The organism is Streptomyces sp. W1SF4, assembly GCF_003950035.1.
Taxonomy (GTDB): Bacteria; Actinomycetota; Actinomycetes; order Streptomycetales; family Streptomycetaceae; genus Streptomyces; species Streptomyces racemochromogenes.
On the sequence record NZ_CP034350.1, the window covers coordinates 444,612 to 502,282 of the forward strand.

Consider the following 57,671-nt stretch of genomic DNA (forward strand, 5'->3'; position numbering starts at 1 on the left):
GCCCCCTCCCGGCGTCGCTCCGTCCCGGCATCCCGTTCAGCGCCCCGCCCGGGCGGGCCTTCCGTTCTGAGCCCTCGGGAGGCACCACGCCATGCACTCGGCCCCCACGAAGCCCTCGGCCCCCAGCCGCCGCGATCTCCTCGCCAGCCTCGGTCTGGCCGCCGCGGCCCCGCTCGTCCTCGGCGCCGCGCCCCGCCGCGCACCCCTCGACCAGCTCTCGCCCGCCGCCCGGGGCGGCCGTACGGTCCTGCTCCGCGGGGCCTCCCTGGTGCTCACCATGGATCCCGCCCTCGGCAGCGGTCCCCTCGGCGCCGTCGGCGACGCGGACGTGCTGATGCGGGACGGCGCCATCGCCGCCGTCGGCCCGGCGCTGCCGACACCGCCCGGTGCCCGGGTGGTGGAGGTCCCGGGCAGGCTGGTGATGCCCGGGTTCGTCGACACCCACAACCACCTCTGGCAGGCGGCGATCCGGGGCGGGTGCACCGACCGGGACCTGTTCGGCTGGTTCCGGGGGTGTACGGATCCCCTGCGCGGGCGCCTGACCCCGGCGGACCTCCACAGCATCGTGCGGCTCGCCGCCCTGGACGCCGTCCAGTCGGGCGTGACGACGCTGCTGGACTGGGTGGACATCTTCTCGTACGACCTGATCGAGAGCTACGTGCGGGCGCTGGCCGGCACCGGGCTGCGGTTCACGTACGCCATGTACCCGCCGGCCCCGGACGCGGTCCTGCTCACGAAGGTGAAGCGGGAGCTCGTCGACCCGCTGCCGCTCGCTTCCTTCCAGGTCGCCACGCACGCGGCGCGGGCCGCCGAGTCCCACAACCGCGCCCACTGGGAGGCCGCCCAGGAGCTGGGGGTGATGCTCAACTCTCATGTCCTGGAGCGGCCCGAGCAGCGCGCCGACGATCCCCTCGGGGTGCTCGCCGACATCGGCGCGATGGGCCCGCGGCTGCTGATCAACCACGCCGTCCACCTGACGGACGCGGAGATCGCCGCCGTCGCCGGGCACGACGTGCGCGCGGCCCACTGTCCGCTCAGCAACATGCGGCTGGCCTCCGGCATCATGCCGCTGTCCGACCTGGCGGGCCGGGGCGTCAAGGTCGGGCTCGGGCTGGACGGCGGGACCAACGACAGCTCCGACTTCCACGCGCTGATGAAGGCCGCCGTCGGCCTCCAGCGCGTCCGCACGACCCGGGCGGGGGTCTTCCCGCAGGTGTCCGACGTGCTGCGGATGGCCACCCTGGGCGGCGCCGAGGTGCTCGGCATCGAGGACCGGGTGGGCTCCCTGACCCCCGGCAAGCGGGCCGACGTCGTGGTCGTCGACCCGGCCGCGCTGAACTTCGCGCCGCGCTTCGACTGGGTCGGGCAAATCGTCTTCAACGGGCGGCCCGAGAACGTCGAAGCCGTTTTCGTGGACGGACGCGCGCTCAAGCTCGGCGGCCGGCTGGTCGGCGTCGACACCCGGCGCGTCGTACGGGAGGCCGAGGCGGCCGCGACCCGCCTGCGTACGGCCTGACCTGCGGGACGGGGTCTCCCGACGGCTCCCGACGGGCCCCGACAGTCTGCTTTCCGGCGTTCCCCACGGCTTCCAAGTAGGCGGGGAAGCCGGGGCGTTGTCCTCGCCGAGACGGATGGAATCGGTGAGTCCGCAACCCTTGACGGGGTTTCACGGGCCCTCACATACTGACGGCCAAATCGATTTGGCCCCTTCGATCCGGCTCCCTTGCGAGCCGGATCGCGGCCGAACGCCGGAGCGAGCCGAACGGAGCTCGAACGTGTCCAGTCCCAGCACTCTCCCCCACCCCGTGGACCAGTCCCGCCCACTGAGCCGGATCCTCCTGTTCGGTGTCCAGCACGTCCTCGTCATGGCCGCCACCCCCGTCTCGGCGATCTTCCTGATGAGCGCCACCCTCCACCTCGACCCCGGCCTCACCGTGAACCTGCTCTCGGCGGCCTTCGTGCTCTCGGGGGCCGGCTCGCTGATCCAGTCGCTCGGCCCCTGGAAGTTCGGGCCCCGGCTGCCGTTCGTCATGCTGCCCGGCGGGGCCCCGCTGATCCTGTTCCTGGCCATCGCCGAGGAGCACGGCGTACGCACCGCCACCGGAGCGGTGATCATCAGCGCGGCGTTCTACTTCGTCGTCCTGCCGGTCTTCTCCCGCCTGCTGAGGTTCTTCCCCACCCTGGTCATCGGCACGATGATCGTCATCGTCGGCGTCAACCTGGTGAAGGTGGGCGCGCTGCTCGTCACCGGCCGCCCCGGGACTCCCGGCTTCGCCGACCCCGCGAACCTGGCGCTGGGACTCGCGACGATCGGCTTCACCGTCGCCCTCTACTGGCTGTTCAGCGGCGTCCTGCGGCAACTCGCGGTGATGCTGGGCCTGATCGCCGGCAGCCTGCTCGCCTTCGCCCTCGGACGGCTCGACTTCGGCGGGATCACCGACGGCGGGGTACTGAGCGCGCCCCAGCTGATGCCGTTCGGCACGCCCGAGTTCCACCTCGTCGCCGCGCTGCCCCTGATGCTGTACGGCCTGGCCTCCATGGCGGAGGCCACCGGGCAGACCGTCATCAACGCCGAGACCGTCGGCAAGGAGATCGACCGCCGCACGCACGTGCCCAGGACCATCCGCGGTGACGCCCTCGTCTCCCTGCTCGCCGGCTTCCTCGGGCTGCCGCTGATGGTGACCAGCGGCGAGAACATCGGCATCGTCCGGGTGACCGGCGTCCGCAGCCGGTTCGTCACCGCGGCCGCCGGGGTCGTGCTCATCGTCATCGGCTTCCTCGCCCCGGTGATCCGCGCCATCAGCGTCATCCCGTCCGCCGTCGTCGGCGGCACCGCCATGGTGGTCTTCGCGGTCATCACCGTGCTCGGCGTCCAGATGCTCGGCAGGGCCGGACTCGACCGGCACTCCCACGCCTTCATCTGCGCCGTCGCCCTCGCCCTGGGCCTGCTGCCGATCCTCGTCCCCGGCGTCTACGCGGGCCTGCCGTCCGGCGCGCGGATCCTGCTCGAAAGCGGCGTCGCCGTGGGCGCGTTCACCGCCGCCGTCCTCAACGTCCTCTTCCACCACGTCAGGCCCCGGCTGTCCGCCGGCCGCACCGCACGGCCCGCGCACTCCCCCGTCGACGCCGGCGGCCCCCGCCCCCTGCCCCATGCGTGACCCGTACGCGAAGGACGAGATGACCCACCCCATGAGCCGTGACACCGCCGGCACCACACCCTGCTCCCCCGCCGCGCAAGCCCCGCTGACCGCGTCCCGGCTGACGGCGGACGTACAACTCCTGGCACCCGCCCTCGTGATGACGCCCCAGGGCCCCGTGGAGCGGTACGCGGCCGTCGTCGCCGACGGCTCCTTCCTCGCCGTCGGGCCGGCCGCCCGGCTGGAACGCGAACATCCGGACCTGACCCCGGTCCGGCTGCCCGGGCACGTGCTGATGCCGGGCTTCGTGGACGCGCACCACCACCTGACGCAGAGCTTCGGCGCGGCGCTGGCCTTCGGCGAGCCCTCCGAGATCTTCAGCCGCGTGTGGGTCCCCCTGGAGGGCGCCCTGGACGAGGAGTCCGCGCACGTCGCCGCGAAGCTGGCCGCCCTGGAATCCCTGCGGGGCGGGTTCACCACCGTCGCCGACGCCGGCACCCGGGCCCCGGTGGACGTCGACGCCCTGGCTCGCGCCACCACCGAGGCCGGCATCCGCTGCGTGCTCGGGCTCGTCTGCAACGATGCCGACGGCACCGCGCGCACGGACCGCACCGCCGTCCTGGCCGCCGCCGAGAAGCACCTCGCCCGGTACGCCGGCGCGGAGCTGGTACACCCGTCGCTGGCCGTCTCCGTCCCGGAAGCCGCCACCGCGAAGACCCTGCGGGACACCGCACGGCTCGCCGCCGAAGCGGGCGCCGTCGTCCAGGTCCACGTCAACGAACACCTCGCCGCCGTGGAACGCTCCCTCGTCCGGCACGGCCTGCGCCCCCTGGAGTACCTGCGCGAAGCCGGCGCCCTGGGACCGCAGTTGCTGGCCGCGCACGCCACCCTGGTCACCCCGGCCGAGCTGACCCTGCTCGCCGACACCGGCACCGCCGTGAGCTACAACCCGGTCGCCAGCGCCTGGAAGGGCAACGCCGTGGCACCGGCCACCACCATGGCCGAACGCGGGATCCGCTTCGGCCTGGGCACGGACGGCACCCGGGGCGACGCCTTCCGCCTCGCCGAGGCCGCCGAGTTCGCCCAGCGGCTCGCCTACGGCCTGGCCACCGGCGACTCGTCCTGCGGCGCCGGCTGGTCCTGGCTGGACCGCGGGGGCGCGGGCGGCGCCGACGCCGTCGGCCTCGGCGCGCTCACCGGCCGGATCGCCGCCGGGGCGGCCGCCGACTTCCTGCTCGTCGACGTGAGCGGGCCGGAGATGCGGGCGTCCTGGGACCTGCCCTGGGAGCTGGTCCGCCGCGGCAACCGCGACCAGATCACCGCGGTGTTCACGGCCGGCCGGCTGCGGATGTGGCGGGGCCGGGCCGTCGGCTGGGACGACCGCGCGCTCGTCGAGCGGGCGGCCGAGCTGGCCGCGGAGGTCGTCGGGCGGGCCCGGGTGACCCGCGTGCACCCCACCTCCACGCGCGCCCGGGCGGGGAGCGCCGCCCGGTGAGCGCCCAGGCGGTGGCGGTCCTCGCCCTGGTGGTGGCGGCCGCCGCGTTCGTCCAGGGCACCAGCGGCCTCGGGTTCGCGCTGGTCGTCGCACCGGTGGCCGGACTCCTCGACCCCTCCCTGCTCCCGGTGTTCGTCCTCGCGTCGATGATCCCGCTGAACGTGTACGTGGCCTGGCGCGAGCGGCGGTCCCTGGACCTGCGCGGAGCCGGCTGGATCACGGCGGCCAGGCTCGCGGCGACCCCCGGCGGGCTGGCCCTGCTCTGGGCCGTGCCGGAGCGGCGGCTCGGCCTGGTCGTCGGCGTGGCGACCCTCCTGGCGGCGGCCGTGAGCCTCGCGGCCCCGGCCTTCGTGCCCGGCCGCGCCGCCTATCTGGGGGCGGGGGTCGTCACGGGGCTCACCGAGACCGCGACCGGGGTGGGCGGGCCGCCGCTGGCCCTGGTCTACCAGCACCGTCCGCCGGCGGAGCTGCGGGCCACGGTCGCCCTGTGCTTCCTGATCGGCGAGGTGGTCTCGCTCGCCCTGCTCCTCGCGACCGGGCGGGGCACCCCGGCACAACTGGGCTGGGCCGTGCTGCTGTTGCCCGCCCTGGCGGCGGGGGCGTGGCTGAGCCGGCTGGCGCACCACCGGGTCGACGCCGCACGGATGCGCCCCCTGGTGCTCGGGTTCGCGCTCGTCTCCGGTGCCGTGCTCATCCTGGCGCCGTGAGGCGCAGCGACGAGGCCCGCGCCACGAGACGGGGCTCGGGCGGCGCCGCGACGGCGGCCTGCGCACCGCGCAGCCGTGCCAGGAGCAGTTCCACCGCGTCGGTGGCCGCCCGGTCCAGCTGGAGGTCGACGGCCGTGAGCGGGGGTTCGCAGGTACGGGCGCGCGGGCCGTCGTACCGGGTGGCCACCAGCACGTCCTCGGGGACGCGCCGGCCGCTGTCGCGGATCGCGCGGACGGCGCCGGCCGCGAAGACGTCCACGAGGGCGCAGACCGCGTCGGTCCGCGGGTGTTCGGCCAGCAGGGCGGCGCAGGCGTCGTAGCCGGCCTGCTCGCCGCCCTCCTCCGGGGCGGTGACGACGACGGGCGGCCAGCCGCCCGCGGCCGCGGCCGCGGCGCGTTCGTACGCGGCGCGGGCGTCGACGGAGGAGTGCCGGCCGCCCGCGCCGATGAGGAGCGCCGGACGGCGGGCGCCCTGGTCGCGCAGGTGCCCCAGCAGCAGTTCGGTGACCGGGCCGCCGCGCAGGTCGACGTACGGGGCGTCCGCGGGCGCGGACACCTCGCGGCCGAGCGCCACGTACGGCAGGCCCCGCTCGCGCAGCTGTGTGACGGCCGGGTCGTCCTCGCCGGGCTCGACCACGATCGCGCCGTCGATGTCGAGGGAGTGCAGGGCCGATCCGGACCGCACGGGCGGGACCAGGACGAGCGCGTAGCCGTGGGTCATGGCGCGTTCGGCCGCGGCGGCGGCGATCTCCATGTAGAACCCGAGCCGGGAGGGGCCGGCGGCCACCGAGAAGGGCATGGAGGAGGCGAGCGCGATGGCCTTCGCCTGGCCCTGGCGCAGCCGCTGGGCCCGCAGGTTGGGCCGGTAGCCGAGTTCGGCGGCGGTCCGCTTGACGCGTTCGCGGGTCCGGGGGTCGACCTTGCCCAGCCCGTTCAGCGCGTGGGACACGGTGGTCGGGGACACCGACGCGGCCCGCGCGACGTCGGCGATCGTCGGCGGCCGTCGGCGGGAGCCCTCGGCGGGAGCGGCGCCGGGACCGGAACCGGGACTGGACATCTGCGCGGGGCTCCTCACTCGATCGGCCGGGACGGTGCCATCTTCGCCGACCCGCCCGGCGTCCTCCAGACCCGGCGGCGGGGTAAGGATCGAACGAAGAGCCGAATGCCGGATCCGGGCGGTCCTCGTGATCAAACGGCCGCCTGACCCGTTCACCGTGAAAGCCCATGTCACGAGGGCGACTTGGCAATGCCGACCATGACGGTGAAGGAAGAGGGGCGTTCGTGTCCGAGAGTCTGGCCGATGTCATCGAGGTGGCCGGGGGCGAGCTCCGTTTCCTGCGGGGGCTCCTCGCGGACGCCGGGGAGAACGCCTGGGAGCGGCTGCTCGAGTGGCTGATGGACGACTGGTTCCGGCTGGACGTCCTGGGTCTGGAGAACATTCCCGCCGACGGGCCGGCCGTGCTGGTCTCCAACCACTCCGGTGCCTGGGGGCTGGACGCGTTCGTCCTGCAGAAGGCCCTCGTCCGGTCGCTGCGGCGGTCCTTGCACGTGCTCGCCGCGCCGTTCGTCTTCGGCCTGCCGGTGCTGGGTCCCTACGCCGCGAGGAAGGGGGCCGTGCCCATCGATCCGAGGGCGGCGATGCAGCGGCTGGGCGACGGTGAGCTGATCGCCGTGTTCCCGGAGGGCGTCGCCGGGCTGGAGAAACCGTTCCGCGAGCGCTACCGGCTCCAGCCGTTCAATCCGGGGTTCGCGGTCGCGGCCCTGCACACCGGGGCGCCGATCGTGCCGGTCGGCGTCGTCGGCGCGGAGGAGTCCTCCCCGAGGATCGGGGAGGTGCCCGCGCTGGCGAAGCTGCTGCGGGTGCCCTACTTCCCGCTGACCTCGCCCTTTCCGCTGCCCGCGAAGTGGCTGATCACCATCGGGGAGCCGATCGTCCCGCCGGAGCGGCCCCGGGGATTCGGCGCCCGGTCCGAGGCCGCCCGGCTGCTGTGCTCCGAGGTGCGGGACACGGTGCAGGAGATGGTCGAGCGGGAGCGCGCGCGGCGGGACTCGCTCGTGCGGTAGCCCGGTCAGCCGCCGAGGCGGCGGGCGGCCGCGCATGCGTACGGGCGGCGGGCACCGCGGCCCCGCCGGCCCGGCCGCGCACCAGGCCGGCGGCCACGGAGCCCGGTTCCGGGTCGGCGAGGCAGGGGGCGGTCCTGCGGGCCAAGGCGGCCGCACGGCGTCCGTACGCGGGGCTCCCCGCGGCCGCGGCCGTGCGTACCAGCACCTCGCTGGCAGGGTGTCGTCGGCCGCGGCCGCACCGGCGACGACGCGGCGGGCGGTGCGCAGCAGGCCGGGCCTCAAGGTCTCCCAGGGCACGGTGTGGTCGTCCCGGCGGGCGTCGCGGGCCACCCGTTCCGGTTCCTCGGCCGGCGGTCCGGCGAGGGCGGCGGAGGGGACGGGGCCGCCGGGTGGGGTTCCCGGTCGCCTGTGACGTCACGTGCCGACCTCTCGTCGCATGACCGCTGTCCGCGACGCATGGTGGCACCGGACGACGGCGCCTCCGGCGCACCGGGGGCGCACCTCGGCGCACGGTCCGGGGCCCGCCGCGCCGTACGCCCCGCCGGCACTGGGCTGCGGGCGCCCGCGGTCCGCCCCGCGGCCCGTCGGGGAAGGGGGATGACGGGGGGTCAGCGCAGGGACTCCCGCGGCGGCCGCTCCCGCAGGGCGCCGTAGCCGATGAAGTAGGCCGGGACGCGGTTCAGCCAGCGGGACTCCGTGATCAGCTCCGTCATGCGCTTGGCGCGGCGGGGGTCGCCGAAGGCGGTCTCGCCGGCCAGCAGGGGTTCGATGACCTGGGCGTGGGCCAGGCGCTGGAGGCCCTGGGTCAGCACCGTGGTGGGCCAGCGGCGCAGTTGCACGCGGCGGACGTCGTGCAGCCCCACGGTGCCCGCGCGCAGCGGGCGCACCAGGTGGCGGGCGGCGGCCACCGCGTCCTGGACGGCCAGGTTGATGCCGATGCCGAAGACGGGAGACATGGCGTGGGCGGCGTCGCCGATGCACAGCAGCCCGGGGCGGTGCCAGCGGCGCAGCCGGTCGAGCCGTACGTCGAGCAGCTTGACCTCGTCCCAGGAGGTGACGGCGCCGGCCCGGTCGGCCAGCCACGGCGCGGCGTCCGTGAAGCGGGTCATGAAGCGCTCCAGCCCCTCCGCGCGGCGTGCGGTGTCCGTGCCCTTGGGGATGAGTGCCGCGCACTGCCAGTAGTCGCCGCGGTCGATGAGGGCGGTGAAGAAGCGGTCGCCCAGGGCGCCGACGAGCCCGCTGGGGTCGTCCTCCTCGCGCGGCAGGCGGAACCACCAGGCGTCCATGGGGCAGGGGAAGCCCTCCAGGCCGAGTTCCGACAGGGCCCGGGCGAGCGAGCCGCGGCCGTCGCAGGCCACGGTGAGGGTGGCCCGCAGTTCGCCGGTGCGGCCGTCGGCGGTGCGGTAGCGCACACCCGTGACCCGTCCGCGTTCGACGAGGAAGGAGGTCGCGCCGGTTTCCATGCGCAGCCGGAAGGAGGGTTCCTTGCGGGCTTCGTCGGCGAGCAGGTCGAGCAGGTCCCACTGGGGCACCATCGCGATGTAGTTGTACTTCCCCGGCAGCGCCGCGATGTTCCCCACGGTGACCAGTGACCGGTCCTGCCCGAGGGGCAGTTGGACCGAGGAGACCCGGCGCTGCGGCAGCCGGGCGAAGCGTTCGGCGAGGCCGATGTCGTCCAGGAGCGAGAGGGTCGAGGGGTGCACGGTGTCGCCGCGGAAGTCGCGCAGGAAGTCCCCGTGTTTCTCCAGCACCGTCACCTCGACCCCGGCCCGGGCCAGCAGCAGCGCCAGCACCATGCCGGCCGGTCCGCCCCCCACCACACAGCACGTCGTGCGTTCTCCAGCAGCGGCCACAGCAGCACACCCCTTCGCCTTCGCGGTCCTTCCGGCGGGCCCGAGGAGACGTATACCGCACGGTGGCGGCCCTCCGGCCGGTGACGCGCGCCGCGTCCCCCGTTCCCGAGGTGACGACCCACACGCAGGTGACTAGCATGGACAGGAGACGGCCGCCATCGCGGGAACGGGCCTTTCGCCCGCGGTGATTCACGCGGCCCGGGGAACGCGCGATCCAGCCCCCATGGTCCGCGGCTCGAACAGCCGCGTTGACGGCGGACGCACCCTGCGCACATCCATCCCACAAAGGCAGAACTCCGTGCTGGAACGGAAGAAGGCCGAAGGCGTTCCGCGCCGCACGGGCGGCGCGGTGACGAGAAGGGTTTCGAACCATGCGTGCACTGAGAGTGAAGCAGCTCTTCGCGGCTTCCGCGATCGCGGCCCTGATGGCGGGCGGCGCCGTCGGAGCAGCGGGTACGGCCTCGGCGGCGGTGCCCACTCACTCCGTCGCCTATGTGACCGGCGGCGGTTGGGACGACGACGACGACCACGGCGGCTGGTACGACGACGATGACGACTGGGGCGGAGGGTACGACGACGACGACTGCTGACGGGTGACCGCCCGCGGGGCTGCGCGGACCGCCGTAACGACGGGCCGCGCCGCCCCTTGCCCGCGTGCGGGAGGGGTGCCACCGGGTCCACGCGGTCCCGCGGGCCTCGTACTCGCGCATGGCCTCGACGGCGGTCGCCGTGTCCGGGCCGAGTTCACGGCGTACGAGCCACAGGGCGAGTTCCAGTCCCGGGGTGATGCCGGCGGCCGTGACGAGGTCCCCGTCGTCGACGACGCGGGCGTTCTTCAGCACGCCGCCCTGCTGTTCGAGGTCCGGCCGTGCCTTGTGGTGGGTGGTGCAGGGCCTCCCGCGGGTGGGTCCCGCGGCGGAGAGCAGCATGACGCCCGTGCACACAGGGCGCTGACCGTCAGTCCGGCGCGGGGCGCCGCGCCCAGGGGCGCGCGGCAAGGTGCCGCGGCGGATCCCGGCCCGGACGCTGGGGTCCTCGTGGCGGGCGTAGCCGCCGCCCGGGACGACGAGGACGTCCGCCGCGTGCGGGGCCCAGCCGTGGTCGACGGATGCGGGTGCCGTACGACGCCTGGACGGTTTCCCGCACCGCGGGCCGTCAGGTCCCGAGCCGGGTGGAGGCGCGGGTCTCCAGCGCCCAGTCGTGCCGCCGGAGGGTGTCGGCCGGGGTCCGCCCGGCGAGGACGTCGCACAGCAGGTCGGCACAGGACCTGCCGTACGCGGTGGGGCGGAGGTCGATCGCGGTGACGGGCGGGTCGCAGCTGCGGGCGGCGACGCCGTCCACGCAGGAGGCGACCTGGAAGTCGCGGCCGACGGTCCGGCCGAGGCCGGCCGCGGCGCGCAGCACCCCGGGGGCCGCGCCGTCGGGGGCGCAGATGACGGCGTCCACGGCCGGATCGGCGGACAGCAGGGCGCGGGTGCGCTCGCCCGCCTGGGCCGGGGTGGCGGCGAAGGGAACGGTGTGGACGGTGACGGGGATCTTGTGCGCCGTGCTCCAGGAGGCGGCGGCCGTCCGCAGCGCCTGGGCCCAGGCGGAGGTGGCCTCGGGGGCGAGCAGGGCCGGGGCGTGGGCGCCGCGGCCGTGCACGTGGTCGAGGAGCGCGGTGAGCGAGGCGGCGTTGTCGCAGACCACCGCCGCGGTGGGGGTGGGGGTGTGCCCGGGGTAGCGCTCGCCGGTGACGACCGGGACTCCGGCGGCGAGCAGGCCCGGGACGGCCGGATCGCCGGTCTCCGGGTCGATGACGAGGAGGCCGTCCACCCGGGAGGCGAGGGGCCCGTGCGCCGCGGCCGCCGAGCCCAGGAGGACCACGTCCAGGCCCTCCTCCTGGGCGCGCTCGACCGCCCCGAAGGCGAGGTTCATGTAGTAGTCCAGCCGGGTCGCGGTCTGCGGGAGGTACAGGCCGACCGCTCCGGTGCTGGCCCGGCGCAGGCGGCGGGCGGCGCTGTTGGGGCGGTAGCCGAGCCGGTCCGCGGCCTCGCGCACGCGGTCGCGGGTGGCTCCGGCCACCCGCCCGGACCCCTGGAGGGCGTCGGAGGCGGTGCTCTTGGAGACGCCTGCCGCACGGGCGACGTCGAACAGGGTCACGGTACGGGCGGTCACGGTCCCGCATTCTAGGCGCCCTGGACCGGACCTTGCCGGAACGTTCCGGCACGGTTTACATTCACCCCTGCCGGAACGTTCCGGCAGGCCCTTGCCCGGCATCCTGACTGAATTCTCAGTCAGGACCCCCCGGTGAACCGACGACCCTCCCGAAGGCGGACCACGCATGCCCGGCTACTCAGTCCTCACCTCCTACGGATCCCCGCTCGGCTCCCCCGGCCGGACCCGGCCGGCCGAGCGCGAGGTCCTGCGCGTCGGGCTCGTCCAGATGCGCTGGCACGCCGATCCGGCCGAGCACGACGACCACCTGCGCGAAGGCGTCGCGCTGGCCGCCGCCCAGGGCGCCCGGGTGGTGTGCCTGCCGGAGCTGACCCGCAGCCCGTACTTCTGCAACACGGACGACCCGATGGCCGACGGTGCCGAGCGCTGGCTGGAGGACGTCGAGACCGGCCCCACGGTCCGGCTGGCCACCGAGCTGGCCACCGGGCTCGGCATCACCGTCCACGCCTCCCTCTACGAGCGCGCGGAGGACGGCGGCCTCGGCTACAACACGGCCGTCTGCGTGGACTCCGGCGGCGAGCTCATCGCCCGCACCCGCAAGAACCACATCCCGGCGTTCCCCGGCTACCGCGAGGACCTCTGCTTCCGGCCCGGCGACAGCGGCTTCCCGGTCGTCGCCCACCAGGGCGCCCGCTTCGGCTTCCCGACCTGCTGGGACGAGTGGTTCCCGGAGCTCGCCCGCGCGTACTCGCTGGCCGGCGCGGACATCCTCGTCCACCCCACCGCCATCGGCTCCGAGGTGGACCTGCCGGACTTCGACACCCGCCCCCTGTGGGAGCACGCCATCAGCGCCAACGGGCTCGCCAACGCCCTGTTCGCCATCGTCCCCAACCGCGTGGGCACCGAGGGCCGCTCCGTCTTCTACGGCTCCTCGTTCATCTCCGACCCCTACGGCCGGGTCATGCTCCGCGCGCCGCGCCACACCCCGGCCGTCCTCGTCGCGGACCTCGACCTCGACCAGCGCCGCGACTGGCTGGAGTTCGGCCTGATGCGCACCCGCCGCCCCGAGCTGTACGGCACCCTCACGGAGCTGACCGGTCCGCGGGCGCGGTGAGGGCCGTCCCGCGGGCCGGACGGCCCGTGTGATCAGCGACTCATCCGCTTGGTGGGAGGGCCCGCGGGGTTGTAGCGTCACGGCGACATAAAGACATAGCGACGACGGCGAGACGGAAGTCCGGTGTGAATCCGGCATGGTCGCGCCACTGTGTGCTGCGACGGCACCCCCCTCGGGGTGGCGGCCGCGGCGAGTCAGACCCTCGGACCGTCGTAACGCACCACCACATGGGACGCGTTGTTCCCCAAGGAGGTTCCCCCATGGCCGAGGCTCTCGCTTCCGCTGCCGTATCCGCCCCCGCTCTCTCCCCGTCCGCGCCGCTGCCCGTCAAGGCCGTCCTGCCCTGGGCGCTGTTCGTCGGCCTGCTGATGCTCGTGGCCCTGTACTTCGTCGGCGCGGAGCAGGGTGCCACCGCCGTGTTCTCGGGCGAGGCCGTCCACGAGTGGGTGCACGACGGACGCCACCTGCTCGGTTTCCCCTGCCACTGAGAGGCGCGCACCATGTACGCCTCCACTGTCAGAGGTCTGCTGGTCCGCGGCATGCTCGCGGGCCTGATCGCGGGTCTGTTCGCCTTCGCCGTCGCCTACGTGGTCGGTGAACCCCCCGTGCGGGGGTCCATCGCCGTCGAGGAGGCGGCGGCCGCCAAGGAGGCCGCTCCCGCGGCCGGCCACGCCGGTCACGGCGGCGGTGGCGACGTCCCCGCCGCCGAGGAGGAGGAAGAACTCGTCAGCCGGCCCGTGCAGTCCACCGTCGGTCTCGCCACCGGCGTGCTGGTCTACGGGGTCGCGCTGGGCGGCATCGCCTCCCTCGCGTTCTCCTTCGCCCTGGGCCGGGTGGGCCGGTTCAGCCCCCGGGCCACGGCCGCCCTCACCGCCGGGGGCGCGTTCACGCTGGTCTACCTGGTGCCGTTCCTGAAGTACCCGGCGACCCCGCCGGCCGTCGGGAACCCGGACACCATCGGCCAGCGCACCACGCTGTTCTTCCTGATGATCCTGCTCAGCGTCCTGCTGGGCGTCGGCGCGATCGTCCTGGGCCGGCGTCTGGCGCCGCGCCTGGGCAACTGGAACGCGACCCTGGCGGCCGGGGCGGGCTTCGTCGTCGCCACCGGGCTGGCCTTCCTGGTGCTCCCGGACAACACCGACGCCGTCAAGGCGGAGTTCCCCGCGGCCCTGCTGTGGGACTTCCGGGTCGCCTCGGTGGCCGTCCAGCTCGTGCTGTGGGCCGTGTTCGGGATCGTCTTCGGGATCCTCGCCCAGCGCCTGCCGGCCCTGCGCGCCGATGCCGCCGGCACGGAGGCGGCGGCCTCCCGCCCGGCATCGGCCCTCGTCTGAGCGCACGCCGAACGCACCCTGAGCCCTGCCGCCCCGGACCTCCGGGGCGGCAGGGCTCGGTCCGTGGGGCTCAGGGGCGGTGCAGGCGGGGGGCCAGGGCCGCCATCACCGCCATCAGCGCGGGCAGCACCAGCATCGCCCAGCGCAGCGTCGTCGCCTCCGCCAGGGCACCGATGACCGGGGGGCCCGCGAGGAAGCCGACGTAGCCCACGGCCGAGACGGCGGCGATGGAGGAGCCGGTGCGGCCGGGCCGCAGGGCGGCCGCGTGGGCGAAGACGAGGGGGATGACCGCGGCCATGCCCAGACCGAGCAGGGTGTAGCCGACGAAGCCCGCCGCGGTCGTCGCGGCGAGGACCGGGATCAGGGCGCCGGTGCCCGCCACCACGGCGCACAGGAACGTGAAGCGGGCCGTGCCGAGGCGGGCCCGCAGCCGGTCGGCGGTGAGGCGGCCGACGACCATGCCCGCGGAGAAGACGGCGTACCCCAGGCCGGCGGCGCCCGCCGACGCTCCCGTCTCCTCCTTCAGGTAGACGGCCCCCCAGTCGTTGACGACCCCCTCCCCCATCAGGGCGCAGAACGCCACGAGCCCGGGGATCCACAGGCCCGGCCCGGGCAGGGCCAGCAGGGGTCCGGTCCCGGACGGCCGCCCATTCCGCCGCGGTTCGGGGGCGAGGGCCGTGGCCGCCGTCGCCGCGACCGCCAGCAGGACGAGGGCGGTCACGGTGAAGTGCGCCCGGATGCCGACGCCGGCGGAGGCGGCGAGGCCGCCCGCCGTGGCGCCGGCGATGCCGCCGAGGCTGAACATGGCGTGGAAGCCGCCGAGCACGGGGCGTCCGTAGGCGCGTTCGACCAGGACGCCCTGGGTGTTCATGGCGACGTCGACGGCCGTGTTGCCGCAGGCGAAGACGGCCAGGGCCGCCGTCAGTACCGCGAGGTCGGGAACGAACGGCAGGCTCGCGAGGGCGCCCAGGTAGGCGGCCATGCCGGTGCACAGCACCGTACGGCTGCCGTACCTGGCCACCAGGCCGCCGACCAGCGGCAGCCCCACGAAGGCGCCGCCGCTCAGGCCGACGAGCGCCACGGCGAGTTCCCCGGCGGACAGGTCCAGCCGGCTCTGGACGCCGGGCACCCGGGCGGCCCAGGTCGCGAAGGCCGCCCCGGTGACGAAGAAGACCGCGCAGACGGCCAGCCGCATCGTCCGCGGGCGCGGGCTCCGGGCGCGGCCGGGCGGCACCGTGCGTCCGCCCGCGGTCTCGGGCTCGTTGCGCATCTGCGTCCGTCCCCTTGTCGTTCGTGTGCTGTCCGTCCCGGCCCGTCAGTGCGCCGGGCCGGCGGTCCGCCGGGTCAGGGCGACCAGCCCGTCCCGTTCCTCGACAAGGACCTTGTACAGGACTTCGGCGTAGCGGTGCATCGTCGTCACGTCGTTGGGCGGGCCGAAGGAGCTGAGGCTCTGTCCGAGGACGAGGCGGCGCAGGCAGACCTCCTCGCTGACGGGGTACTGCGCCGGGTCGTAGTGGTGGCCGGGGCGGGCGTGCCCACAGCTCCAGGGGCAGCCGCGGCCGTAGCCGCGGAGCTCCTGGAACAGGGTCTGTCCGGGTACCGGCTGCGGCTGCCAGCGCGTGATGTGCAGGCCTTCGGCGTTCACCGCCCGGGCGAGGGCGTCGCGGAAGGCGGCGACGGGGAGGCCGTCGAGGCCTAGTTCCTCGGGCGTGACGAGCAGCGGGTAGAAGAAGTACACGTGCGTGCGGTCCTCGGGGACGACAGGCGTGCGGATGCCGGGTACGCCGGCCAGGGCCCGCGTGAGGGCGGCCCCGTTGGCCTGCCGTACGCGGGACATCCGCGGCAGGCGGGTGAGCTGGGAGCGGGCGAACGCGGCGGCGAGGACGTCGATGCGGTAGTTCCAGCCCATGATGCGGGCGTTGTAGTCGCGGCTCTGGCCGGGGAGTTCCTCGCCGAACATCAGCACCCGCCGGGCCAGGCGGTGCTGTTCCTCGTCGCGCGTGGCGAACAGGCCGCCCTCACCGAGGGCGGAGAGGGTCTTGGAGCCGTTGAGGCTGGCGCCGCTGAGGGTGCCGAGGGAGCCGACGGGGCGGCCCCGGTACTCGGCGCCGTGCGCCTGGGAGGCGTCCTCGATGAGGACGAGGCCGTGCCGGTCCGTGATCGCCCGCAGGGCGTCGTAGTCGGCGGGCAGGCCGTTGAGGTCGACGGCGACGACGGCGCGGGTGCGGTCGGTGATCCGCTCCTCGATCCGGGCGGGGTCGATGTTGAAGGTGGCAGGGTCGGTGTCCACGAACACCGGGATCGCGTTGGCCTGGAGCACGCAGGAGGCCGAGGCGAGGAAGGTGTCGGCCGGCACGAGCACCTCGTCGCCCGGCTCGACGCCCGCGGCGGCGATCGCCATGTGCAGGGCGGCGGTGCCGGAGTTGGCCGCGAGGACGTGGGGCATGCCGGTGTACTCGGCCCAGGCCTCTTCCAGGTCGCCCACCGTGCGCATGGGCCAGTGCCACGGGGCCGCCCCGTCCATCGCGTCGAGCACGGCCTTGCGGTCGGCGTCCGTGATGTGCGGCCAGGGGGCCGCCTCGTGCGGGGAGAGCAGCGGTGTACCGCCGTCGACGGCTAGCACGTCCTGGCCTCCAGGCTCCGGCGCGCGGGGGCCTCCCGGCGGAACACCGCCCTGGCGGTGGGGAGTTCGGGGAAGCGTCCGAGCAGGCCCGCCAGCCGGGTGAGGCCCTCGGCCAGGGTGATCCGCGGGGCGAAGCCGAGCGCTCGCAGCCGGGTGGTGTCGGCGAGGAGCGTGAAGCTGTCGGCGAGGCTGGAGGGGTCGGCGTCCAGCAGTGCGGGGCGGCCGGTCGCCGTCCCCACCTCCGCGGCCAGCTCGCGCATGGAGACGGCGGTGCCGGTGCCCAGGTTGTAGGTCCCGCCGTCGGCGCCCCGGTCGGCCAGGGTGATCAGCGCCCGGCAGAGGTCCTCGACGTGGATGAAGTCGCGGCGCTTGCGGTCGATGTCGCCGACCACGGGGATGGGCTGCTCGTTGAGGTGCCAGCGCAGGAACTGCGAGACCTCTCCGCCCGCCCGGCGGGGGTCTTCGCCCGGGCCGTAGACCACGAAGGACCGGCCGGTGACGACGGGCAGTCCGGCGGTGGCGTGCAGGCTGCGCAGGGTCAGCTCGCCGGACAGCTTCGAGGCGCCGTACGGGAGGAAGGGCAGGGTGGGGTGGTCCTCGTGGATCGGGCTGCGGCGCGGGGTGCCGTAGACGATGGCGGAGGAGAGGTAGACCAGGCGGCGCGCCCCGAGCTCCAGGCAGGCGTTGCCGACGTTGCAGGTCGCGAGGGCGTTGAGGTGGAAGTCGCGGCGGGGGTCGGCCACCGACTCGGTGCCGCTGGCGTTGCCGGCGAGGTGGAACACGGCGTCGGCGCTGCGCAGCGCCAGGAGCGTCTCCCCGTAGTCGCGCAGGTCGGCGCGGACGTGGCGGACGCCGGGCAGTTGCGCGAGGCCGGCGGGAAGCGGGGCGTGGTCGACGACGGTGACCTTCCGGGACAGCCGGCTGAGGGCCGTGACGAGGTGCCGGCCGACGAAACCGGCTCCGCCGGTGACGGCCACCTCCTCGTAGGGGCTTTCGGGTGTGTCGGGGCCGTGGTGGTGCACGATCACTCCATTCGGGGTCCGGCGTGGTCCAGCGGGGGCCGGCGGATCCGGGGCGAGGGGAATGGCGGGAACGGGCGGGCGCCGGGCCGGGGTCACGCGGGGCGCGCACGCCCGCCGCCGTGCACCCCGTGTGCGCCGGGCCGGAGTGCCGTCCGGCGCCGGTCCGGGGACCGCGGTGCCGCTCACACACCTGATCGGTGACCGGCCCAGCCAGTGCACCACGCCTCCTCCCGGCCGGCGCAAGGGGTGCCGGGCAGAGTGGCCGAGACCGCCTCCCGTCCGGCGGCGGGGCGGCGAGAAGAGCGGAGCTGGTCCGTTTCCGCCCCCGCCGAGGGCGGAAGGAGGGCCTCCGCCCAAACCGGAAGCAGGGGGCGCACCGTTGCGCGAGGGCGCCCGGATGGCCGGTTCGGCGGGCTTGACCTGGGGGGACGGGAGATGCTCCACAGCGGGGAAACCCCGCGCGACCACCGATCCGTGGAACCCGTCTGAAGGTATGAACACGAATTTCACACATCTGCTCTTCATACCGGGCCGCCATGGTCTAGATTGACCGTGCTTCAGCTGTTCGTACACGAGCAACCAGTAAACGATCTACAGGTCAGGCGCTACGGAAAGCTGGCAATCACGCCCCCCGGCACGATGCGTGGGGGATGATCAATTACCGGGGCCCGGGAAAGGGCCTTGGGTGCGGGGGAGCACCCGAGGTTTCGGCGGGTTCTCGCGCACGTCGCAAGTCTGGCGGGGCACGTCCGTTCGCTGCCGCCGGGGTGGGTTGTCCAAGCAGTTCCAGACGGCCGGGCGGGGATCCCGGGGAGGAACGGCGCGGTCGGGAGGCGGGGGCCTCCCGGCGGAGCACGTGATTGGCGAAAACACGTCGTACCACTGGGGACCTGGGGGGTTCTGTGCGGCAAGGGGGATTAGTCAGCCCGTTCCCGTCTGCGCGCGGGGGGCGTCTGGCGAACGGGGCGATCAGCCGTCCCGCGAGTGACTGGGAGCAGCGGTACCGGCGTACCGTGATCACCAGCGATACCGTGGCCACCGCCCTGGTGGTGGCGTCCATCGGCAACTTCTTCGGGGCTCGTGACGCGGCCAACTGGCACGAGAAATGGGGAATTCTCGCATTCGGCACCGAACTTCTGGTATTGGCCGCACTGGCCGTCAACCGGTCATGGGTTCCGGCGGTTCTCGGCCAGGGTGCCGAGGAATTCCGCCGACTCGGCCGCTCCTTGTTCACGGCGACCGTCTTACTGGCGCTCGGCGGGATCGCCCTCGCCTCGCGCAACATCAAACTCTGGATCTTCGTCGCGATCCCAGCGATCGCCCTCGTCACCATGACCACCCGGTATCTTCTGCGCCTCTGGCTGCACAAACAGCGGAAAGAGGGGCAGTGCCTGCGACCGGTGCTCGCCGCCGGCAGCCCGGCCACCCTGCACGATCTGATCACCCGAACCCGCAAGTTCCCGCACCTCGGCTGGCGGGTGGACGCGGTGTGCACGACGGACGGTCTCGGGCTCGACGGAGACGGTGACCAGCTGGACGGCGTACCCGTCGTCGGCCGGCTGGCCGACGTGGCCAACCACGTCCGGCGCGACGGCTACCGCGTCGTCGCGGTCACCCCGGACCCGCACTGGTCGCCGGACCGGCTCCAGCGGCTGGCCTGGAACCTGGAGGGCAGCGACGCCGAGATGGTCGTGGCCCCGGTGCTGATGGAGGTGGCCGGACCGCGGCTGCACGTGGACGCGGTGCTGGGCATCCCGCTGCTGCGGGTCAGCATGCCGATCTTCACCGGCGGCCGCCGGGCCGTCAAAGAGGTGGTCGACCGGGTGGGCGCGGCGGTCCTGCTGATGCTGTTCGCGCCGCTGATGGTGTTCGTCGCGCTGCTGGTGGTCGCGGACAGCCGGGGCGGGGCCGTGTACCGGCAGCGCAGGGTCGGCAAGGACGGACGCGAGTTCACCATCCTCAAGTTCCGCACCATGGTCGCCGACGCGGACCGGGTACGGGCCGAGCTGGCCGACCGCAACGAGGGCGCCGGCCTGCTGTTCAAGCTCCGCCGGGACCCGCGGGTGACCCGGGTGGGAACGGTGCTGCGCCGGTACTCGATCGACGAACTCCCGCAACTGTTCAACGTGTTGACGGGATCGATGTCGCTCGTCGGTCCGCGGCCCCCGCTGCCGGAGGAGTCCGCCGAATACGGTCCGGACATCCGGCGGCGGCTGCTGGTCAAGCCCGGGCTCACGGGCCTGTGGCAGATCAGCGGACGCAGTGACCTGTCATGGGAGGAGGCGGTCCGGCTGGACCTGCGGTACGTGGAGGACTGGTCGCTCGCGCTGGACACAGTGATCTTGTGGAAGACGCTGCGTGCGGTGGTCTACGGGCAGGGGGCCTATTGATGCGCGGGAGTCCTCGTCGGGCAGACGCGCGGACCGCAGGCCGTGGGGGCCTGCGTGGGGGGAGGAACGAGTCATGAGGGTCAGTGTTTTCGGGCTCGGCTACGTGGGCTGCGTCTCGGCCGCGTGCCTGGCCGAGCTGGGCCACGAGGTCATCGGGGTCGACGTCAGCCAGGTGAAGGTGGACCTGGTCAACGACGGCAAGGCTCCGGTGGTCGAGGAGCGGATCGGCGAGCTCATCGCCGGCGTCGTGCGGACGGGGGCCTTGCGCGCCACCGGTGACGTCCGCGAGGCGATCATGGAGAGCGAGGTGTCGCTGGTCTGTGTGGGCACCCCGTCGGAGCCCAACGGCAGCCTGTGCACCACGTACCTGGAGCGGGTCACCGAGCAGATCGGCACGGCCTTGGCCGAGCGGGGCGGGCGGCACACCGTGGTGTTCCGCAGCACCATGCTCCCGGGCACCTGCCTGGACCTGCTGCTGCCGATCCTGGAGAAGTCCGTCGGCGGCACGGCCGGAGTGGAGGTCGGGGTCGCGGTCAACCCGGAGTTCCTCCGCGAGGGCACCAGCGTGCGGGACTTCTTCGACCCGCCGAAGACCGTCATCGGCGAACTGGACCCGGCGAGCGGTGACGTGGTGGCCGCGCTGTACGAGGGCCTGCCCGGCGAGGTGTTCCGGGTCCCGGTCCCGGTGGCCGAGGCGATCAAGTACGCGGACAACGCGTTCCACGGCCTCAAGATCGGGTTCGCGAACGAGCTGGGCGCGGTGTGCCGGGCGCTCGGGGTCGACTCGCACCAGGTGATCGACGTGTTCCTGGCGGACCGGAAGCTGAACATCAGCCCGGCCTACCTGCGGCCCGGCTTCGCTTTCGGCGGCTCCTGCCTGCCCAAGGACCTGCGCAGCCTGGTCCACGCGGCACAGCGGGCCGACGTCTCCGTACCCATCCTCTCCCACGTGCTGCCCTCCAACTCCGACCACCTGCAACGCGCGGTGGACCTGGTGGAGCGCACCGGCAAGCGCCGGGCGGGCCTGTTCGGGCTGTCCTTCAAGCCCGGCACCGACGACCTGCGCGAGAGCCCCCTCGTCGAACTGGCGGAGCGGCTCTTCGGCAAGGGCTACGACCTGAAGATCTACGACGCCAACGTGAGCCTCTCCCGGCTCCTCGGCGCGAACCGCGAGTACATCGAGAACCGGCTGCCGCACCTCGCGCACCTGCTCGCCGACTCCGTCGACGAGGTGCTCGACCACGCCGAGGTGTGCCTGGTCGGGTCCAGGGACCCGGACGTGCTGTCGGCACTGCCGCACGGCGACGGACCGGTGATCATCGACCTCATCCACCTTCCCGACGCCGACGCGCGCCGGACCGAACCGGGGTACGTGGGCCTTGCCTGGTAAGACGACGCGTGGTGCGGCCGGCAGCGGCCGCACCACCGGCCGGCGTGCGCTGGTCCTCGTGGAGAACCTGTCCGTGCCCTTCGACCGGCGTGTGTGGCAGGAGTGCACCACCCTGCGCGACGCCGGCTGGACGGTGGACGTCATCTGCCCGCGCGGGACCAAGCGGGACACCGAGCCGGAGGCCGAGATCGACGGGGTGCGGATCCACCGCTACCCGCTGCGCGCGGCCACCGGCGGACCGGCCGGCTACCTCAAGGAGTACGGATCGGCCCTGTGGCACACCATGCGGCTGGCCCGCAAGGTCGGGCCGGTCCACGTGGTCCACGCCTGCAACCCGCCCGACCTGCTCTTCCTGCCCGCCCTGTGGCTCAAGCGGCACGGAGCGCGGTTCGTCTTCGACCAGCACGACCTGGTCCCCGAGCTGTACCTGTCCCGCTTCGACCGCGGCGAGGACCTGCTCTACCGGGCCGTGTGCGCGCTGGAACGGCTCACGTACCGGGCCGCGGACGTCGTGCTCGCCACGAACGAGAGCTACCGGGACGTCGCGGTGCGCCGCGGCGGCCGGCGGACGTCGGACGTCTTCGTGGTGCGCAGCGCGCCCGACACCGACCGCTTCCACCCCGTGCCGCCCGAGCCCGGACTCAAGCGCGGCAAGCCCCATCTGCTGTGCTACCTCGGGGTCATGGGCCCGCAGGACGGGGTCGACTACGCGCTGCGCGCCCTGGCGAAGCTGCGCGACGAGGTCGGGCGCGACGACTGGCACGCGGTGTTCGTGGGCGGCGGTGACACCTTCGACGCGATGGTGGAGCTGTCCCGCCGGCTCGGGCTCTCCGAGCAGGTGCAGTTCACCGGGCGCGTCTCCGACGCCGACCTGGCGCGGTACCTGTCCACCGCGGACGTGTGCCTCTCCCCCGACCCGCGCAATCCGCTCAACGACGTGTCGACCATGAACAAGGTCCTGGAGTACATGGTGATGGGCCGGGCGATCGTCTCGTTCGACCTGAAGGAGGCGCGGGTCTCCGCCGGCGACGCCGCCGTCTACGCCCCCGCCAACGACGAGGGCGAGTTCGCCCGGCTCATCGCGCTGCTGCTGGACGACCCCGAGAAGCGGGCCCTGATGGGCAAGATCGGCCAGGAACGGATCAACGGGCCGCTCGCCTGGCGCAATTCGCAGGCCTCGCTGCTCTCCGCCTACGCCGCCGCCTGCCGTGACCGCCGTCCGGCGTCGGCGGGCTCCTCCGACGGCACGGGGAAGAGGCCGCGCCGTTGAGCGACGACACGATACGCCTGGTCACGATCGGGCGGATTCTCCGCCGGCGCTGGCGGCTGCTCACCGTCCTCGCCGTGGTGGGCGCACTCGTCGGCTACGGCACCTCCCTGCTGGTCCCACCGCGCTACACCGCCTCGGCCTCGGTCCTGCTGCCGGGGGCGTGGGAGGAGCGCGAGCTGCTGACCCAGGCGGAGATCGCGGCGAGTTCGGTGGTCGTGGACCGCGCGGCCGCCGCGCTCGGCTGGACCAAGGTCAGCCGCACCGAGCTGCGGGACCGGGTGAGCGCAAAGGCCGCGGACGGCAACATCATCAAGATCTCGGGCACGGCGGACACCCCGGAGCGCGCGCAGCGGCTCTCCGACCAGGTGGCGCAGCAGTTCGTGGCGTTCGCCGCGCGGATCTCGGGCGCCGACACCGACCCCGACGCGGCGGCGCGGCCCGAGGCGCTGCGGCAGCTGGTGACGCAGACCAGCCGCCGGATCACCGAGCTGGCGGACGCGGCCGGCCGGGGGCAGACCGTGGAGAGCGTGCAGACCCGTACCGAGCTGTCGAAGCTGCGCACCACGCTCCAGGAGGCCATCGACAAGCTGGACCAGGCCGACCCCGCCGCCAGCAAGGCCATCAAGGCCAACATGGTCGTCATGGGGCCGGCGCCCCGGCCCACCGGCGAGGCGCCGCCGACGAGGACGCAGCTCGTCGTCGCGGGGGCGGTGCTGTTCCTCCTCCTCGGGGTCGTCGGCCATCTCGCCGCCGCGCGGATGAACCGCCGGCCGCGCACCGGGGCGGAGATCGCCAGGGTGCTGGGCGCGACGGTGCTGGGCACCGTCGACGTGCCCGCGGAACGCCCCGGGGACCGGCCGCAGGACCGCGGACCGCGGGCCGGTGTCCGCCGGCTGCTCGGCCTCGACGTCCGGTGGGACCTGCCGGCGCCGCGCACGTCCGACGAGGCGGGCAGGCAGGTCCGCTACCGGCGGGTGCACGCCCGTCTGGGGGACGGGCTGCCGGCCCCCCGGCGGCTCCTGCTACTCGTCCCGGAGGGCGACGACAACGCCCTGCTCGCGGCCGGGCAGCTCACCGCCGGCACCGAGGGCGAGCCCCGGCTGCGGCCGGCGCAGGTGTCGGTGTCCCGGCCGATGGTCGCGGACCGCGAGGACGAGTCCGGTGCCGTCGTCGTGCTCAGCCCCGGCAGCTGGACCGCCGGGGAGCTCACCGGGATCGCCGAGGCGTGTGCGGACGCCGGGCACGAGATCGTCGGAATCGTCCTCGTCGGCACGGTCCGGGCCGGTGCGGCGGGGAAGGCCGGCCGTCGCCACGGGGCCGCCGCACCGGCACTGGCGGCCGGCGCCGACGCGACGGGAAGTTCAGGGTGACCATGAGTACGACTACGGAGCCGACGCACTCCGCTCCGCTGCTGGACCTGCAGACGCTCGTGGTGTCGGTGCGCCGGCGGCGCCGCCTGTGGAGCTCCCTGGCGCTGCTGGGGCTGTTCATCGGCGCGGCCGTGGCGGTGCTGCTGCCGCCACCGCCCACCGCGGTGGCCAAGGTGCTGGTGGCGCACCAGCAGGACCAGCCGAACGACCCCGGGACGCTGATCCGCACGGACGTCGCGCTGCTGCAGACCACGCGGATCGCCGAGCAGGCCCTGAAGACCCTGAAGTCCCCGGACAAGCCGGAGGACTTCATGAAGGACTACGCCGGCACCGGCCTGACCAACAACCTGCTCCAGATCGATGTGACCGGTACGAGTGACGCGCAGGCCGTGGCCCGTGCCAAGGCGCTGGCCGACGCGTTCGTGGCGGACCACGTGCGGCGGATCCGGGAGGCCGCGGAGGCCGAGTCCAAGACCCTGCTCGACCAGCGCGACCGGTTGCGGGAGGAACTGGACCAGGTCAACAAGGCGATTGGGAACGGAACGCCGGAGACCGGGCCGAAGGCGTCGGCGAACACCGAGTCGCTCTTCGCCCGCCGGGCCGAACTGACCGCCCGCATCACCGACTTCGGCCAGCGTGCCGCGGAGGCGCGGGTCGGCACGCCCCAGCTCATCGCCGGCACGCAGGTGGTGGACGCGCCGCGCGCGGTGCGGCACTCCCTGCCGAAGGCCGCCGCCACGGACGCCGCCATAGGTTTCGTCCTGGGGCTGGTCCTCGGGCTCGCGGTGGCCGCGGTCGGCGCGGTGGTGGCCGACCGTCCGGTGCTGCGCCGGGAGATCGCGGCGAACCTGGGGGCCTCCGTCATCACGGAACTCCCCCGCCGGTCGGCCGGCCGGCTGCAGCGGCGCGGCACCCGGGGGGCGCGCGAGCGCCTCACCGCGTCGCTGGCCCGCTCGGTACGCGGCTACGCCGAGCCGGTGTCGCTGCTGGAGCTGGGCTGCCCCCAGGCCGCGGCGCTGATCGCCCTCGATCTGGCCGCGGCCCTGGCGGCGGAGGGCCCGGTGTCGGTCGTCGACGGCCTGCCCGGGCTGCGGCTCACCCGGCACCGCCGCAGACCCGCGGAGCTGACGGTGCTCGGCGAGGACGCCCCGGCCCCGGCCGACGGGGAGCGCCGGTTCGGCGTGGGATCGGTCTCGCCCGGCACGGCGTGGACCGACCTCCAGTACCTCGGGACCCGGACCGTGCTCGTCGTCCGGGCCGGGCACGGCAGCGCCGCGTGGCTGCACACGGTGGCGCGGCAGCTCGCCGAGCAGCGCATCACGGTGCTCGGCGTGGTGCTGATCGACCCCGATCCGCGCGACCGGACCGACGGCACGTTGTGGGACGGGCAGCACACCGCGCTGCGCGGGCAGAACGGGCGGCCGGCCCGGGAGAACGGCACGAACGCGCGGCAGACGGAACGGCCGCCCGCGTGGGCGGCGCACGTTCCGGACAGCGACCAGGAGGCACGGTAGGACATGTGTGGCATCGCAGGCACGTACCGGTGGCCGGACGGGAAGGCCGTGACCGACCGGCTCACGGAGACCCTCGCCCACCGCGGTCCGGACGGGGCGGGCCGCTACGGCCACCCCGTCGGTGACGGGGAGGTACAGCTGGGGCACCGCCGGCTGGCCATCATCGACCTCTCGGAGACCGGCGCCCAGCCGATGGTCTCGGACGGGCTGGTCCTCACGTACAACGGCGAGCTGTACAACGCCCCCGAGCTGCGTGCCGAGCTGGCGGCCGCCGGGGTGCGCTTCCGCGGCACCTCCGACACCGAGGTGCTGCTGGAGGCGTGGCGGCGCTGGGGCACGGACTGCCTGCCCCGGCTGCGCGGCATGTTCGCGTTCGGGGTCTTCGACGAGCGGACCGGTGAGCTGGTGCTCGCCCGCGACCAGCTCGGCATCAAGCCGCTGTTCCTGCTCCGGCGCGGCGGGGGCCTGGTGTTCGCCTCGGAGCTGAAGGCGCTCGCCGCGGCGACCGGGGGCGCGCTGGAGGTGGACCACGCGGCGCTGGTGGCCTCGCTGCTGTACTACTGGGTGCCGGACTCGCGGTGCGCGTACCGCGGGGCGGAGAAGCTGCCGCCGGGGAGCTGGCTGCGGTGCGGGCCGGACGGCAGTGTGGAGCGCGGCCGGTACTGGAACCTCAGGGACGTCGCGGCCGAGGGCCGGGAGCGGGCCCGGGCCGGTGAGCTGCCCGATCTGGCGGCCATCGTCGAGGAGTCCACCCGGCGGCACCTGCTCTCCGACGTGCCCGTGGCGACCTTCCTCTCGGGAGGCCTCGACTCCAGCTACCTGACCGCCCTGGCCGCCCGCCACCAGCCGGGGATGTCCGCCTACACGATCGGGTTCCGGGCCGAGGACGCCAGGTTCGAGGCGATGCCGGACGACCTGCGCCACGCCCGGACGGTGGCCGAGCGGTTCGGCGTCGACCTGCACGAGATCGAGATCGCCCCGGACGTGCTCGACCTGCTGCCGCGGATGACGTACCACCTGGACGAGCCGATCGGCGACCCCGCCGCGATCAACACCTTCCTGATCTGCTCGGCCGCCCGGGAGGCCGGGGTCAAGGTGATGCTCTCGGGGATGGGTGCCGACGAGCTGTTCGCCGGCTACCGCAAGCACCTGGCCAACGTGCTCGCGCTGCGCTACCAGCGCGTGCCCGGGCCGCTGCGGCGCGGCCTGTCCGCAGCCGTGGACCGGCTGCCGGTCGCCTCCGCCAGCCGGGGGTACCGGTCGGTGCGCTTCGCGAAGCGGTTCCTGTCCTTCGCCGATCTTCCGGAGGAGACGGCCTTCCGGCGCAGCTACACCATGTACGATCGCGGCGAGCTGCTCGACCTGATCGATCCGGACCTGGCCGGGACGGTCGACGACGTACTGACCGAGCACGCCGACGTGTACGAGGACAACGACCTCGACGACTTCGTCAACCGCATGTGCCTGGGCGACTCCCGGATGTTCCTGCCGGGTCTGAACCTCGCCTACACGGACCGTTCCAGCATGGCCGCGTCGACCGAGGTGCGCGTTCCGTACGTGGACGTCGAGGTGGTCAAGGCCGCGTTCACGTTCCCCGGGGACCGCAAGATCGCCGGACGGCAGGGCAAGGCCGTCCTCAAGGAGGCGGCGGCCTCGGTCCTGCCCCGGGAGATCGTCTACCGGCCCAAGGGCCTGTTCAGCGCCCCGTTGCGCGCCTGGATGAGCCGGGACCTGGCGCCGCTGGTCCGCGAGGTCATCCACGACGGCGAGCTGGTCCGCTCCGGTTTCCTGCGCCGCGACGCGCTGGCGCGGATGGCCGCCGCGGACGCGGCCGGGCAGCAGGACTTCTCCAAGCACCTGTGGCACGTACTGACCCTCGAGTACTGGTACCGCGGCGCGACCTCCGGGTCCGGTCAGAGCGCCGGGTTCACGGCTTAGAAATTCCAGAGGAGTTCGGGTGAAGCAAGTCGTACAGAACTACAAGACCGGTGAGCTGGCGGTGCTGGACGTGCCGGTGCCGGGGTGCAAGCCGGGCGGGGTGCTGGTCCGTACCGCATACTCGCTGATCTCCACCGGGACCGAGCTCATGAAGGTGTCCGAGGCCGGCATGTCGATGCTGGGCAAGGCCCGTTCGCGGCCGGACCAGGTCGCCAAGGTCATGCAGAGCGTGGCCGTCAACGGGGTGCCCGCCACCTACCGCAAGGTGATGGGCAAGCTGGACTCGTACACGCCGCTGGGCTACTCGCTGTGCGGGGTGGTCGAGCAGGTCGGCGCCGGGATCGACGACGTGGCGGTCGGTGACGTGGTGGCCTGCGCGGGCAACGAGCACGCGCTGCACGCCGAGTTGAACTGGGTGCCGAAGAACCTGTACGCGCGGGTGCCGGACGGTCTCGCACCGCGGCACGCCGCCTTCGGCACGGTCGGGTCGATCGCGATGCAGGGCGTGCGCCAGGGCGAGCCGCAGCTCGGCGAGGTGGCGCTGGTGATCGGCCTCGGGCTGATCGGGCAGCTGGTGGTGCAGCTCCTCACCGCCTCGGGGGTGCGAGTCGTCGGCGCCGACCCGGACCCGGCGCGCTGCGAACTCGCCGAGCGCCTGGGCGCCGCGGCCTGCGGCGACCCCGGGTCGGCCGCCGTGGAGGCCGCCGTCGCCGAGCTCACGGACGGCCACGGCGTGGACCAGGTGTACCTGGCGGCCGGCGGCGGCAGCAACCAGCCCGTCGAGCTGGCGGCGCACCTGTGCCGGGACCGCGGCAGGGTGGTGGACATCGGCAAGTGCCGGCTGGACCTGCCCTGGAACGCGTACTACGAGAAGGAGCTCGACGTCCGGTTCTCCCGCAGCTACGGCCCCGGGCGCTACGACCCGGAGTACGAGCTCGAAGGGCGGGACTACCCGATCGGCTACGTGCGCTGGACCGAGCGCCGCAACCTGGCGTGCTTCCTGGACCTGGTCGCCCGCGGCAAGGTCGACGTGGATCCGCTGGTCTCCCACATCGCCGACTTCGACGACGCCGTGGAGACGTACCGGAGCCTGAAGGAGGGCGAACTCAAGGCCGTGGCGGTGCTGTTCCGCTACCCGGGGCAGGAGCGGGAGGCGCAGCCGCCGGTGGTGTCCGTGCCCGCGGTCAGGCGCCCCGCCGAAGGGGTGTCCGCGCCGTCCCGGGCGGCCGGGTCGCCGGTGCGCCTCGCGTTCGTCGGCGCGGGGAACTACGCCACGTCGATGCTGCTGCCGCACCTGTCGGAGCGCGACGGCGTCGAACTCGCCACGGTCGTCACCACGACGGCGCTGTCCGCGGCCAACGCGCAGCGGAAGTTCGGCTTCGCCGAGGCGACCACCGACCTCGACGCGGTGCTCGGCGACAAGTCCGTCGACGCGGTGTTCGTGGTCACCCGGCACAGCTCGCACGCCGAACTGACCCGGCAGGCTCTGCTGGCCGGCAAGGCGGTGTTCGTGGAGAAGCCCCTCGCCCTCACCGAGGACGAACTGGCCGGTGTCCTCGCGGCGGTGGAGGAGTCCGGCAACGACCGGCTCCAGGTGGGCTTCAACCGCCGCTTCTCGCCGCTGCTCCAGGAGGCCCGCAAGCGCTTCGGTGCCCGGACCGGCCCGGCGAGCCTGCGCTACCTGGTCAACGCGGGCCGGCTCCAGCACGGCAGCTGGTACCTCCAGCAGGGCACCGAGGGCTCGCGGTTCGCCGGCGAGGGCGGGCACTTCATCGACACGGCGAGCTGGCTGCTGGGCGCCGACCCGGTCTCGGTGTACGCGACGGCCCCGTCCGGCAACGAGGACCTCCAGGTCGTGCTGCGCTACCCGGACGGCTCCACCGCCACCATCAGCTACGTCACCACCGGCGCGCCCGGCTTCCCCAAGGAGACGCTCGACCTGGTCGCGGACGGCAAGGTGCTGCGGCTGGACGACTTCGTCCGCGCCTCGGTGTACTTCGAGAAGGGCACGGCCGGGCGCAAGAAGTGGGTCAGCTCGCGGCTGCCCCAGGCCCGGGACAAGGGCCAGCTCGCCGAACTGGCCGCGTTCGTCCGGGCCGTGCGGACGGGCGGACCGATGCCGGTGCCGCTGGAGTCGCTGGTCGCCACCACGGCGGCCACCCTCGCCGTGCAGGCGGGCCTGGCCGGCGGCGTGCCCGTGACGCTGGCGGACGGCCGATGAGCATGAGCGCGGGCTGGTACCTGCGGAGGCTGTCCCGGATGGGGCCGCAGGAGGTCGGCGGACGGGTGGGCGACACGGTGCGCAGGCGGCGGTGGCGGTCGGCGCCGCCGGACGCCCCGGCCGTGGGCGGCGCCCGGTTCACCGCGGTGCTGCCCGCGGGGACGGCCGACGCGGTGCCGCCGGACGCGGCCAAGCGGCTCGTCGCGGAGGCGGACCGGCTGATGGCGGGGCACGGCACGTTCTTCGGGGTGGACCGCGACGACCTGGCCGACCCGGACTGGTTCCTCGACCCGAAGACCGGGCGGCGGGCGCCGGAGGGCTACGCCTTCGACGTGCCGTACCGGGACGAGGAGGCGGTCGGGGACATCAAGCAGATCTGGGAGCCGTCCCGGCACCAGTACCTCACCGTCCTCGCCGCCGCGTACGCGGTCACCGGGGACGAGCGGTACGCCGAGCGGGTGGCGGCGCACCTGCGGTCGTGGTGGGCGGCCAACCCGCCGCTGCGCGGGGTGCACTGGACCAGCGGCATCGAGCTGGGGATCCGGCTGCTGTCCTGGGTGTGGGTGCGCCGGCTGCTCGACGGCTGGCCGGGCGCGGCCGCGCTGTTCGAGGGGAACCCGGTGGCCCGGGAGCAGGTCTGGCACCACCAGCGCTGGCTGGCGGCGTTCCCCAGCCGGGGTTCGTCGGCGAACAACCACGTCATCGCCGAGGCCGCCGGGCAGTTCGCCGCGGCCTGCGCGTTCGGCTGGTTCCCCTCCTCGGAGCGCTGGCGGTCCGACGCGCTGCGGTCGCTGGAGCGGCACCTGCGCGGCAACACCTTCCTCTCCGGCCTCAACCGGGAGCTGGCCTCGGAGTACCACGGGCTGGTGCTGGAGCTGGGCCTGGCCGCGCTGGCCGAGGCGGACGCCGCCGGCGTGCCGGTGCCGGCGTCGGTGCGGCTGGTGCTGCTGCGGATGACCGACGCGCTCGCGGCCGTGGTGGACGGCCGGCTGCGGCCGCCGCGCCAGGGGGACTCGGACGACGGGCACGGCCTGGTCGTGGACGGTGCGGGCACCGACCGCTGGGGGTCGCTGCTGGCCACCGGGGACGCCGTGTTCGGCCGGCTCGGCTGGTGGCCGGAGGTGACCGGCACCGATGTGCGCACCGCGCTGCTGGCCGCGCTCGTGCGGCCCGGCGCGCCCGCGGTGAGCCGCCCGGCGAGCCGTCCGGTCCACTTCCCGGACGCCGGCATGACGGTGCTGCGCGATGCCGGGGGTGCCGGGGAGCTGTGGGTGCGCTGCGACGGCGGTCCGCACGGCTTCCTGTCCATCGCCGCGCACGCCCACGCGGACGCGCTGTCCGTGGAGGTGCGGCACGACGGGGTCGACGTCCTGGCCGACCCGGGGACGTTCTGCTACCACGGGCAGCCCGAGTGGCGGCAGTACTTCCGCTCGACACTGGGGCACAACACCCTCCAGCTGGACGGCGGCGACCAGTCCGACTCCGGCGGGCCGTTCCTGTGGACGCGGCACGCCCAGACCCGGGTCCTGGTCGCGGACACCTCCGATCCGGGGGTGCTGCGCTGGTGCGCCGAGCACGACGGCTACCGGCCCTCCGTGCACCGGCGCCGGGTGGAGCTGGTGACCGGCCGCCGGGAGCCGGTGACCGGACGCCGGGAGGTGCGGCTGGTCGACGAGGTGAGCGGCCCGCGCCGGGCCGTGCGGCTGGCGTTCCACCTCGGCCCGGCGGTCACCGCGGAGCTGGAGGGCGAGCGGGCGGTGCTCACCTGGAGCCGGGACGGCGAGGACCGCTCCGCGGTGCTCGACCTGCCCGGTCAGCTGTCCTGGCGGGCGCACCGCGGGGAGACGGGCCCGCCGCTGGGCTGGTACTCGGCGGGATTCGGGCGCAAGGAGCCGGCCACGACGCTGGTCGGCACCGGCTTCGCCGACGACGCGGCGGTGTCGGGCGGGTTCGTCACCGTGCTCGGGTTCGACGACTAGGCGGAGGGGGGTGGTCCTGGTGACGAAGTGGCGGAAGTGGGCGTGGCCGGCTGTGCCGGCGGCGCTGGTCGTGCTGGCGGCGGCCGGCTGTGACGGGGGTCCGGGCGCCCCGGCGGACAAGCCGGGCGGCGCGCCGTCGGCGTCGGCCTCGGCCGGCGCGGGCACGGCCGCGGCCGCGCGGGTGTGCGCGAGCCCCGCGGCCGGGCCGGCGCAGGCGCCTGCGGGCGCGGTGACGGTCGACCCCGCGGTGGCCGGCGATCTCGCCGCGAAGACCAAGAACAGCCCCCCGAAGACCACGTTCTGGCTCCTGCCGGGCACGCACCGGCTCGAACCGGACCGCTTCGCCCAGGTCATCCCGAAGGAGGGCGACAGCTACGTCGGGGCGCCGGGCGCGGTGCTGGACGGCGGCAGGACCAACCAGTACGCGTTCGGCGGCGCGGCCCCCGACGTCTCCATCCGCCACCTGACCGTGCAGAACTTCGTCGCGCCGCCGGACGAGGGCGTGGTCAACCACGAGTCGGCCGACGGGTGGGTGATCGAGCACGCGACCGTCCAGGACAACTCGGGTGCGGGGCTGATGGCCGGCGCCCGCCAGCAGGTCCGCGCGAGCTGCCTGAGGAACAACGGCCAGTACGGGATGAACGCGTACAAGGGCGGCGGGCCCATCGGCGGGCTGGTGGTCGAGGGCAACGAGATCACGGGCAACAACAAGGACGACTGGGAGCGGCGCAAGCCGGGCTGCGGCTGTACCGGGGGCGTCAAGTTCTGGGCGGTCAACGGCGCCGACGTGCGGGGCAACTGGGTGCACGACAACCGCGGGGCCGGGTTGTGGGCCGACACCAACAACAACGACTTCCGCATCGAGGACAACGTCCTGGAGGCCAACGACGGCGCCGCGCTGATCTACGAGATCAGCTACAACGCGGTGATCCGGAACAACGTGATCCGGAAGAACAACTGGGTCGAGGGCCGCAGGTCCGCCGAGCGGGGCGACGACTTCCCCTTCGCGACCGTCTACCTGTCCGAGTCGGGCGGCGAGCCCCGGGTCCGCGCCCGGACGGACCGGATCGAGGTCTACCGCAACGTGCTGGAGAACAACTGGAACGGCATCACCCTGTGGGAGAACGCCGACCGGTTCTGCAACAGCCCGGCCAACACCTCGTCCGGGGTGTGCACGCTGCTGGTGGACCGCCCCGACCGCTGCTCGGCGCCGGGGATCTCCGGCGCGCCGCTGTACGCCGACTGCCGCTGGAAGACGCAGCGGGTGGACATCCACGACAACCGCTTCGTGCTGGACACGTCCGTCGTCGACTGCACCGCGAAGTGCGACCGCATGGCGGTGCTGGCCAACTACGGCACCTACCCGGACTGGTCCCCGTACCAGGGCGAGCAGGTGGCGCAGGACGTCTCCCTCAAGCAGCAGAACCGCTGGCACGACAACGTCTACGTCGGACCGTGGAAGTTCGTCGCCCACGACCCGAGCCGGGTGCTCGACTCCGGCCAGTGGCAGGGGCCGCCGTACCAGCAGGACCAGGGCAGCACCTTCGGCCCGCGGGCCGGTGGTTGAGGTGGGCGAGAAGAGGATCGTCGGGATCGTCTGGGGACTGCTGATCCTCAACACGCTCGGATCGGCGGGGGCGAAGACCATCATCCCGCTCCCCCGGTCGCTCATCCAGATGGCCACCATGGGCGCCCTGGTCGCCGCCTTCGTGCTGGCGCTCTCGGTCAACCTGCGGCTGCGCGTCCGGCCCAGCGCCTACGTGTTCCTGCTCACCCTGCTGCTGGTGCCGAGCGTGATCTCCAGCGCCCATCTGGAGTCCGGCTTCGGCGCGTTGTTCCGCTGCGCCCGGCTGGCCCTCTTCATCGGGACGCTGTGGCTGCTCACCCGCTGGTGGGACGGCGGCCTGACCTTCGTGCGCCACCACATCCGGCTGTACCTCGCGGTGCTCGGGTCGGTGGCCGCGGGGCTGCTCGTCTCGCCGGGTGCGGCCATGCCCGACCTCTACGGCGGGCGGCTGGTCGGCGCGCTGTGGCCGCTGACGCCGCCGCAGATCGGGCAGTACGCCGCCGTGATCATCGGGCTCACCGTGCTGCTGCTCCTGGGCCGCAGGACCGACCGGGCGGGCGCGGCGGTGGTGATCGTGCCGTCGCTGGTCCTGCTCGCGCTGACCCACACCCGGACGGCGACGCTCGGCCTGTTCACCGGGCTGGCGCTGGCGATCGGCTCGCTGATGCTGACCAGCTCCGCCGCCCGCCGGTTCTTCGCGTGGGCGGTGCTGATCGCGACGGTGGCCGCGGTCGGGTTCGCCTCCGCGCTGCAGGCGTGGTTCCTGCGCGGGCAGAGCCAGGAGAACTTCTCCAACCTCACCGGCCGGGCCAAGGTGTGGGACGCCCTGCTGGCGGCCCCGCGGTCGGCCTCGGAGGAGCTGTTCGGGATGGGCCTGGGCGACAAGTCGTTCGGCGGGCTGCCGATCGACAACAGCTGGCTGGCCGTCTACAACGAGCAGGGGCTGACCGGCACCGCGATCGTGGCGGCGGTCTTCGTCGTCCTGGGCGGCGTCGCGCTGCTGCGGCCACCGTCGCTGGAGCGGGCCTGCGCGATCTTCCTGATCAGCTACTGCGCCATCGCCTCGTACACCGAGGCCGGGCTGGGCGACGCCTCGCCGTACCTGCTGCACCTGGCCGTGGCCGCCTCGCTGCTGGCGGCGCCGGCCGGGGCCGGGCCGCTGCCGGCGGCCGGCGGCCCCGCACGGCGCGTCCCCGTCCCCCGATGGACCCCGAACCGGGAGGTGACCTGACCATGCGCGTCCTCGTGGTGCACAACCGCTACGCCTCGGCGCAGCCGAGCGGGGAGAACAACGTCGTCGACCAGGAGGTGGAGCTGCTGCGGGCGGCCGGCCATCGGGTCGAGCTGTTCGAGCGGCGCAGCGACGACATCGGCGCCATGTCCCTGCCGGCCAAGGCGGCGCTGCCGCTGCTGGTGCCGTGGCACCCGGGGGTCCGCAAGGAGCTCGCCGCCCGGCTCCGCGCCGTCCGGCCGGACGTGGTGCACGTCCACAACGTCTTCCCGCTCCTGTCGCCCGCGGTGCTGGCCGCCTGCGCCGACGCCGGCGTGCCCGCCGTGGCCACGCTGCACAACTACACCCAGGTGTGCCCGCCCGGCACGCTCCAGCGGGACGGGCGGCCGTGCACCGAGTGCGTCGGGGCGACGCCGCTGCCCGCCGTCCGGCACGGCTGCTACCGGGGTTCCCGGGCGGCGACGGTGCCGCTGGCGGTCAGCCTGTCGGTGAACCGGCGCCGGTGGTGGTCGGGGGTGGAGCGGTTCCTGTGCATCTCCGCCGCGCAGCGCGAGGTCCTGGTGCGGGCCGGCATGCCGGCCGGGCGGCTGGCGGTGAAGCACAACTTCGTGCCCGAGCCCGGCGTCCGCCGGGAGGGCGCCGGGGAGCAGCTGCTCTACCTGGGCCGGCTGGCGCAGGCCAAGGGCGTCCGGCTGCTCATGGCGGCGTGGGACGAACTGGCCGCGGACGGCGGGGTGGGCGTACCGCTCGTGATCGCCGGCACGGGGCCGCTGGAGGCGGAGGTGACCGCCTGGGCGGCGGGCCGGGACGACGTGCGCTACGCCGGCCTGTACGACCCGGAGCAGTGCCGGCGGGCCGTCGCCCGGTCGGTGGCCGTGCTGGCCCCCTCGACCTGGCTGGAGGCGTTCGGCCTGGTGGTCGTGGAGGCGATGGCGGCGGGGGTGCCGACCGTGGCGGCCGGCCACGGCGCCTTCACGGAACTCGTCGAGGACGGGGTGACCGGCCTGCTCCACCGGCCGGGCGACTCCGCCTCGCTGGCGTCGTGCATACGGCGGATCGCGGCGGATCCGGTCCGCAACCAGGAGATGGGGCGGGCGGGCCGGAGCCGTTACGAGCAGGGGTTCAGCCCGCAGGTCGGGCTGGAGCGCCTGCTGGAGGAGTACCGGGCCGCCATCGCGGCCCGGTCCGGCGGCGGGGAGGTCCCGCCGCCGGTCGGGGAACAAGGGACTGGCTCGCGGCGGGGCACCCCGCCGCGGGCGGGATGGGGGCAGTAGATGACACGATGCCGACTCTGCGGTTCGGCGGCGCTGGCGAGCGTCGTCGACCTGGGGGCGACCCCGCCGTGCGAGAGCTTCCTCGCCGCGGACCAGCTGGACCTGCCGGAGCCCGCGTACCCGCTTCACCTGCGGGTCTGCACGGACTGCTGGCTGGCGCAGATCCCCCCGCTGATCACGCCGGAGGAGACGTTCAAGGAGTACGCGTACTTCTCCTCCTTCTCCACCTCCTGGGTGGAGCACGCGCGGACGTTCGTCGCGGACGCCGCACGGCGGGTGGGGCTGGGCCCGGACTCCTTCGTGGTCGAGGTCGCGAGCAACGACGGGTACCTGCTGAGGCACGTGGTGGACCGGGGGATCCGCTGCCTGGGCATCGAGCCGTCGGTGAACGTGGGCGCCGCGGCGCGTGAGGCGGGCGTGCCGACGCTCACCGAGTTCCTGGACCCGGCCACCGGGGCCGCCGTCCGCGCCGAGCACGGGCCCGCGGACCTGGTCGTGGCCAACAACGTGTACGCGCACATCCCGGACGTGGTCGGGTTCACCCAGGGGCTGCGCTCCCTGGTCGCCGACGACGGCTGGGTGTCGATCGAGGTGCAGCACCTGCTGACCCTGATCGAGGAGAACCAGTACGACACGATCTACCACGAGCACTTCCAGTACTACACGGTGGCGTCCGCGGCGCGGGCACTGGCGAGCGGTGGACTCTCGCTGGTGGACGTCGAGCTGCTGCCCACGCACGGCGGCTCCATCCGGCTGTGGGCGCGGCCGGCCGAGGCGGCCGGGGAGCCGACCCGGAGGGTGGCCGAGGTACTGGACCGGGAGAAGGCGGCCGGGCTCCAGGAGCTGTCCGGGTACGCGGAGTTCTCCGCCCGGGTGGCCAAGGTGCGCCGGGACCTGCTGCGGTTCCTCATCGAGGCGGCCGAGCGCGGTGAGCGGGTCGTCGGCTACGGCGCCCCGGGCAAGGGCAACACGCTGCTCAACCACTGCGGCGTCCGGCCCGACCTCCTCGCGTACACGGTCGACCGCAACCCGTACAAGCACGGCAGGTTCACCCCGGGCACCCGGATCCCGATCCTGGCGCCCGAGCAGATCGCCGCCGACCGGCCGGACTGGGTCCTGGTCCTCCCGTGGAACCTGCGGGCGGAGCTGGTCGAGCAGCTGTCCTTCGTGCACGAGTGGGGCGGCCGCCTGGTCTTCCCCATCCCGGAACTGAGCATCGTCGAGGTGAAGTCGTGAAGGTCGTACTGTTCTGCGGCGGCTACGGGATGCGGATGCGCAGCGGGGCCGCGGACGACGTGCCCAAGCCGATGGCGATGGTCGGCCCCCGGCCGCTGATCTGGCACGTCATGCGCTACTACGCGCACTACGGGCACAAGGAGTTCATCCTGTGCCTGGGCTACGGCGCCCACCACATCAAGGACTTCTTCCTCAACTACGAGGAGACGACGTCCAACGACTTCGTCCTGCGCGGCGGGCGGACCGAGCTGCTGTCCACCGACATATCCGACTGGACGATCACGTTCGCGCAGACCGGCGTGGAGTCGCCGATCGGGGAGCGGCTGCGCCGGGTGCGCCACCACCTGGACGGCGACGAGATGTTCCTCGCCAACTACGCCGACGTGCTCACGGACGCGCCGCTGCCGGAGATGATCGACCGGTTCTCCCGGCGCGACGCCGGCGCCTCGATGACGGTGGTGCCGCCCCAGTCCTCGTTCCACTGCGTGGACCTGGGTGAGGACGGCCTGGTGGGCGGCATCACGCCGGTCAGCGAACTGCCGCTGTGGGAGAACGGCGGCTACTTCGTGCTCCGCCAGGAGGTCTTCGACCACATCCCGGAGAACGGGGACCTGGTCGCCGACGGCTGCGCCGCGCTGGCCAAGCGGGGCCGGCTGGTGGCGCACCAGCACCGGGGCTTCTGGAAGCCGACCGACACCGTGAAGGAGCGGGCCGCGCTCGACGAGGCGTACGCCCGCGGCGACCGGCCGTGGGCCGTGTGGGAGCGGGACGGCGCCGGGGCGGGTACCGCGTGATCAAGCTCAGTGCCGGGCGCGTGGACCGGATCGTCGCGGTCGGCGCGCACTGCGACGACATCGCCATCGGCGCCGGCGGCACCCTGCTGACCCTGTGCGGGGCCCGGCCGGGCGTCCAGGTCGACGCGCTGGTGCTCTCCGGCGGCGGCGGCGAGCGGGAGCAGGAGGAGCGGGCCGCGCTCGCCGCGTTCTGTCCGGGCGCCGACCTGCGCCTGACGGTGCTCAAGCTGCCCGACGGCCGGATGCCGACGCACTGGGACGAGGCCAAGGCCGCGGTGGAGGAGCTGCGCGGGCGGACCGATCCCGATCTGATCCTCGCCCCGCGGACCGACGACGCGCACCAGGACCACCGCGGTCTGGCCCGGCTGGTGCCCACCGCGTTCCGCGACCACCTCGTGCTCGGCTACGAGATCGTCAAGTGGGACGGCGACCTCGGCCGTCCGTCGGCGTACCAGCCGCTGTCGCCGGAGACGGCCGAGCGGAAGGTGCGGCTGCTGCAGGAGCACTACCCCTCGCAGCGGCACCGCCCCTGGTACGACCGGGAGGCCTTCCTCGGGCTGGCCCGGATCCGCGGCATCGAATGCCAGGCGCGCTACGCCGAGGCGTTCGCCGTCACCAAACTCACTCTGAACCTGGGGGATTGAACCTTGCGCGTACTGCTGACCGGACACCAGGGCTACCTGGGCACCGTGATGGCCCCGGTCCTCACGGCCGCCGGCCACGAGGTCGTCGGCCTGGACTCCGGCCTGTTCGCCGACTGCCTGCTGGGCCCGCGGCCCGCGGACCCGCCGGGGCGGCGGGTGGACCTGCGCGACGTCACCGCCGAGGACGTGGCCGGGGTGGACGCGGTGATCCACCTGGCCGCGCTGTCCAACGACCCGCTGGGCTCGCTGGCGCCGCAGCTCACGTACGACATCAACCACCACGCGTCCGTGCACCTGGCCCGGCTGGCCCGCGACGCGGGCGTGCGGCGCTTCCTGTACGCCTCCACGTGCTCGGTCTACGGCGCCGCCGGCGGAGACGCCCTGGTGGCCGAGGACGCCCCGCTGCGCCCGGTGACCCCGTACGCGGAGTCGAAGGTGCGGGTGGAGGACGACCTGCACGAGCTGGCCGACGGGGACTTCAGCCCGGTGTACATGCGCAACGCCACCGCCTTCGGCTACTCCCCCAGGCTCCGCGCCGACATCGTGGTGAACAACCTGGTGGGCCACGCCCTGCTGTCCGGCGAGGTGCTGGTGATGTCCGACGGCACCCCGTGGCGGCCGCTGGTGCACGCCGCGGACATCGCGCGGGCCTTCACGGCCGCGCTGGAGGCGCCGCGCGAGGCGGTGCACGACGAGGCGTTCAACATCGGCAGCGAGGCCAACAACGTCACCGTCGCCGAGATCGCCGGGCAGGTCGCCGACGCGGTCGCCGGATCCAAGGTGGTGATCACCGGGGAGACCGGCGCCGACCCGCGCTCGTACCGGGTGGACTTCTCCCGGTTCCGCGCCGCGGTGCCCGGCTTCGCGTGCGCGTGGACGGTGAAGCAGGGCGCGCTCGAACTCGCCGACGCCTACCGCGAGCACGGGCTGACCCGGGACTCCTTCGAGCAGCGCTTCACCCGGCTGGCCGTGCTGCGCGCGGCGACCGGGGCGGGCACGGTCGACGACACCCTGCGGTGGCGCCGGTGACCGCGCCCGGCCGCGAGATGCACGCCCTGGTGGAGCGGCTGTACCCGCTGTGCCGGAGCATCACCGGCGACGGTGTGCGCGCGACCCTGGACATCGTCGGCGAGTACGTCCCGCTGGAGGTGCACGAGGTGCCGACCGGGACGCGGGTCCTGGACTGGACGGTGCCGCAGGAGTGGAACATCCGGGACGCGTACGTCGCCGACGCGTCCGGGAAGCGGGTCGTCGACTTCGCCGCGTCCAGCCTGCACGTGCTCGGCTACAGCGTGCCGGTGTCGGCGGTCATGCCGCTGTCCGAGCTGCGCCCGCACCTGCACACCCTGCCCGACCACCCGTCCTGGGTGCCGTACCGCACCAGCTACTACACGCCGGAGTGGGGGTTCTGCCTGGCCCAGGAGACCCTGGACGCGCTGCCGGACGGGGAGTACGAGGTGCGGATCGACTCCACGCTCGCGGACGGCCACCTCACCTACGCCGAGCACGTGGTCCCGGGGCAGGTCTCCGACGAGGTGATCGTCTCCTGCCACGTCTGTCACCCCTCGCTGGCCAACGACAACCTGGCCGGCATCGCGGTGGCGGTCTTCCTGGCCCGGGCGCTGGCGGAGCGGAACCCGTACTACACCTACCGGTTCCTGTTCGCGCCCGGCACCATCGGGGCGATCACCTGGCTGGCCCGCAACGCGGAGCGGATCGACCGCGTCAGGCACGGCCTGGTGCTGGCCTGCGCCGGCGACCGGGGGCAACTGACGTACAAGCAGAGCCGGCGCGGTGACGCGGAGATCGACCGGGTCCTGCGCCACGTGCTGGCCGCCTCCGAACGCCCGCACAGCGTGAAGGAGTTCACCCCGTACGGCTACGACGAGCGGCAGTTCTGCTCGCCGGGCTTCGACCTCGGGGTGGGCTCGCTCAGCCGCACCCCGTACGCGGGGTACCCCGAGTACCACACCTCGGCGGACAACCCGGACTTCGTCACCCCGGAGGCGATGGCGGACACCCTGGCCCTGTGCCAGGAGGCGTTCGCCGTACTGGACCGCAACCGGCGGTACCAGAACCTCAGCCCGTACGGCGAACCGCAGCTGGGCCGGCGCGGTCTGTACGAGTCGCTCGGCGGACGCAGCGACGCGAAGGAGGCCCAGATGGCCATGCTGTGGGTGCTCAGCCTCTCCGACGGGGAGCACAGCCTGCTGGACGTCGCCGAGCGGTCCGGGCTGGCGTTCGACACCGTGGCCGCGGCGGCCGGCGCGCTGCACGGCGCCGGGCTGATCAAGGAATGACGCCCGTGCCCACCGAGGGGGAAGAGACGACGGCACCGGCGGCGCCGGCGGCCACGACGGCACCGGACGCGGACACCGCCCCGGGGACCGCCAAGCGGGCGGTCCTCGGCCGGCTGTCCTGGGGGCTCGCCGACCAGGCGGCGTCCAGCGTGTCCAACTTCGCGGTGGGCATCTACGTGGCGCGCTCGCTGGGGCTGGCCGCGTTCGGCGTGTTCAGCCTGGCCTGGGTGACGTACGGGGTGGTGCTCAGCGTCTCCCGCGGGCTGGCCACCGACCCGCTCGTGGTGCGCTTCAGCGGCGTGCCGGAGGCGTCCTGGCGCGGGGCGGTGGCCCGGTCGGCGGGTACCGCCCTCGGCGTCGGCGCCGCCATCGGCGCCGTCTGCCTGGTCGCCGGTGCGGTGCTCGGCGGGGTCGTGGGGACGGCGTTCGCCTGCCTCGGCCTCGTACTGCCGGGTCTGCTGCTCCAGGACGCCTGGCGGTACGCGTTCTTCGCCGCCGGGACCGGGCGCAAGGCCTTCGTCAACGACGTGGTGTGGGGCGTCGCGCTCGTCCCGGCCATGGTGGTCGCGGCGCGGGTGGGCAGCGTGGCGGCGTTCGTCCTCGCCTGGGGCGTGTCCGCCGCGGTGGCCGCGGCGTACGGCTGCTTCCAGTCGGGGATCGGGCCCCGCCCGGCCGGTGCCCGCGCGTGGGTCCGCGACCACCGCGACCTGGGCTACCGGTACCTGGCCGAGAACACCTGCGTCAGCGGCGCGAGCCAGCTGCGGGCGTACGGGCTCGGCGCGATCGTCGGGGTCAGCGCGGTGGGCGTGGTCCGGGGCGCCGAGCTGCTGCTCGGACCGTTCCTCGCCGTGCTGATGGGGCTGTCGCTGGTCACGGTCGCCGAGGCGGCCCGGGTGCTGCGGCGGGCCCCGCACCGCCTCGGCGTGTTCTGTCTCCTGCTCGGCGGCGTGCAGGCCGTCGCCGCGCTGCTCTGGGGCGCGGCCCTGCTGCTGGTGCCGGACGGGCTCGGCGGGCTCGTCCTCGGCGACGTCTGGGAGGGGGCCTCGCAGCTGATCGTGCCGGCCACGCTCGGCGTCGCGGGCGCGGGCCTGGGCACCGGCGCGGCGGCCGGGCTGCGCGCGCTCGGCGCGGCCCGGCGCAGCCTGCGCAGCCAGTTGTTCGCCTCCGCCTGTTACGCCGCGGGCGGGCTCGGCGGTGCCGCCCTGGCCGGCACGGTCGGCTCGGCCTGGGGGGTCGCCGCCGCGACCGCCTGCGGCTCGGCCGTGTGGTGGCTGCACCTGCGGTCCGCCCTGCGCGAGCGCACGCATTCGATCCGCGAAGTGAGGACCTCATGAACGACCGTCCCAGGCTGAGCATCGGCCTGCCCGTCTACAACGGCGAGGAGTACCTCGCCGAGTCGCTCGACGCCCTCCTCGGCCAGACCTACGAGGACTTCGAGCTGGTCATCTCCGACAACGCCTCCACCGACGGGACCCGGGACATCTGTCTCAAGTACGCCGCGCGGGACTCGCGCGTGCGCTACCTGCGGCTGCCCCGCAACATCGGCGCCGCGCCCAACCACAACCACGTGTTCGCGCAGTGCCGCGGCGAGCTGTTCAAGTGGGCCTCGCACGACGACCTGTACGCCCGGGACCTGCTGGGGCGCTGCGTGGAGGCGCTGGACGAGCGGCCGGAGGTGATACTCGCGCACAGCGGCCAGGCCGTCATCGACGGCGACGGCCGGGTGAAGGTCCCGTACGAGTACGGGATCGCCACCGGCTCGCCGAGCGCGCCGGAGCGCTTCCGCAGCTTCCTGTTCGAGCCCGGCGGCGACGACTTCTACGGGGTGATGCGGGCCGACGTGCTGCGCCGGGTGAAGCCGCACGACAGCTACCACCACGCGGACCGCACGTTCGTCGCCGAGATCGTCCTGAACGGGCCCTTCCACCAGGTGCCGGAGCTGCTGTACTTCCGCCGCGACCATCCCTCGCGCGCCGAGCGGGCGAACCCGGACAAGCGCTCGCGGTGCGTCAACCTGGACCCGCGGCGGGCGGGCGTGCTGCACCCGACGCCCCGGCTGCTCGCCGAGTACGTCCTGGGGTTCCTCGGGGCGATCGGGCGGGCTCCGCTGTCGGCGGCCGACCGGCGGGCCTGCTACCGCCACCTGGCGGTGTGGATGGCCAGCCGGGCCCGGCCGGGGGCCGGCGAGCGGGTCGAGGACCGGGCGCCGGTCGTCCCGGCCCGGCTCGCGGTCTCCGTCGACGAGCTCGTCGCCGGGCGCGAGGGGAGGAGGGCGTGAGCGCCGCGGGCGGATCCCCGGTGCGGGTGGGGGTGTTCGGGCTGCTCGGCTCGGGGAACCTCGGCAACGACGGGTCGCTGGAGGCCGTGCTCGGGTACCTGCGCGGGGCGCACCCGGAGGCGGCCGTGGACGCCCTGTGCGGCGGGCCCGAGGTCGTCTCGGCCCGGTACGGGATCCCCGCGACGCGGCTGCACTGGTACCGGGGCGAGTACCGGACCGCGTCCCGGGCGGGGGCGGTCGCCGGCAAGGGGCTGGGCAAACTGGTCGACGTGCTGCGCACCGCGGCCTGGGTGCGCCGGCACGACGTGGTGATCGTGCCGGGCATGGGCGTCCTGGAGGCCACGCTCCCGCTGCGGCCGTGGGGCTTCCCGTACTCGCTGCTGCTGCTCTGCGCGAGCGGGCGGCTGCTCGGCACCCCGGTCGCGCTGGTCGGCGTGGGCGCCGCCCCGATCGCCGACCGGCCGACCCGGGCGCTGGTGCGCTGGTCGGCCCGGCTGGCCGCGTACCGGTCGTACCGGGACGGCCTGTCCCGCGACGCGATGCGGGAGATGGGCGTGGACACCTCGGGCGACGAGGTCTACCCCGACCTCGCGTTCGCCCTGCCGACGCCGCCGGCGGGTACGCCGGCGGACGCTCCCGCGGACGCGCCGGGGGTGGTCTGCGTGGGTGTCATGGACTTCCACGGAGGCAACGACGACCGGGCGCGGGCCGAGGAGATCCACCGGCGCTACCTGGAGGGGACGACCCGGTTCGTCCGGGCGCTGGTCGCCGAGGGCAGGCCGGTCCGGCTGCTCACCGGTGACGCGTGCGACGCCCCGGTGGTCGAGGCGGTCCTCGAAGCGGTGGACTCGCCGCTGGTCACCGCCGCCGGGGCGGACTCGCTGGAGGGCCTGATGAAGGAGGCGGCGGCGGCCGACGCCGTGGTGGCGACCCGCTACCACAACCTGGTCTGCGCGCTGAAGGCCGGCACCCCGACGCTCGCGCTGAGCTACGCGGCGAAGAGCGACGCGCTGATGGCCCGGATGGGACTGGACGCGTTCCGCCACCCGGCCCGCGCGGTCGACGCCGACCGGCTGCTCGGCCAGTTCCGGGAGCTGGAGGCGCGGTCGGCCGAGCTGCGGCGGACCCTCGCCGAGCGGAACCTGGCCGCCGCCCGGCTCCTGGAGGACCAGTTCTCCGCCCTGACCGCGGCCCTGTTCCCGGCGGCCGGCCGTGCCGCCCGGGGCCGGGCCCGCACCCCCGGCCACGCCCACGCCCACGCCACGCGGGAGACCCGATGAAAGCGACCGAAGTCCCGGCGATCGCCGGCGCGTACCTGTTCGAACCGACGCCGTACGCCGACGAGCGCGGCTTCTTCTGCCGCACCTTCGACGCCGAGGTGCTCCGCTCGGTGGGCCTCGACCCGCAGGCGTTCGTCCAGGACAGCGTGTCCCGTTCGGTGCGGGGCGTGCTGCGCGGGCTGCACCTGCGCTCCGGCGCCGGCGAGGCCAAGCTGGTGCGGTGCTCGTACGGGAGCGTCTTCGACGTGGTCGTGGACCTGCGCCCGGACTCCCCGACGTACCTGGGACGGGCCTTCTTCGAGCTGTCCGGCGAGACGCAGGCGACCGTGTACATCCCGGCGGGGTGCGCGCACGGCTTCCAGGCGCTGACCGAGACCGCCGACACCTCGTACCGGATCGACCGCCCGCACGACCCCGCCGAGGACGTGACGATCGCCTTCGACGACCCGGAGCTGGCCATTCCGTGGCCGCTGCCGGCGACCCTGATGTCCCAGCGGGACCGGGAGGCTCCGAGCCTCGCCGAGGTCCTGAAGCAGAACGAGAGCTGAGGCCGGCGTGGACACCGAAGACATCCGAGAGTTCGCGCTGCCACGGTCGCGGGCGGCGAACGAGCGGCTGCACGCCCTGGTCCCCGGGGGCGCGCACACCTACGCCAAGGGCGACGACCAGTACCCCGAGGACCTGGCGCCGGTCATCAGCCACGGCCGTGGCGCCCACGTGTGGGACGTGGACGGCAACCGCTACGTCGAGTACGGCTCCGGCCTGCGGTCGGTCAGCCTCGGGCACGCCCACCCGCGCGTGACGGAGGCCGTACGGCGCGAACTCGACCGGGGCGGCAACTTCGTACGCCCCTCGGTCGTGGAGGTCGAGGCCGCGGAGCGCTTCCTCGCGACGGTGCCGACCGCGGAGATGGTGAAGTTCGCGAAGAACGGCTCCGACGCCACGACCGCCGCCCTGCGCCTCGCCCGCGCCGCGACCGGGCGCCGGCGGGTGGCGATCTGCGCCGACCATCCGTTCTTCTCCACGGACGACTGGTTCATCGGCACCACGCCGATGTCCGCCGGCATCCCGGACGAGGTCAACGAGCTCACCGTGACGTTCCCGTACGGCGACCTGGCGGCCACGGAGGAGATCCTCAGCCGGTACCGGGGCGAGGTCGCGTGTCTGATCCTCGAACCCGCCACCCACAGCGAGCCGCCGCCCGGATACCTCGCCGGACTGCGCGCACTGGCCGACCGGCACGGCTGCGTCCTGGTCTTCGACGAGATGATCACCGGGTTCCGCTGGTCGGAGGCGGGCGCCCAGGGCCTGTACGGCGTGGTCCCGGACCTCTCCACGTTCGGCAAGGCGCTGGGCAACGGCTTCGCCGTCTCCGCGCTGGCCGGGCGCCGCGAGCTGATGGAGCGGGGCGGGCTTCGCCACTCCGGCGACCGGGTGTTCCTGCTGTCCACCACGCACGGCGCGGAGACGCACTCCCTGGCGGCCGCGATGGCCGTGCAGGCCGCCTACACCGAGGAGGGCGTCACGGCGCGGCTGCACGCCCTCGGCGAGCGGCTGGCGGCCGGGGTACGGGAAGCGGCGGCGGGCATGGGCGTCGGTGACCACGTGGTCGTCCGGGGCCGGGCCAGCAACCTGGTCTTCGCCACCCTCGACGGGGACGGGCGGCCGTCGCAGGAATACCGCACCCTGTTCCTGCGCCGGCTCCTGGCGGGCGGGGTGCTGGCCCCGTCGCTCGTGGTGAGCAGCGCGCTCAGTGACGCCGACATCGACCACACCGTCGACGTGGTGGCCCAGGCGTGCGCGGTGTACCGCAAGGCGCTGGACGCCGGCGACCCCGGTCCCTGGCTGGGGGGACGGCCGGTCAAGCCGGTGTTCCGCCGCCTGGCGTGAGGTGGATTGAGGTGGGCTGAGTCGGGGCGGGGCGGCCGGCGGGGCGGCGTGGTGTCAGCGGCGCCCGCGCCGGCCGCCGTCGGCCGCCCGGTCGACCAGCCACGCGGTCGCCGGGACCACCGCCAGCGCGGTGCACCAGCCGCCCAGCACGTCGGTCGGGTAGTGGGCGCCCAGGGCGACCTGTGCCCAGCCCATGGCGGCGCCGGCGAGCAGCGCCGCGGCGAGCACGAGCGAGGTGCCGGCCGTCCTGCCGAGGCCGAGCCGGCCGGTCGCCAGCAGCGCGGCCACGAGGGCGAGCGCGGTGGCGAAGGCGGTGTGCCCGCTCGGGAAGGACAGGTTGCCGCCGTGGATGGTGCGTCCCACCACGGACTTGAGCAGCGTCGCCGTCCCCACGGCCAGCGCGGCCCCGGCCACGACGAGCACCGCCGCACGGGGCCTGCGCAGCAGCAGGCAGCCCGTCACGGCGGCCCCGACCAGCACCGCGGCTCCGGCGGGCTCCCCCAGGAAGTCGGTGGCCAGGGCGACGTACCGCCAGGAAGGCCCCACCCCGTACAGCGCCGTCCCGATCCGCTCGTCCATCGCGCCGGGCTCGCCGGCACCGGCGTACAGCACCCCGAGCCCGAGGACGACCAGGGCGGCGAGGACGGCGATCAGCCCGAGCCACGCGCGTAACGACGGGGGCACCACCGCGGGAGCCGGCCCGCGGTCCTTCTGCAGGATTCCAAACACGCCAAAACCCTAACCAACGGCGCGTTCCCCCGGGCGGCATCGGCGAAACCGGCATGCGGCCGCGCCGCGGGCCGGGCCGGGGTCCGCCACGTCGGTCAGGCCGTGCAGCGGATCATCGTCAGCGGGCGGTTGGAGGTGTAGTCCGCCCAGTACTCCTCGCCGAACTCCTCCAGGCCGGTGTCCGAGACTTCGAGGGTGACCCACTCGATGCCGCTGAACCCGGCCGCCTTCAGGGTCTGCTCGTACGTCGTCCGGGAGGGCACGGTGGCCTCGAAGGAGACCGGCGGGTCGAGCAGCGCGGTGAGCCGGATGCCGACGCCGATCTCGTTGTCCTTGCCGGTCGGTTCGAGCAGGAACCCGTACTTCTCCAGCGACGGGCCGCCGAAGTCGTAGCCGGGGTCCTGCACGAACAGGTGGAACGCGGCACCGGCGACGAGGCTGCGCCGGATGTTGCGCATCATCCGCTCGATCTCGGCGACGTCGCCCGCGTAGTTGAACGCCTGCACGGCGACGGCCACGTCGAAGGGCTCGTCGAACTCGCGCAGGGCGGCCGTGTCCGCGACCTCGTAGTCGATGCCGAGCGGACGGGCGTCCTCGATCGCCTTGGCCGCGTCGACCATCGCGCCGGAGATGTCGAAGCCGAGGACGCGGGTGGCGCCGCGGCGCTTGAGCTCACGGCTGTAGAAGCCGGTGCCGCAGGCGATGTCGAGCACGGACTTGCCGGTGACGTCGCCGACCAGGCCGAGGAAGCCCGGTACCTCGGCGTAGCGGATGATGGGCAGGGTCTTGAAGCCTTCGAACGCTTCGCCGATTCCGTCGTACAGCTGACCACTCATCGCGTGGTTCCCCCATCGTTCTGTGGCGTCGGCTCCCATGACGAGCCGCGGCCCCCGGCGGGAAGTCTGCTGCGTGGGCGACGGGACTTCGTACTGACGGAACACACGAACATGCCGGTCACGTCACCGAGGTGCGCACAAGGGCACGCGACCCCCAACGGGCCCGCCGAGCAGCGGGATTGGGGCGCCCACGGCTTCCGCTTCCACCCTGATGATCAAGGAACGGGGCGGGCCGCGGGCCGCCCCGCCCTTCCGTTTCGGCCCGGCGAGGGGTCAGCAGGGGTGACCGACGGGCCTCCCCGGAACCACCAGTCCGGCTTCGTACGCGACGGCGACCGCCTGGGCACGGCTGCGCAGGCCGAGCTTGGTCATCGTGCGGTGCAGGTGGGTCTTGACGGTGGCCTCGGTGACGACGAGTTCGGCGGCGATCTCGTCGTTGCCGAGCCCCCTGGCCACCAGCCGCAGCACATCCTGTTCCCGGTTGGTGAGCAGCGCCAGGGTGCGGTCGTCTCCGCCGGGGCCCTCGGTGCGCGCGCTGTAGGCCTCGATGAGGCGCCTGGTGACGGCGGGCGCGAACAGCATGTCGCCGCCGGCGATCGTGGTCACCGCGGAGATCAGCCGCTCGGGCGGGGTGTCCTTGAGGAGGAAGCCGCTCGCGCCCGCGCGCAGCGCCGCGTACACGTACTCGTCCACGTCGAAGGTGGTGAGCACGATGATGCGCGACCGGGTGCCCTGCTGGCCGGCGAGGATGCGTTCGGCCGCGGTGATGCCGTCGATGCCCGGGAGGCGGATGTCCATGAGGATCACGTCGGGCCGGTGGGCCAGTGCGGCGGCCACGGCGGACTCGCCGTCCGAGGCCTCGGCGACCCCGGTGAACCCGGGTGCGGCGCGCAGGAGTGCGGCGATGCCTCCCCGGATCAGGTCCTGATCATCGACAACGAGCACGTCCGTCACTGTCGTCCCCCTCATGTCCGGTCGCGGCCGGGCGCCATGCGTCCTCCGGGAGCTCCGAGCCGGTCGGAAGGGAGAGGCGGACCTCGAATCCCCCTTCACTCGAAGGCCCGGCGGACAGCCTGCCGCCGCAGATCCTCACCCGTTCCCGCATGCCGATCAACCCGTGCCCGGAACCGGGGGCGGGGATGGCCGGTTTCCCCTCGCCGCCGTCGTCGCGCACCGAGACGGTCAACCGGTCGGCCAGATAGGCGATCCGCACCTCCACGCGGGCGCAACGGGCGTGTTTCACCACATTGGTGAGGGCCTCCTGGAGTACCCGGTAGGCACACACCTCCAGGCCCGGGTCGAGCTTGCGCGGCACTCCCGTTGTCCGTATGTCGACGCTCACCCCCGCCGCCCCGACCCGCCGAACGAGCTCCTCCACCCGGCTGAGTTCCGGCAGCGGGCCGAGCGGCGCGGACGAGGGGTCGTCCTCCGGGCCCAGGTCGACGCGGAGCACGGTGAGCAGCCTGCGCAGTTCGCCCAGGGCGTCGCGGCTGGCGCCGGCGATCGTGGTGAGTGCCGAGCGGGCGGTGGCGGGGTCCGAGGCGAAGACGTAGTCGGCGAGACCGGCCTGGACGGAGATCACCGACATGTGGTGGGCGACCACGTCGTGCAGCTCGCGCGCGATGTGGATCCGCTCGTCGACCACCGCGCGCCGGGCCCGCTCGCGCTGCTCGTGGGCGAGCGCCGCCGCGAGTCTGACGAGTTCGGCGTTCTGCAGGGCGACCTGCCGCCGTCCGCGGCCGAAGACCAGGCAGATGACGGGGACGATCACGGCCTGTCCGAGGACCAGCAGCGGGCTGAGGCCACCCGCGAGCCCGCTGAGCAGCACGGTCGCCGCGGCGAGGCCGGCGCCGGGCACCGACACCCGCAGCGGGCACCGGGACGCCGCGTTGACCAGGGCGACGGGTATCGCCCACCAGTTCAGCGACGGCTGGTGGCCGGCGCCGAGGTAGAGCGAGTACCCGAGGCAGCAGAGGGTCAGCGCCGTCATCGGCCGTGCCCGCCGGACGACGAGCGGCAGCGCCGTGAGGCAGGTGAGCAGGTACGCCAGGACGTCGAACGGCGCCCAGTCGCCATGGGGGTACTCCTCCCCCGCCACGCACCCACCCACCGCCAGGACGACGGGGAGCGCGCTGTCGAGGAGGACCTGCCGCAGGCGTGACCGGGTGCTCATCGCTGGAAGGTATGCGGATCCGGCGGGTGCGTCGTCCACCGTGGGGTTGATCTGCGCGGGGCGGCGGGGCGGGGCCCGCCGGGTCAACCCGGGGGTGTGCCCCGGACGTCAACCGCCGGGTTGAGACGGCCCCGGAGGTCAACTCCTGGGATGACGGAGGCCGTTGCGAAGCTCAAACCGTCAGCGGACGTCCGGGCGGGGGGCCCGCTCCTAGCCTTCAGACCGTCAGATCCGGCAGCCACCCGGGACCCGAAGGTCCCGGTGGCCCTCTCGAGGAGCCCCGAGTGAGACCGATTTCCGCTGCCCGAATACCGTTCCTGGCCTCCGGGGGTGCGACGGCGGCCCTGCTCGTCACGATGCTGGGCGCGCACGACGCGAACGCGGTCGACCAGGTCCGCGTGGAACAGTCCAACCTGGCGGGGCTGGGCTACCTGGCGGCGGACCGGGTCGACGGGGTCGACGGCCCCGCCACCCGGTCCGCGCTGCGGGACTTCCAGGGCGACAACGGCCTCGACGCGGACGGCAAGTACGGCGCCCGCAGCGAACTCGCCCTGCACCGCCAGGTCGAGGCCGTCCAGGCCAGGGCCGGGGTCTCGGCCGACGGTGTCTTCGGCACCGGCACCAGGTCGGCCGTCAAGCGGTGGCAGAGCGCCCACGGGCTCGGCGCCGACGGGACCGCGGGGCCGGCGACGATGTCGGCGATGGGACTGTCCCGCACCGTCAGGATCGCGGCGCAGAGGCAGTTCGGCGCGCACGGCTGGACCGTGGCGGCGCAGTTCGGCTGCCTGAACGACCTCTGGAACGGCGAGAGCGGCTGGCGGGTGTACGCCACCAATCCGAGCAGCGGCGCGTACGGGATCCCGCAGGCGCTGCCGGCCACCAAGATGGCGAGCGCCGGCGCCGACTGGAAGACCAATCCGGCCACCCAGATCAAGTGGGGCCTGAAGTACATCGACGACCGGTACGGGACGCCCTGCAACGCCTACAAGGCCTGGAAGTCCCGCTCACCGCACTGGTACTAGCCCTTCTCCGCACGAACCCGAACACAGCATCCGAGGAGTCCACCATGCGCACCCTGCACCGCTTCGCCCTGACCGCGGGCGCCATCGGCGCGGCCACCGTACTGGCCCTGCCCGGCAACGCGTTCGCCGTCTCCAAGCTCTCCCAGTCGCAGGCGGCCGCCCAACTGCGGGCCGCCGGCGTCACCTGGTCCTCCAGCGGCCGGTGCACGGACCGGCAGAACCCCACCTGCACCTCCTTCGAGCAGATCAACCAGGCCTCCGTCACCGGGCTCAAGACCCTCAAGAGCGCGAGCGGGTGCGCGTTGAACGTCACCGGGGGCACGGAGGTCGGCCACGACAGGACCTTCCGGTACAGCCACGAAAAGGGCTACAAGGTGGACATCGGCACGCCGAACGACTGCCTGAAGAACTACATCGAGCGCAGCTTCACCCGCCTCGCCCCCCGGGGCACCCACCCCCGCTACCGGTCCTCGGCGGGCAACGTCTACACCTGGGAGAAGAACAAGTACCACTGGGACATCACCTTCTGCGACGGCGTCGCGGCCTGCACGGCCGAGGCGAGCCGGTGACCGGGATGCGTCTGTCCCGCGCCTCCCGCAGGGCGGCCGCCCTCCTGGTCCCGGCCGCCGTCCTGATGGCCCTGGCCGGACCCGCCCAGGAGTCCCTCGCGTACGGGCGCGCCCAGTACCCCGCGCAGTCCGCTGGCAACCGGGGCACCGACGTCCTGGCCCTCCAGCGGCTGCTCGCCTCCCAGGGGCAGTCCGCCCCGGCCGACGGGGTGTTCGGGGCGTCGACCACCGCCGCCGTCAAGCGCTTCCAGGCCTCGCACCGGCTGGCCGCCGACGGCATCGTCGGCGCGGCCACCTGGGCGGCCCTGGCCCCGACGCTGAAGGAGGGTGCCTCGGGACCGGCCGTGTCCGCCCTGCAGAGCGAGCTCAACGCCAAGGCCGGGGCCGGCCTCGGCGTGGACGGGAAGTTCGGCGCCGGGACCAGGGCGGCGGTGCGCAGGTTCCAGACCGCGGCGGGGCTGGGGGCCGACGGCGTCGTGGGCCCGGCGACCTGGAAGAACCTGCTCTGGCACTACGAGCGCGTCACCTTCTCCGGCAACAACCTGTGCGACCAGAACCCGGACGGGAACAAGACGGCGAACTGGGGCACGGCAGCGGCCGTCGCCCAGCTGGAGGCCGCCGGACGCGCCTTCGCGTCGGCCGGCCGCGGCCGGGTACCGGTGGGCGACCTCGGGCTCGAACTGGGCGGGAACATCCCTGGCCACGCCAGCCACGAGCAGGGCCTGGACGCCGACCTGTGGCCCGTCCGCGACGACGGCGCGCAGTGCACCGCCGCCCGCATCACGTGGAAGTCCGCCGCCTACGACCGTGCGGCCACCCGCCGGCTGGTCCAGGAGATCCGGCGGGCCGCACCCGGGCACGTCAAGACCGTCTTCTTCAACGACCCCCAGCTGATCTCCGAGGGCCTGACCACCTCCTGGGCGGGCCACGACAACCACCTGCACGTGCGCTACTGCGAACCCGCCCACCCCAGCGCCGCCTACCGGTGCTGACCGCGCCCCTCCGGAGGAGAACACCTCCGCACCGGGGGTAACGGGGGAAACAGGCCGCTCCGGGGCGCTCGCCGCGCCCCGGAGCGGTCGTGGGCCGGCGAACATACGATGGGCCGTATGGCACAGGCCGTGGAGAGCACGCGGACCGTCATCCTGACCGTGGACGACGACCCGGGCGTTTCCCGCGCCATCGCCCGTGACCTGCGGCGCCGCTACGGCGGCGGGTACCGGGTCGTGCGTGCCGAGTCCGGCGAGTCCGCGCTGGAGGCGCTGCGCGAGCTGAAGCTGCGCGGCGACCTGGTGGCCGTGATCCTCGCCGACTACCGCATGCCCCGGATGAACGGCATCGAGTTCCTCGAACAGGCCCTGAACGTGTACCCGGGCGCCCGGCGCGTACTGCTGACCGCGTACGCGGACACGAGCGCGGCGATCGACGCGATCAACGTGGTCGACCTCGACCACTACCTCCTCAAGCCCTGGGACCCTCCGGAGGAGAAGCTCTACCCGGTCCTGGACGACCTGCTCACGGCCTGGCGGTCCAGCGACCACCGGCCGGTGCCCGCAACCAAGGTGGTCGGGCACCGCTGGTCGGCCCCGTCCTCGCGGGTGCGGGAGTTCCTGGCCCGCAACCAGGTGCCGTACCGCTGGTACTCCTCCGACGAGGCCGAGGGCCGGCGGCTGCTGGAGGCGGCCGGGGCCGACGGGCAGCGCCTGCCCCTGGTGGTCACTCCGGAGGGCACGGCGCTGATCGAGCCGGAGCCGGCCGAGCTGGCCGCCCACGTGGGGCTCGCCACCACCCCGGCGGCCGAGTTCTACGACCTGGTGGTCATCGGCGGCGGCCCGGCCGGGCTCGGCGCGGCGGTGTACGGGGCCTCCGAGGGGCTGCGCACCGTGCTGGTCGAGCGGTCGGCGACGGGCGGGCAGGCCGGCCAGAGCTCCCGCATCGAGAACTACCTCGGCTTCCCGGACGGCGTCTCGGGCGCCCAGCTCACGGAGCGCGCCCGCCGCCAGGCCGCCCGCTTCGGCGCCGAGATCCTCACGGCCCGCGAGGTCACGGGCCTGGAGGTCAAGGGGCCGGCCCGGGTGGTCCGCTTCTCCGACGGTTCGGCGGTCGCCGCGCACAGCGTGATCCTGGCGACCGGGGTCTCCTACCGGCACCTGGGTGCGCCCGGCTGCGACGAGCTGACCGGCCGGGGGGTGTACTACGGCTCCTCCCTCACGGAGGCGGCCTCCTGCGCCGGGCAGGACGTGTACATCGTCGGCGGCGCGAACTCGGCCGGGCAGGCGGCGATGTACCTGGCGCGGGGCGCCGGGTCGGTGACGCTGCTGGTGCGCGGGGAGTCGCTGACGGCCTCGATGTCGTACTACCTGGTCCAGCAGATCGAGGAGGCCCCCAACATCAGGGTGCGCACCCGGACCGTCGTGGAGTCGGCGCACGGTGACGGCCACCTGGAGCGGCTGGTGCTGCGGGACGTGGACAGCGGGGTGACGGAACCGGTCGACGCCCAGTACGTGTTCGTGTTCATCGGCGCGGCCCCGCTGACCGACTGGCTGGACGGCACGGTGCTGCGCGACGGGCACGGCTTCATCCTGGCGGGACCGGACCTGACGGCGGACGGCCGGCCGCCCGCGGGGTGGGAGCCGGACCGGCTCCCGTACCACCTGGAGACCAGCGTCCCCGGCGTGTTCGTGGCGGGCGACGCCCGCGCCGAGTCGGCCAAGCGCGTCGCGTCCGCCGTGGGAGAGGGAGCCATGGCCGTCATGCTCGTCCACCGGTACCTGGAGCAGTCGTGAACGGGCCGGGCGGCGGCGGGCAGGTCATGCCCTGCGCGCCGCACGAGATCGCGTCCCTGTTCCTGTTCGAGAAGCTGTCCCCGGAGCAGCTGGGGCGGCTGTGCGCCGAGGGGCGGGTGGAGCGCTTCGAGGCGGGTCCGGTGTACGCCGAGGGGGATCCCGCCACCTGTTTCTACGTGATGATCGAGGGGACCGTCGTCCTGTCGCGGCGGGTGGGCGGCGACGACGTCGAGGTGAGCCGTACCTCGCAGCGCGGGGTGTACTCGGGGGCGATGCAGGCCTATCTGGGCGACCGGGTGCCGCAGACATACACCAACTCCATGCGGGTGACGGAGCCGACGCGGTTCTTCGTGCTGCCGGCGCAGTCGTTCGCGGACGTCATGCGGGAGTGGTTCCCGATGGCGGCGCACCTGCTGGAAGGGCTGTTCTTCGGTTCGAAGAACACCCAGCGGGCCATCGGGCAGCGCGAACGCCTCCTGGCGCTCGGTTCGCTGTCCGCCGGGCTCACCCACGAGCTGAACAACCCGGCGGCGGCGGCCGTCCGGGCCACCGCCGCGCTGCGCGAGCGGGTCGGCAAGATGCGGCACAAGCTGGCGCACATCTCCCAGGGCCGCTACTCGGGCGAGGCCATCGCCGATCTCATCGAGATCCAGGAGCGGACGGTGGAGCGGGTCGCGAAGGCCCCGGCGCTGAGTCCGCTGGAGGCCTCCGACCGGGAGGACGAGCTGGCGGACTGGCTGGAGGACCACGGCCTCCCGGAGGGGTGGCGGCTCGCGCCGGTCTTCGTGCAGGCCGGGCTGGACGCGGACTGGCTGGACCGGGTCGCGGCGGCCGTGGACGGCGCCCTGCTGCCGGCGGCGATCGGCTGGCTCGGCTACACGGTCGAGACCGAGCTGCTGATGGGCGAGATCGAGGACTCCACCGCGCGCATCTCCCACCTCGTCGACGCGGCCAGGCAGTACGCGCAGCTCGACCGGGCCCCGCACCGGGTCGTGGACGTCCACGAGCTCCTGGACAGCACGCTGGTGATGCTCTCCGGGAAGATCGGGCCCGGGGTGCGGGTGGTGAAGGAGTACGACCGGTCGGTGCCGGACGTGCCCGCCTATCCGGCCGAGCTCAACCAGGTGTGGACGAACCTGATCGACAACGCCGTGTCCGCCATCGCGGAGACCGGCGGCGAGGGCACGCTGACGGTCCGCACGGCGCGGGAGGGGGACCGGCTGCTCGTGGAGTTCCGCGACACCGGGCCCGGGGTGCCGGCCGAGATCCGCAGCCGCATCTTCGACCCCTTCTTCACCACCAAACCGGTCGGCGAGGGCACCGGGCTCGGTCTGGACATCTCCTGGCGGATCGTGGTCGGCAAGCACCACGGCAGCCTCCAGGTCGAGTCCGTCCCCGGCGACACCCGTTTCCAGGTGCTGCTGCCCCTGACACCGCCGGACACCCCCGAGGAGAGCACATGAGCGAGATCGCCGGGATCGACCCGAGCGCCGCGCCTTCCGGCACGGGCTGCGTGGAGTGCGAGGAGGTGCACGGCTGGTGGTTCCACCTGCGCCGCTGCGCCCAGTGCGGCCACATCGGCTGCTGCGACTCCTCCCCGGCCCAGCACGCCACCGCCCACTGGAGGGCCACCGGTCATCCGCTGGTGCAGAGCTTCGAGCCGGGCGAGGACTGGTACTGGAACTACGCCACGAACGCCCTGTTCCAGGGCGGCCCGGAGCTCACCCCGCCGACCGAGCACCCGCCGACGCAGCCGGCGCCGGGCCCTCCCGAGCGGGTCCCGCCGGACTGGACGAGCCGGCTGCACCCCTGAAGGCGTCCAGCCGCGCCAGCTCCTCGCCGGTCAGCGTGAGCTCCGCCGCCGCGGCCGAGTCGGTGATGGAGGCCGGGCGGCCGGCTCCCGGCACCGGGATGACGGCCGGGGACCGGGCCAGCAGCCAGGCCAGGGCGACCCGCTGGGGGCTGACGCCGCGCTCGGCGGCGACGCGGTGGAACGGGGTGCCGGCGGAGGTGGCGCCCGACGGGCCGTCCAGGGAGCTGCGCGAGATGCCGCCGAGCGGGCTCCAGGGCAGGAAGGCCAGTCCCAGCCGGGTGCTCAGCCGCAGCTCCGCCTCGCCGTCGCGGACGGCCGGTGAGTACCGGTTCTGTACGCAGACGAGTCCGTCGCCGAGGATCCGGTGGGCCTGGAGGATCTGGGCGCGGGAGACGTTGGAGATGCCCGCGGCGCGGATCGTGCCGGCGTCGAGCAGTTCGCGCAGCGCGCCGACGGACTCCTCCCAGGGGACGGCCGGGTCGGGCTTGTGCAGCTGGTAGAGGCCGATGGCGTCGACGCCCAGGCGCCGGGCGGAGGCTTCGGCGGCGCGTCTGAGATGGGCGGGGGTGGCGTCGACGGTCCAGCTGCCGTCTCCGGGGCGTCCCCGGCCGCCCTTGGTGGCCACCAGGACGCCCGAGGTGTCGCCGCCGTAGCGGGCCAGGGCGCGGGCGATCAGCCGCTCGTTGTGGCCCTCCTCGCCGGCGTGCCAGTGGTAGCTGTCGGCGGTGTCGATGAGCGTGACGCCGGCGTCGAGGGCGGCGTGGACGGTGGCGACGGCCCGTGCCTCGTCGGGGCGGTGCTCGATGGACAGGGGCATGGCGCCGAGGCCGACGGCGCTGACGGTGTGGTGGCCGATGGTGCGGTACCGCATGGTGGCTCCGTTCGCTCAGGCGGTGAGGGCTTCGGCGACGGCCCCGGGGAGCCAGTCGGCGGTGCGGGAGAAGCGGAAGCCGAGCTCCTTGGCGCGGGTGTTGCTCATGGCGTAGTGGCGGTCGAAGGAGAACGGGGAGGCGTCCGCGCCCGCCGGGACGGTCCGCAGGACCGGCTCCCGGCCGGTCCGGGCGGCGACGACGGCGGTGAGGCCGTGCACGTCGAGCGGGCCGTCGGAGCAGGCGTTGACGGGGCCGGTGAAGTCGGCGGCGGCCGCCCACAGCAGCACGTCGGCCAGCTCCTCGTGGTGGATGAAGACCGTGGGCCGCGGCCGGGCGTGCACGGCGATCTCCTCGCCCCGGCTGACGCGGCCGGTGTAGTGCGCCAGCCGGCCGGTGAACTCCAGTGCGCCGCCGCCGAGCACGTGGGCGCTGCGTACGCTCGTGAACGCGAAGCCGCCGGCGGCGGTGAGGACGGCCTCCGCCTGGCGCTTGCCCTCGGCGTAGTGCTCCTCCAGGTACACGGCGTCGTGCCAGGGCAGGTCCGTGGCCACCCGCCAGGCGGCCGGGTCCACGGCCGACTCCGGAACCGGTGTCCCGGCGGGTACGGCGGGGAGGGCGGCCGTGGCGGGGTCGTAGACCTCGATCGTGGAGGTCATGACGTAGCGCCGGGTACGGCCGGCGAAGGTGCGGGCGGCGATGGCGGCCTGCACGGGGGTGTAGCAGACCTGGTCGACCACGACGTCGAAGGTGCGGCCGTCGAGCGCGGCCCTCAGGGCGCTCTCGTCGTTCCGGTCGACGACGA

Annotated in this window: 48 protein-coding genes, 1 pseudogene and 1 riboswitch (1 of these 50 only partly in view); of the genes and pseudogenes, 36 read left to right on the plus strand and 13 right to left on the minus strand. The window is 74.0% G+C overall.

Translation table 11 applies throughout. The features are described from left to right. The first annotated feature begins 91 nt into the window (after positions 1-91). From D1J60_RS02330 to D1J60_RS02345, 4 genes are all read left to right on the plus strand, one after another. The gene (locus D1J60_RS02330) at positions 92-1,516 is read left to right on the plus strand and encodes an amidohydrolase family protein (RefSeq protein WP_241253108.1); all 1,425 of its coding nucleotides are present in this window, start codon (positions 92-94) and stop codon (positions 1,514-1,516) included. 259 nt (positions 1,517-1,775) lie between these two features. Then, a complete protein-coding gene (locus D1J60_RS02335) occupies positions 1,776-3,158 on the plus strand; it encodes a uracil-xanthine permease family protein (RefSeq protein ID WP_241253109.1) in 1,383 nt (460 codons plus the stop codon). Between the two features lie 31 nt (positions 3,159-3,189). Continuing rightward, positions 3,190-4,632: an amidohydrolase family protein gene (locus D1J60_RS02340; RefSeq protein ID WP_206436467.1), complete on the plus strand. Its 1,443-nt coding sequence runs from the start codon at positions 3,190-3,192 to the stop codon at positions 4,630-4,632. Then, entirely contained in the window at positions 4,629-5,339 is a 711-nt protein-coding gene (locus D1J60_RS02345) for a sulfite exporter TauE/SafE family protein (RefSeq protein ID WP_125819926.1), read from the plus strand. The genes D1J60_RS02340 and D1J60_RS02345 overlap by 4 nt, the downstream gene beginning before the upstream one ends. Here D1J60_RS02345 and D1J60_RS02350 read toward each other — a convergent pair. Beyond that, positions 5,323-6,396, minus strand: coding sequence for a LacI family DNA-binding transcriptional regulator (locus D1J60_RS02350; RefSeq protein ID WP_125819927.1), 1,074 nt, complete (start codon positions 6,394-6,396; stop codon positions 5,323-5,325). The genes D1J60_RS02345 and D1J60_RS02350 overlap by 17 nt on opposite strands. Positions 6,397-6,620: 224 nt before the next feature. On the opposite strand from D1J60_RS02350, the gene D1J60_RS02355 reads away from it, so the two are divergent. Continuing rightward, positions 6,621-7,403 (plus strand): lysophospholipid acyltransferase family protein, encoded by a 783-nt coding sequence (locus D1J60_RS02355; RefSeq protein ID WP_164720818.1) that lies wholly within the window; start codon positions 6,621-6,623, stop codon positions 7,401-7,403. A gap of 608 nt (positions 7,404-8,011) precedes the next feature. On the opposite strand, the gene D1J60_RS02360 is transcribed toward D1J60_RS02355, so the two are convergent. After that, positions 8,012-9,256 (minus strand): FAD-dependent oxidoreductase, encoded by a 1,245-nt coding sequence (locus D1J60_RS02360; RefSeq protein ID WP_277607491.1) that lies wholly within the window; start codon positions 9,254-9,256, stop codon positions 8,012-8,014. A gap of 371 nt (positions 9,257-9,627) precedes the next feature. On the opposite strand from D1J60_RS02360, the gene D1J60_RS02365 reads away from it, so the two are divergent. After that, on the plus strand, positions 9,628-9,846 hold the full coding sequence (locus D1J60_RS02365; protein WP_125819929.1) for a hypothetical protein: 219 nt from the start codon (positions 9,628-9,630) through the stop codon (positions 9,844-9,846). 222 nt (positions 9,847-10,068) lie between these two features. Here the strand turns inward: D1J60_RS02365 and D1J60_RS37870 are convergent. Both D1J60_RS37870 and D1J60_RS02375 read right to left on the minus strand, forming a co-directional pair. Beyond that, a pseudogene (locus D1J60_RS37870) lies at positions 10,069-10,185 on the minus strand (DJ-1/PfpI family protein); the annotation flags it as partial. A 226-nt stretch (positions 10,186-10,411) separates the two neighbouring features. Beyond that, on the minus strand, positions 10,412-11,413 hold the full coding sequence (locus D1J60_RS02375) for a LacI family DNA-binding transcriptional regulator (RefSeq protein ID WP_125819930.1): 1,002 nt from the start codon (positions 11,411-11,413) through the stop codon (positions 10,412-10,414). Positions 11,414-11,579: 166 nt separating this feature from the next. On the opposite strand from D1J60_RS02375, the gene D1J60_RS02380 reads away from it, so the two are divergent. The 3 genes from D1J60_RS02380 (at position 11,580) to D1J60_RS02390 (ending at position 13,858) form a co-directional block, all read left to right on the plus strand. Beyond that, complete coding sequence (locus D1J60_RS02380) at positions 11,580-12,527, plus strand: nitrilase-related carbon-nitrogen hydrolase (protein ID WP_125819931.1); 948 nt, start codon at positions 11,580-11,582, stop codon at positions 12,525-12,527. 114 nt (positions 12,528-12,641) lie between these two features. Further along, positions 12,642-12,727, plus strand: a riboswitch (cobalamin riboswitch). Between the two features lie 60 nt (positions 12,728-12,787). After that, positions 12,788-13,015 carry a CbtB-domain containing protein gene (locus D1J60_RS02385; RefSeq protein ID WP_125595074.1) on the plus strand — a complete coding sequence of 76 codons (228 nt, stop codon included), beginning with the start codon at positions 12,788-12,790 and terminating at the stop codon, positions 13,013-13,015. Between the two features lie 12 nt (positions 13,016-13,027). Next, a complete protein-coding gene (locus D1J60_RS02390) occupies positions 13,028-13,858 on the plus strand; it encodes a CbtA family protein (protein ID WP_125819932.1) in 831 nt (276 codons plus the stop codon). Positions 13,859-13,928: 70 nt separating this feature from the next. Here the strand turns inward: D1J60_RS02390 and D1J60_RS02395 are convergent, their stop codons facing one another. From D1J60_RS02395 to D1J60_RS02405, 3 genes are read right to left on the minus strand one after another with little or no spacing between them, the layout of a single operon-like run. Continuing rightward, positions 13,929-15,128 (minus strand): MFS transporter, encoded by a 1,200-nt coding sequence (locus D1J60_RS02395; RefSeq protein ID WP_125819933.1) that lies wholly within the window; start codon positions 15,126-15,128, stop codon positions 13,929-13,931. 45 nt (positions 15,129-15,173) lie between these two features. Then, entirely contained in the window at positions 15,174-16,481 is a 1,308-nt protein-coding gene (locus D1J60_RS02400) for a DegT/DnrJ/EryC1/StrS family aminotransferase (protein ID WP_125819934.1), read from the minus strand. After that, positions 16,475-17,503, minus strand: coding sequence for an NAD-dependent epimerase/dehydratase family protein (locus D1J60_RS02405; protein ID WP_241253110.1), 1,029 nt, complete (start codon positions 17,501-17,503; stop codon positions 16,475-16,477). The genes D1J60_RS02400 and D1J60_RS02405 overlap by 7 nt, the downstream gene beginning before the upstream one ends. Before the next feature lie 902 nt (positions 17,504-18,405). Here D1J60_RS02405 and D1J60_RS02410 point away from each other — a divergent pair. The 21 genes from D1J60_RS02410 to D1J60_RS02510 all read left to right on the plus strand — a co-directional run bounded on the left by D1J60_RS02410 (position 18,406) and on the right by D1J60_RS02510 (position 46,069). Further along, positions 18,406-19,893, plus strand: coding sequence for a sugar transferase (locus D1J60_RS02410; protein WP_125595082.1), 1,488 nt, complete (start codon positions 18,406-18,408; stop codon positions 19,891-19,893). 73 nt (positions 19,894-19,966) lie between these two features. Further along, entirely contained in the window at positions 19,967-21,283 is a 1,317-nt protein-coding gene (locus D1J60_RS02415) for a nucleotide sugar dehydrogenase (protein ID WP_125595070.1), read from the plus strand. Then, positions 21,273-22,553 carry a glycosyltransferase family 4 protein gene (locus tag D1J60_RS02420; RefSeq protein ID WP_125819935.1) on the plus strand — a complete coding sequence of 427 codons (1,281 nt, stop codon included), beginning with the start codon at positions 21,273-21,275 and terminating at the stop codon, positions 22,551-22,553. Before D1J60_RS02415 ends, D1J60_RS02420 begins: the two co-directional genes overlap by 11 nt. Then, positions 22,550-23,923: a Wzz/FepE/Etk N-terminal domain-containing protein gene (locus D1J60_RS02425; RefSeq protein WP_125819936.1), complete on the plus strand. Its 1,374-nt coding sequence runs from the start codon at positions 22,550-22,552 to the stop codon at positions 23,921-23,923. Before D1J60_RS02420 ends, D1J60_RS02425 begins: the two co-directional genes overlap by 4 nt. Continuing rightward, a complete protein-coding gene (locus D1J60_RS02430) occupies positions 23,920-25,437 on the plus strand; it encodes a Wzz/FepE/Etk N-terminal domain-containing protein (RefSeq protein ID WP_125819937.1) in 1,518 nt (505 codons plus the stop codon). Before D1J60_RS02425 ends, D1J60_RS02430 begins: the two co-directional genes overlap by 4 nt. Positions 25,438-25,440: 3 nt before the next feature. After that, positions 25,441-27,375, plus strand: a complete 1,935-nt coding sequence (gene asnB / locus D1J60_RS02435; protein WP_125595066.1) for an asparagine synthase (glutamine-hydrolyzing) — start codon at positions 25,441-25,443, stop codon at positions 27,373-27,375. A gap of 19 nt (positions 27,376-27,394) precedes the next feature. Further along, the gene (locus D1J60_RS02440) at positions 27,395-29,596 is read left to right on the plus strand and encodes a bi-domain-containing oxidoreductase (protein WP_125819938.1); all 2,202 of its coding nucleotides are present in this window, start codon (positions 27,395-27,397) and stop codon (positions 29,594-29,596) included. Beyond that, positions 29,593-31,575: an alginate lyase family protein gene (locus D1J60_RS02445; protein WP_125819939.1), complete on the plus strand. Its 1,983-nt coding sequence runs from the start codon at positions 29,593-29,595 to the stop codon at positions 31,573-31,575. The genes D1J60_RS02440 and D1J60_RS02445 overlap by 4 nt, the downstream gene beginning before the upstream one ends. 16 nt (positions 31,576-31,591) lie before the next feature. Further along, on the plus strand, positions 31,592-33,142 hold the full coding sequence (locus D1J60_RS02450; protein ID WP_125823819.1) for a right-handed parallel beta-helix repeat-containing protein: 1,551 nt from the start codon (positions 31,592-31,594) through the stop codon (positions 33,140-33,142). Next, entirely contained in the window at positions 33,135-34,373 is a 1,239-nt protein-coding gene (locus tag D1J60_RS02455; RefSeq protein WP_125819940.1) for an O-antigen ligase domain-containing protein, read from the plus strand. Before D1J60_RS02450 ends, D1J60_RS02455 begins: the two co-directional genes overlap by 8 nt. A gap of 2 nt (positions 34,374-34,375) precedes the next feature. Then, entirely contained in the window at positions 34,376-35,647 is a 1,272-nt protein-coding gene (locus D1J60_RS02460) for a glycosyltransferase (RefSeq protein WP_125819941.1), read from the plus strand. After that, positions 35,648-36,883, plus strand: a complete 1,236-nt coding sequence (locus D1J60_RS02465) for a class I SAM-dependent methyltransferase (RefSeq protein ID WP_125819942.1) — start codon at positions 35,648-35,650, stop codon at positions 36,881-36,883. Beyond that, positions 36,880-37,677 carry a glucose-1-phosphate cytidylyltransferase gene (locus D1J60_RS02470; protein WP_125594691.1) on the plus strand — a complete coding sequence of 266 codons (798 nt, stop codon included), beginning with the start codon at positions 36,880-36,882 and terminating at the stop codon, positions 37,675-37,677. Before D1J60_RS02465 ends, D1J60_RS02470 begins: the two co-directional genes overlap by 4 nt. Then, positions 37,674-38,321 (plus strand): PIG-L deacetylase family protein, encoded by a 648-nt coding sequence (locus D1J60_RS02475; protein WP_125819943.1) that lies wholly within the window; start codon positions 37,674-37,676, stop codon positions 38,319-38,321. The genes D1J60_RS02470 and D1J60_RS02475 overlap by 4 nt, the downstream gene beginning before the upstream one ends. Before the next feature lie 3 nt (positions 38,322-38,324). Beyond that, positions 38,325-39,350 (plus strand): SDR family oxidoreductase, encoded by a 1,026-nt coding sequence (locus D1J60_RS02480; RefSeq protein WP_125819944.1) that lies wholly within the window; start codon positions 38,325-38,327, stop codon positions 39,348-39,350. After that, on the plus strand, positions 39,338-40,621 hold the full coding sequence (locus tag D1J60_RS02485; protein ID WP_125819945.1) for a DUF4910 domain-containing protein: 1,284 nt from the start codon (positions 39,338-39,340) through the stop codon (positions 40,619-40,621). The genes D1J60_RS02480 and D1J60_RS02485 overlap by 13 nt, the downstream gene beginning before the upstream one ends. Next, positions 40,618-41,955, plus strand: coding sequence for a hypothetical protein (locus tag D1J60_RS02490; protein ID WP_125819946.1), 1,338 nt, complete (start codon positions 40,618-40,620; stop codon positions 41,953-41,955). Before D1J60_RS02485 ends, D1J60_RS02490 begins: the two co-directional genes overlap by 4 nt. Beyond that, entirely contained in the window at positions 41,952-42,899 is a 948-nt protein-coding gene (locus D1J60_RS02495) for a glycosyltransferase family 2 protein (RefSeq protein WP_125819947.1), read from the plus strand. Before D1J60_RS02490 ends, D1J60_RS02495 begins: the two co-directional genes overlap by 4 nt. Further along, positions 42,896-44,179 carry a polysaccharide pyruvyl transferase family protein gene (locus tag D1J60_RS02500; RefSeq protein WP_125594685.1) on the plus strand — a complete coding sequence of 428 codons (1,284 nt, stop codon included), beginning with the start codon at positions 42,896-42,898 and terminating at the stop codon, positions 44,177-44,179. Before D1J60_RS02495 ends, D1J60_RS02500 begins: the two co-directional genes overlap by 4 nt. Continuing rightward, positions 44,176-44,727: a dTDP-4-dehydrorhamnose 3,5-epimerase gene (gene rfbC / locus D1J60_RS02505; protein WP_125819948.1), complete on the plus strand. Its 552-nt coding sequence runs from the start codon at positions 44,176-44,178 to the stop codon at positions 44,725-44,727. Before D1J60_RS02500 ends, rfbC begins: the two co-directional genes overlap by 4 nt. A gap of 7 nt (positions 44,728-44,734) precedes the next feature. Beyond that, positions 44,735-46,069 (plus strand): glutamate-1-semialdehyde 2,1-aminomutase, encoded by a 1,335-nt coding sequence (locus tag D1J60_RS02510; protein WP_125819949.1) that lies wholly within the window; start codon positions 44,735-44,737, stop codon positions 46,067-46,069. 54 nt (positions 46,070-46,123) lie between these two features. Here D1J60_RS02510 and D1J60_RS02515 read toward each other — a convergent pair whose 3' ends face one another. The 4 genes from D1J60_RS02515 to D1J60_RS02530 form a co-directional block, all read right to left on the minus strand. After that, entirely contained in the window at positions 46,124-46,798 is a 675-nt protein-coding gene (locus tag D1J60_RS02515; RefSeq protein ID WP_125594682.1) for a phosphatase PAP2 family protein, read from the minus strand. Positions 46,799-46,893: 95 nt separating this feature from the next. After that, positions 46,894-47,634 (minus strand): class I SAM-dependent methyltransferase, encoded by a 741-nt coding sequence (locus tag D1J60_RS02520; RefSeq protein ID WP_125819950.1) that lies wholly within the window; start codon positions 47,632-47,634, stop codon positions 46,894-46,896. 273 nt (positions 47,635-47,907) lie between these two features. Further along, complete coding sequence (locus D1J60_RS02525; RefSeq protein ID WP_125594680.1) at positions 47,908-48,603, minus strand: response regulator transcription factor; 696 nt, start codon at positions 48,601-48,603, stop codon at positions 47,908-47,910. Further along, positions 48,563-49,807 (minus strand): sensor histidine kinase, encoded by a 1,245-nt coding sequence (locus D1J60_RS02530; protein ID WP_241253111.1) that lies wholly within the window; start codon positions 49,805-49,807, stop codon positions 48,563-48,565. The genes D1J60_RS02525 and D1J60_RS02530 overlap by 41 nt, the downstream gene beginning before the upstream one ends. A gap of 284 nt (positions 49,808-50,091) precedes the next feature. Between D1J60_RS02530 and D1J60_RS02535 the strand changes: the two genes are divergently transcribed. From D1J60_RS02535 to D1J60_RS02560, 6 genes are all read left to right on the plus strand, one after another. Next, positions 50,092-50,829 carry a peptidoglycan-binding protein gene (locus D1J60_RS02535; protein WP_125819952.1) on the plus strand — a complete coding sequence of 246 codons (738 nt, stop codon included), beginning with the start codon at positions 50,092-50,094 and terminating at the stop codon, positions 50,827-50,829. Between the two features lie 44 nt (positions 50,830-50,873). Continuing rightward, positions 50,874-51,398 (plus strand): hypothetical protein, encoded by a 525-nt coding sequence (locus D1J60_RS02540; RefSeq protein WP_125819953.1) that lies wholly within the window; start codon positions 50,874-50,876, stop codon positions 51,396-51,398. A 5-nt stretch (positions 51,399-51,403) separates the two neighbouring features. Beyond that, positions 51,404-52,390 (plus strand): penicillin-insensitive murein endopeptidase, encoded by a 987-nt coding sequence (locus D1J60_RS02545; protein ID WP_241253523.1) that lies wholly within the window; start codon positions 51,404-51,406, stop codon positions 52,388-52,390. Positions 52,391-52,507: 117 nt separating this feature from the next. Continuing rightward, positions 52,508-54,184, plus strand: a complete 1,677-nt coding sequence (locus tag D1J60_RS02550; RefSeq protein ID WP_125819954.1) for an FAD-dependent oxidoreductase — start codon at positions 52,508-52,510, stop codon at positions 54,182-54,184. A gap of 26 nt (positions 54,185-54,210) precedes the next feature. Further along, positions 54,211-55,647, plus strand: a complete 1,437-nt coding sequence (locus tag D1J60_RS02555) for an ATP-binding protein (RefSeq protein WP_125823821.1) — start codon at positions 54,211-54,213, stop codon at positions 55,645-55,647. Then, complete coding sequence (locus D1J60_RS02560; protein ID WP_125819955.1) at positions 55,644-55,997, plus strand: UBP-type zinc finger domain-containing protein; 354 nt, start codon at positions 55,644-55,646, stop codon at positions 55,995-55,997. The genes D1J60_RS02555 and D1J60_RS02560 overlap by 4 nt, the downstream gene beginning before the upstream one ends. Here D1J60_RS02560 and D1J60_RS02565 read toward each other — a convergent pair. Both D1J60_RS02565 and D1J60_RS02570 read right to left on the minus strand, forming a co-directional pair. Further along, on the minus strand, positions 55,906-56,868 hold the full coding sequence (locus tag D1J60_RS02565) for an aldo/keto reductase (RefSeq protein WP_125819956.1): 963 nt from the start codon (positions 56,866-56,868) through the stop codon (positions 55,906-55,908). The genes D1J60_RS02560 and D1J60_RS02565 overlap by 92 nt on opposite strands. 15 nt (positions 56,869-56,883) lie before the next feature. Further along, positions 56,884-57,671: the 3' portion of an NAD-dependent epimerase/dehydratase family protein gene (locus tag D1J60_RS02570; RefSeq protein WP_125819957.1), read on the minus strand. Its footprint extends 133 nt past the window's final position; the window shows 788 of its 921 coding nt (coding positions 134-921); the start codon falls outside the window, past its right edge; the stop codon is at positions 56,884-56,886.

What these genes read in the sequence shown, in the direction of transcription:
- asnB (WP_125595066.1), top strand. Translation starts at nt 25,441, where the DNA reads ATGTGTGGCATCGCAGGCACGTACCGGTGGCCGGACGGGAAGGCCGTG.
- D1J60_RS02555 (WP_125823821.1), top strand. Translation starts at nt 54,211, where the DNA reads ATGCCCTGCGCGCCGCACGAGATCGCGTCCCTGTTCCTGTTCGAGAAG.
- D1J60_RS02490 (WP_125819946.1), top strand. Translation starts at nt 40,618, where the DNA reads ATGACGCCCGTGCCCACCGAGGGGGAAGAGACGACGGCACCGGCGGCG.
- D1J60_RS02390 (WP_125819932.1), top strand. Translation starts at nt 13,028, where the DNA reads ATGTACGCCTCCACTGTCAGAGGTCTGCTGGTCCGCGGCATGCTCGCG.
- D1J60_RS02545 (WP_241253523.1), top strand. Translation starts at nt 51,404, where the DNA reads ATGCGTCTGTCCCGCGCCTCCCGCAGGGCGGCCGCCCTCCTGGTCCCG.
- D1J60_RS02460 (WP_125819941.1), top strand. Translation starts at nt 34,376, where the DNA reads ATGCGCGTCCTCGTGGTGCACAACCGCTACGCCTCGGCGCAGCCGAGC.
- D1J60_RS02415 (WP_125595070.1), top strand. Translation starts at nt 19,967, where the DNA reads ATGAGGGTCAGTGTTTTCGGGCTCGGCTACGTGGGCTGCGTCTCGGCC.
- D1J60_RS02565 (WP_125819956.1), bottom strand. Translation starts at nt 56,868, where the DNA reads ATGCGGTACCGCACCATCGGCCACCACACCGTCAGCGCCGTCGGCCTC.
- D1J60_RS02495 (WP_125819947.1), top strand. Translation starts at nt 41,952, where the DNA reads ATGAACGACCGTCCCAGGCTGAGCATCGGCCTGCCCGTCTACAACGGC.
- D1J60_RS02540 (WP_125819953.1), top strand. Translation starts at nt 50,874, where the DNA reads ATGCGCACCCTGCACCGCTTCGCCCTGACCGCGGGCGCCATCGGCGCG.
- D1J60_RS02350 (WP_125819927.1), bottom strand. Translation starts at nt 6,396, where the DNA reads ATGTCCAGTCCCGGTTCCGGTCCCGGCGCCGCTCCCGCCGAGGGCTCC.
- D1J60_RS02465 (WP_125819942.1), top strand. Translation starts at nt 35,648, where the DNA reads ATGACACGATGCCGACTCTGCGGTTCGGCGGCGCTGGCGAGCGTCGTC.
- D1J60_RS02445 (WP_125819939.1), top strand. Translation starts at nt 29,593, where the DNA reads ATGAGCATGAGCGCGGGCTGGTACCTGCGGAGGCTGTCCCGGATGGGG.
- D1J60_RS02380 (WP_125819931.1), top strand. Translation starts at nt 11,580, where the DNA reads ATGCCCGGCTACTCAGTCCTCACCTCCTACGGATCCCCGCTCGGCTCC.
- D1J60_RS02385 (WP_125595074.1), top strand. Translation starts at nt 12,788, where the DNA reads ATGGCCGAGGCTCTCGCTTCCGCTGCCGTATCCGCCCCCGCTCTCTCC.
- D1J60_RS02365 (WP_125819929.1), top strand. Translation starts at nt 9,628, where the DNA reads ATGCGTGCACTGAGAGTGAAGCAGCTCTTCGCGGCTTCCGCGATCGCG.
- D1J60_RS02525 (WP_125594680.1), bottom strand. Translation starts at nt 48,603, where the DNA reads ATGAGGGGGACGACAGTGACGGACGTGCTCGTTGTCGATGATCAGGAC.
- D1J60_RS02395 (WP_125819933.1), bottom strand. Translation starts at nt 15,128, where the DNA reads ATGCGCAACGAGCCCGAGACCGCGGGCGGACGCACGGTGCCGCCCGGC.
- D1J60_RS02550 (WP_125819954.1), top strand. Translation starts at nt 52,508, where the DNA reads ATGGCACAGGCCGTGGAGAGCACGCGGACCGTCATCCTGACCGTGGAC.
- D1J60_RS02330 (WP_241253108.1), top strand. Translation starts at nt 92, where the DNA reads ATGCACTCGGCCCCCACGAAGCCCTCGGCCCCCAGCCGCCGCGATCTC.
- rfbC (WP_125819948.1), top strand. Translation starts at nt 44,176, where the DNA reads ATGAAAGCGACCGAAGTCCCGGCGATCGCCGGCGCGTACCTGTTCGAA.
- D1J60_RS02340 (WP_206436467.1), top strand. Translation starts at nt 3,190, where the DNA reads ATGAGCCGTGACACCGCCGGCACCACACCCTGCTCCCCCGCCGCGCAA.
- D1J60_RS02520 (WP_125819950.1), bottom strand. Translation starts at nt 47,634, where the DNA reads ATGAGTGGTCAGCTGTACGACGGAATCGGCGAAGCGTTCGAAGGCTTC.
- D1J60_RS02560 (WP_125819955.1), top strand. Translation starts at nt 55,644, where the DNA reads ATGAGCGAGATCGCCGGGATCGACCCGAGCGCCGCGCCTTCCGGCACG.
- D1J60_RS02530 (WP_241253111.1), bottom strand. Translation starts at nt 49,807, where the DNA reads ATGAGCACCCGGTCACGCCTGCGGCAGGTCCTCCTCGACAGCGCGCTC.